47 protein-coding genes (2 of these 47 running past the window's edge) are annotated in these 57671 nt (G+C 42.7%); 23 read left to right on the top strand and 24 right to left on the bottom strand.

The window, feature by feature from the left end; all coding sequences use genetic code 11:
- Positions 1 to 282 carry the end of a metalloprotease gene (locus ACO6S0_RS09105; protein WP_422351813.1) on the top strand. 2493 nt of this gene lie to the left of the window's left edge, so only the last 282 of its 2775 coding nucleotides appear in the window; its start codon lies off the left edge, out of view; its stop codon occupies positions 280 to 282.
- A 158-nt stretch (positions 283 to 440) separates the two neighbouring features.
- Positions 441 to 2852 (top strand): thiamine pyrophosphate-dependent enzyme, encoded by a 2412-nt coding sequence (locus ACO6S0_RS09110; RefSeq protein ID WP_422351676.1) that lies wholly within the window; start codon positions 441 to 443, stop codon positions 2850 to 2852.
- A gap of 37 nt (positions 2853 to 2889) precedes the next feature.
- Here ACO6S0_RS09110 and ACO6S0_RS09115 read toward each other — a convergent pair whose 3' ends face one another.
- Entirely contained in the window at positions 2890 to 5670 is a 2781-nt protein-coding gene (locus ACO6S0_RS09115; RefSeq protein ID WP_422351677.1) for a M16 family metallopeptidase, read from the bottom strand.
- 199 nt (positions 5671 to 5869) lie between these two features.
- Here ACO6S0_RS09115 and ACO6S0_RS09120 point away from each other — a divergent pair, with 199 nt between their 5' ends.
- A complete protein-coding gene (locus tag ACO6S0_RS09120) occupies positions 5870 to 6247 on the top strand; it encodes a DoxX family protein (protein ID WP_422351678.1) in 378 nt (125 codons plus the stop codon).
- Positions 6248 to 6249: 2 nt separating this feature from the next.
- On the opposite strand, the gene holA is transcribed toward ACO6S0_RS09120, so the two are convergent.
- Positions 6250 to 7251, bottom strand: coding sequence for a DNA polymerase III subunit delta (holA, locus tag ACO6S0_RS09125; protein ID WP_422351679.1), 1002 nt, complete (start codon positions 7249 to 7251; stop codon positions 6250 to 6252).
- Positions 7252 to 7277: 26 nt separating this feature from the next.
- Here holA and ACO6S0_RS09130 point away from each other — a divergent pair, with 26 nt between their 5' ends.
- The 3 genes from ACO6S0_RS09130 to ACO6S0_RS09140 all read left to right on the top strand — a co-directional run bounded on the left by ACO6S0_RS09130 (position 7278) and on the right by ACO6S0_RS09140 (position 9706).
- The gene (locus ACO6S0_RS09130) at positions 7278 to 7724 is read left to right on the top strand and encodes a type I restriction enzyme HsdR N-terminal domain-containing protein (protein ID WP_422351680.1); all 447 of its coding nucleotides are present in this window, start codon (positions 7278 to 7280) and stop codon (positions 7722 to 7724) included.
- Between the two features lie 12 nt (positions 7725 to 7736).
- Complete coding sequence (locus tag ACO6S0_RS09135) at positions 7737 to 8738, top strand: glycosyltransferase family 2 protein (RefSeq protein ID WP_422351681.1); 1002 nt, start codon at positions 7737 to 7739, stop codon at positions 8736 to 8738.
- Between the two features lie 95 nt (positions 8739 to 8833).
- On the top strand, positions 8834 to 9706 hold the full coding sequence (locus tag ACO6S0_RS09140; protein ID WP_422351682.1) for an OmpA/MotB family protein: 873 nt from the start codon (positions 8834 to 8836) through the stop codon (positions 9704 to 9706).
- Positions 9707 to 9759: 53 nt separating this feature from the next.
- On the opposite strand, the gene ACO6S0_RS09145 is transcribed toward ACO6S0_RS09140, so the two are convergent.
- Positions 9760 to 10380 (bottom strand): L-threonylcarbamoyladenylate synthase, encoded by a 621-nt coding sequence (locus ACO6S0_RS09145; RefSeq protein ID WP_422351683.1) that lies wholly within the window; start codon positions 10378 to 10380, stop codon positions 9760 to 9762.
- A gap of 157 nt (positions 10381 to 10537) precedes the next feature.
- Here ACO6S0_RS09145 and ACO6S0_RS09150 point away from each other — a divergent pair, with 157 nt between their 5' ends.
- The gene (locus ACO6S0_RS09150) at positions 10538 to 11860 is read left to right on the top strand and encodes a hypothetical protein (RefSeq protein WP_422351684.1); all 1323 of its coding nucleotides are present in this window, start codon (positions 10538 to 10540) and stop codon (positions 11858 to 11860) included.
- A gap of 35 nt (positions 11861 to 11895) precedes the next feature.
- Here ACO6S0_RS09150 and ACO6S0_RS09155 read toward each other — a convergent pair whose 3' ends face one another.
- The gene (locus ACO6S0_RS09155; protein WP_422351685.1) at positions 11896 to 14220 is read right to left on the bottom strand and encodes an ATP-dependent helicase; all 2325 of its coding nucleotides are present in this window, start codon (positions 14218 to 14220) and stop codon (positions 11896 to 11898) included.
- Positions 14221 to 14353: 133 nt separating this feature from the next.
- Here ACO6S0_RS09155 and ACO6S0_RS09160 point away from each other — a divergent pair, with 133 nt between their 5' ends.
- The 6 genes from ACO6S0_RS09160 to ACO6S0_RS09185 all read left to right on the top strand — a co-directional run bounded on the left by ACO6S0_RS09160 (position 14354) and on the right by ACO6S0_RS09185 (position 21589).
- Complete coding sequence (locus tag ACO6S0_RS09160) at positions 14354 to 14893, top strand: DsrE family protein (protein ID WP_422351686.1); 540 nt, start codon at positions 14354 to 14356, stop codon at positions 14891 to 14893.
- 10 nt (positions 14894 to 14903) lie between these two features.
- Entirely contained in the window at positions 14904 to 16178 is a 1275-nt protein-coding gene (locus ACO6S0_RS09165) for an amidohydrolase (RefSeq protein ID WP_422351687.1), read from the top strand.
- Position 16179: 1 nt separating this feature from the next.
- Positions 16180 to 17754, top strand: a complete 1575-nt coding sequence (locus ACO6S0_RS09170; RefSeq protein ID WP_422351688.1) for an FMN-binding glutamate synthase family protein — start codon at positions 16180 to 16182, stop codon at positions 17752 to 17754.
- A gap of 40 nt (positions 17755 to 17794) precedes the next feature.
- Entirely contained in the window at positions 17795 to 18568 is a 774-nt protein-coding gene (locus ACO6S0_RS09175; protein ID WP_422351689.1) for a hypothetical protein, read from the top strand.
- A 167-nt stretch (positions 18569 to 18735) separates the two neighbouring features.
- Complete coding sequence (locus ACO6S0_RS09180; RefSeq protein ID WP_422351690.1) at positions 18736 to 20994, top strand: GH92 family glycosyl hydrolase; 2259 nt, start codon at positions 18736 to 18738, stop codon at positions 20992 to 20994.
- A 76-nt stretch (positions 20995 to 21070) separates the two neighbouring features.
- A complete protein-coding gene (locus ACO6S0_RS09185) occupies positions 21071 to 21589 on the top strand; it encodes a hypothetical protein (RefSeq protein ID WP_422351691.1) in 519 nt (172 codons plus the stop codon).
- Positions 21590 to 21592: 3 nt separating this feature from the next.
- Here the strand turns inward: ACO6S0_RS09185 and ACO6S0_RS09190 are convergent, their stop codons facing one another.
- Positions 21593 to 22507: a patatin-like phospholipase family protein gene (locus ACO6S0_RS09190; RefSeq protein WP_422351692.1), complete on the bottom strand. Its 915-nt coding sequence runs from the start codon at positions 22505 to 22507 to the stop codon at positions 21593 to 21595.
- Positions 22504 to 24549, bottom strand: a complete 2046-nt coding sequence (locus tag ACO6S0_RS09195) for a M1 family metallopeptidase (protein ID WP_422351693.1) — start codon at positions 24547 to 24549, stop codon at positions 22504 to 22506. The genes ACO6S0_RS09190 and ACO6S0_RS09195 overlap by 4 nt, the downstream gene beginning before the upstream one ends.
- 79 nt (positions 24550 to 24628) lie before the next feature.
- Here ACO6S0_RS09195 and recG point away from each other — a divergent pair, with 79 nt between their 5' ends.
- A complete protein-coding gene (gene recG, locus ACO6S0_RS09200) occupies positions 24629 to 26734 on the top strand; it encodes an ATP-dependent DNA helicase RecG (protein ID WP_422351694.1) in 2106 nt (701 codons plus the stop codon).
- A gap of 10 nt (positions 26735 to 26744) precedes the next feature.
- Here recG and ACO6S0_RS09205 read toward each other — a convergent pair whose 3' ends face one another.
- Both ACO6S0_RS09205 and ACO6S0_RS09210 read right to left on the bottom strand, forming a co-directional pair.
- Positions 26745 to 27929: a hypothetical protein gene (locus ACO6S0_RS09205; protein WP_422351695.1), complete on the bottom strand. Its 1185-nt coding sequence runs from the start codon at positions 27927 to 27929 to the stop codon at positions 26745 to 26747.
- Positions 27930 to 28071: 142 nt separating this feature from the next.
- Positions 28072 to 29184, bottom strand: a complete 1113-nt coding sequence (locus ACO6S0_RS09210) for a DUF2911 domain-containing protein (protein ID WP_422351696.1) — start codon at positions 29182 to 29184, stop codon at positions 28072 to 28074.
- 413 nt (positions 29185 to 29597) lie between these two features.
- On the opposite strand from ACO6S0_RS09210, the gene leuC reads away from it, so the two are divergent.
- The 6 genes from leuC (at position 29598) to ACO6S0_RS09240 (ending at position 36118) form a co-directional block, all read left to right on the top strand.
- Complete coding sequence (gene leuC, locus ACO6S0_RS09215; RefSeq protein WP_422351697.1) at positions 29598 to 31007, top strand: 3-isopropylmalate dehydratase large subunit; 1410 nt, start codon at positions 29598 to 29600, stop codon at positions 31005 to 31007.
- 42 nt (positions 31008 to 31049) lie between these two features.
- Complete coding sequence (gene leuD / locus ACO6S0_RS09220; protein WP_422351698.1) at positions 31050 to 31646, top strand: 3-isopropylmalate dehydratase small subunit; 597 nt, start codon at positions 31050 to 31052, stop codon at positions 31644 to 31646.
- 20 nt (positions 31647 to 31666) lie between these two features.
- Entirely contained in the window at positions 31667 to 33184 is a 1518-nt protein-coding gene (locus ACO6S0_RS09225) for an alpha-isopropylmalate synthase regulatory domain-containing protein (protein ID WP_422351699.1), read from the top strand.
- Between the two features lie 97 nt (positions 33185 to 33281).
- Positions 33282 to 34337: a 3-isopropylmalate dehydrogenase gene (leuB, locus tag ACO6S0_RS09230; protein WP_422351700.1), complete on the top strand. Its 1056-nt coding sequence runs from the start codon at positions 33282 to 33284 to the stop codon at positions 34335 to 34337.
- A 354-nt stretch (positions 34338 to 34691) separates the two neighbouring features.
- Entirely contained in the window at positions 34692 to 35816 is a 1125-nt protein-coding gene (locus tag ACO6S0_RS09235) for a hypothetical protein (RefSeq protein WP_422351701.1), read from the top strand.
- 32 nt (positions 35817 to 35848) lie between these two features.
- Positions 35849 to 36118, top strand: a complete 270-nt coding sequence (locus ACO6S0_RS09240; RefSeq protein WP_422351702.1) for a hypothetical protein — start codon at positions 35849 to 35851, stop codon at positions 36116 to 36118.
- 229 nt (positions 36119 to 36347) lie between these two features.
- Here the strand turns inward: ACO6S0_RS09240 and ACO6S0_RS09245 are convergent, their stop codons facing one another.
- From ACO6S0_RS09245 to ACO6S0_RS09295, 11 genes are all read right to left on the bottom strand, one after another.
- Positions 36348 to 37937: an NADP-dependent glyceraldehyde-3-phosphate dehydrogenase gene (locus ACO6S0_RS09245; protein ID WP_422351703.1), complete on the bottom strand. Its 1590-nt coding sequence runs from the start codon at positions 37935 to 37937 to the stop codon at positions 36348 to 36350.
- A gap of 157 nt (positions 37938 to 38094) precedes the next feature.
- Positions 38095 to 39393 (bottom strand): threonine ammonia-lyase IlvA, encoded by a 1299-nt coding sequence (gene ilvA, locus ACO6S0_RS09250; RefSeq protein WP_422351704.1) that lies wholly within the window; start codon positions 39391 to 39393, stop codon positions 38095 to 38097.
- A 41-nt stretch (positions 39394 to 39434) separates the two neighbouring features.
- Complete coding sequence (ilvC, locus tag ACO6S0_RS09255) at positions 39435 to 40910, bottom strand: ketol-acid reductoisomerase (RefSeq protein WP_422351705.1); 1476 nt, start codon at positions 40908 to 40910, stop codon at positions 39435 to 39437.
- A gap of 23 nt (positions 40911 to 40933) precedes the next feature.
- Entirely contained in the window at positions 40934 to 41461 is a 528-nt protein-coding gene (ilvN, locus tag ACO6S0_RS09260; protein ID WP_422351706.1) for an acetolactate synthase small subunit, read from the bottom strand.
- 2 nt (positions 41462 to 41463) lie between these two features.
- Positions 41464 to 42045 carry an O-methyltransferase gene (locus ACO6S0_RS09265; protein ID WP_422351707.1) on the bottom strand — a complete coding sequence of 194 codons (582 nt, stop codon included), beginning with the start codon at positions 42043 to 42045 and terminating at the stop codon, positions 41464 to 41466.
- 1 nt (position 42046) lies between these two features.
- Positions 42047 to 43780: a biosynthetic-type acetolactate synthase large subunit gene (gene ilvB / locus ACO6S0_RS09270; protein ID WP_422351708.1), complete on the bottom strand. Its 1734-nt coding sequence runs from the start codon at positions 43778 to 43780 to the stop codon at positions 42047 to 42049.
- Between the two features lie 52 nt (positions 43781 to 43832).
- Entirely contained in the window at positions 43833 to 45512 is a 1680-nt protein-coding gene (ilvD, locus tag ACO6S0_RS09275; protein WP_422351709.1) for a dihydroxy-acid dehydratase, read from the bottom strand.
- A 358-nt stretch (positions 45513 to 45870) separates the two neighbouring features.
- The gene (locus ACO6S0_RS09280; RefSeq protein ID WP_422351710.1) at positions 45871 to 46710 is read right to left on the bottom strand and encodes a biotin-dependent carboxyltransferase family protein; all 840 of its coding nucleotides are present in this window, start codon (positions 46708 to 46710) and stop codon (positions 45871 to 45873) included.
- A complete protein-coding gene (gene pxpB, locus ACO6S0_RS09285) occupies positions 46703 to 47437 on the bottom strand; it encodes a 5-oxoprolinase subunit PxpB (RefSeq protein ID WP_422351711.1) in 735 nt (244 codons plus the stop codon). Before pxpB ends, ACO6S0_RS09280 begins: the two co-directional genes overlap by 8 nt.
- Positions 47434 to 48177 carry a 5-oxoprolinase subunit PxpA gene (gene pxpA / locus ACO6S0_RS09290; protein WP_422351712.1) on the bottom strand — a complete coding sequence of 248 codons (744 nt, stop codon included), beginning with the start codon at positions 48175 to 48177 and terminating at the stop codon, positions 47434 to 47436. The genes pxpB and pxpA overlap by 4 nt, the downstream gene beginning before the upstream one ends.
- Complete coding sequence (locus ACO6S0_RS09295; protein WP_422351713.1) at positions 48178 to 49368, bottom strand: Nramp family divalent metal transporter; 1191 nt, start codon at positions 49366 to 49368, stop codon at positions 48178 to 48180. It lies immediately after the preceding gene.
- Between the two features lie 182 nt (positions 49369 to 49550).
- Here ACO6S0_RS09295 and ACO6S0_RS09300 point away from each other — a divergent pair, with 182 nt between their 5' ends.
- Complete coding sequence (locus tag ACO6S0_RS09300) at positions 49551 to 49994, top strand: hypothetical protein (RefSeq protein ID WP_422351714.1); 444 nt, start codon at positions 49551 to 49553, stop codon at positions 49992 to 49994.
- On the opposite strand, the gene ACO6S0_RS09305 is transcribed toward ACO6S0_RS09300, so the two are convergent.
- Entirely contained in the window at positions 49991 to 50401 is a 411-nt protein-coding gene (locus tag ACO6S0_RS09305) for a hypothetical protein (protein WP_422351715.1), read from the bottom strand. The genes ACO6S0_RS09300 and ACO6S0_RS09305 overlap by 4 nt on opposite strands.
- Before the next feature lie 164 nt (positions 50402 to 50565).
- The gene (locus tag ACO6S0_RS09310) at positions 50566 to 52146 is read right to left on the bottom strand and encodes a flavin-containing monooxygenase (RefSeq protein WP_422351716.1); all 1581 of its coding nucleotides are present in this window, start codon (positions 52144 to 52146) and stop codon (positions 50566 to 50568) included.
- 355 nt (positions 52147 to 52501) lie between these two features.
- Between ACO6S0_RS09310 and ACO6S0_RS09315 the strand changes: the two genes are divergently transcribed.
- Both ACO6S0_RS09315 and ACO6S0_RS09320 read left to right on the top strand, forming a co-directional pair.
- Entirely contained in the window at positions 52502 to 53371 is an 870-nt protein-coding gene (locus ACO6S0_RS09315; RefSeq protein ID WP_422351717.1) for a 3-keto-5-aminohexanoate cleavage protein, read from the top strand.
- 6 nt (positions 53372 to 53377) lie between these two features.
- Complete coding sequence (locus tag ACO6S0_RS09320; protein WP_422351718.1) at positions 53378 to 53995, top strand: GNAT family N-acetyltransferase; 618 nt, start codon at positions 53378 to 53380, stop codon at positions 53993 to 53995.
- 2 nt (positions 53996 to 53997) lie between these two features.
- Here ACO6S0_RS09320 and ACO6S0_RS09325 read toward each other — a convergent pair whose 3' ends face one another.
- The 3 genes in view from ACO6S0_RS09325 to ACO6S0_RS09335 are tightly spaced (at most 52 nt apart) and all read right to left on the bottom strand, a layout consistent with a single transcriptional unit that may run on beyond the window.
- Positions 53998 to 55533 carry a YifB family Mg chelatase-like AAA ATPase gene (locus ACO6S0_RS09325; RefSeq protein WP_422351719.1) on the bottom strand — a complete coding sequence of 512 codons (1536 nt, stop codon included), beginning with the start codon at positions 55531 to 55533 and terminating at the stop codon, positions 53998 to 54000.
- Positions 55534 to 55585: 52 nt separating this feature from the next.
- The gene (locus tag ACO6S0_RS09330; protein WP_422351720.1) at positions 55586 to 57349 is read right to left on the bottom strand and encodes a hypothetical protein; all 1764 of its coding nucleotides are present in this window, start codon (positions 57347 to 57349) and stop codon (positions 55586 to 55588) included.
- A gap of 9 nt (positions 57350 to 57358) precedes the next feature.
- On the bottom strand, positions 57359 to 57671 hold the end of the coding sequence (locus ACO6S0_RS09335) for a DUF4249 domain-containing protein (RefSeq protein WP_422351721.1). It continues 872 nt past the right edge of the window; 313 of the gene's 1185 nt are visible here — the last part of the coding sequence; its start codon lies beyond the right edge, outside the window; it ends in the stop codon at positions 57359 to 57361.

Genomic DNA, 57671 nt, shown 5'->3' on the forward strand with positions numbered 1-57671 from the left:
AACGATTGGATTGTTACCACCAACGCCAGCACCAACATTTGGAGGTGGATTGAGGCCTACGGGGATTTGGGGTATATCCGTAGCAAAGGGGGAAACGCCCGTTTTGTTTACGACTCTGGGGTTCGCTTAAATTTGGTGACCGACTATTTTGAACTCTACTTTCCTGTATATAGCAACCGAGGTTGGGAAATTGCCGAAAGGGATTATGGAGAGCGCATTCGCTTTGTGGTCACCATCAGTCCAAAAACGTTGATAGGCCTCTTTACCAGAAAATGGTTCTAAATTGTTACATTCATAAAAAATAGGCTGTTAATCACCATTTAATTGAATATTTTTCCTTGAAAATGCATTTTTACTAACATATTATCACTTTATTAACAGGTTTCACTGTTGCCATTCTCCTTCTATTTTAGTATTTTTGCGCAAATTCCAATGTGCCAATGAAACCCCATTCCAAGACAAGCAACGATATTTCCTTTGATGATTTCCAGTCCCAAATCCTTAAGGATTACGAGGTTGCGGTCACCAGTAGGGAGTGTAGCCTATTGGGAAGACGTGAAGTGCTTTCCGGTAAAGCAAAATTTGGAATATTTGGTGACGGAAAGGAACTACCGCAGTTGGCCATGGCCAGAGCGTTTCAGGATGGGGATTTTAGAAGCGGCTATTACCGGGACCAAACCTTTATGATGGCCTTGGGCTATCTCAACCCAAAGGAGTTTTTTCATGGGCTTTATGCCACCACCGATATGGAAAAAGAGCCCATGAGTGCCGGAAGACAAATGGGAGGGCATTTTGTGACCCATAGTTTAAATGCGGACGGTACCTGGAAAGATCTGACCAAACAGAAAAACAGCAGCGCGGACATCTCCTGTACAGCGGGTCAGATGCCACGTTTGTTGGGACTTGCACAGGCCTCCAAATTATATCGGAACCTGGAGGAAATTGATCAAACCAACTTTTCCAATAACGGAAATGAGGTGGCCTGGGGAACCATAGGAAATGCCAGTACCAGCGAAGGTCATTTCTTTGAAACGGTCAATGCTGCCGGAGTTATGCAGGTTCCCATGGTCATTTGTATTTGGGATGATGATTACGGTATCTCAGTACCTGCCGAGTTCCATACAACAAAGGGAGATATTTCCGAAGCTTTGTCCGGTTTACAACGGGATAAAGACACCCCTGGCTACGAAATCCTAAAGGTCAAAGGTTGGGATTATACGGCCTTGATCCATGCCTTTGAAAACGCATCGGACATTGCACGGGAAGACCATGTTCCCGTGATGATTCATGTGACAGAACTTACACAGCCACAGGGACATTCCACTTCTGGTTCCCATGAACGTTATAAATCCAGTGAGCGTCTGGAATGGGAACGGGAAAACGATTGCAATAAGCGATTTAGGGAGTGGATTCTGGAAAATGGCATTAAGACAGAAGAAGAGCTAAAAATCCTGGAACGGGAAATCAAGCTAAAAGTTCGTGCGGCCAAAAAAGAGGCTTGGGCTGAATTTCTTCAACCGCATATACAAGCCAAAAAGCAATTGATCCAACTATTGGAAAGCGCAGCTTCCCAGAGTCCCAATCGAAGTTTCATCAATAAGGTGAAAAATGATTTGATTGCCATTGAAGAGCCCATCAAAAAAGATTTGGCCTCCAAAGCCAGAAAAGCTTTGCGATATCTCATCGGGGAAACAAATCCAGAAAGGGCCGCCCTACAACAATGGATTACAAACTTTTTGAACGAAGTTCAACCCAAATACAGCTCGCATCTCTATAACGAACTGGATAGCAAGGCAACCGAAGTTAAAGCATTGGAGCCTTCCTATGATAACAATCCGGAAGAAGTGGATGGACGTATCATTCTTAGGGATAATTTTGATGCGCTTTTCGCCAAATACCCCCAAGCTTTGGTCTTTGGAGAGGATACTGGGAATATTGGGGATGTAAATCAAGGATTAGAGGGGCTTCAAAAAAAATATGGTCCACTTCGGGTTGCAGACACGGGAATACGTGAAACCACCATCATAGGACAAGGCATTGGTCTTTCCCTAAGAGGACTTCGTCCAATAGCAGAAATACAATACTTGGATTACATTCTATACGGAATCCAAACTTTAAGTGACGATCTTGCCAGCCTGATGTACCGCACCGTTGGGAAGCAAAAGGCTCCATTAATCGTTAGAACTCGCGGACATAGATTGGAAGGTATTTGGCATTCCGGGTCTCCCATGGGTGGATTGATACATTTACTACGGGGTATGTATATTCTCGTTCCCAGAAACATGACCCAAGCCGCAGGATTTTATAACACGCTTCTAAAAAGCGACGAACCAGCTATCGTCATTGAGAGTCTAAACGGCTACCGCTTAAAAGAAAAGAAACCTTCCAATTTGGGCGAGTTTTGCACACCTATAGGAAAGGTGGAAACATTAAAAGAAGGTAAGGACATTACCCTTTTGTCCTATGGTTCTACATTGAGAATCGTTCAAAAAGTAGCTTCCGAGCTTTTGGAAGTGGGTATTGATGCCGAAGTTATTGATGCGCAATCCTTGCTCCCCTTTGATTTGGACCATGATGTGGTTAAAAGTCTTCAAAAAACAAATAGGCTGCTGATCATTGACGAAGATGTGCCAGGTGGATGTTCTGCTTATTTACTGCAAGAAATCTTGGAAAACCAAGAGGGATACAAACATTTGGACAGTGCTCCCCAAACCCTTACGGCCAAGGAACACCGACCCGCTTACGCCTCGGATGGGGATTATTTTTCCAAACCCAATGCCGAAGATATTTTTGAGAAGGTCTACTCCATTATGCACGAGACGGATCCTGTATCCTATCCGCAATTGAGATAATAAAAAAGCCCCCCGATAAATCGGGGGGCTTTTTTATTTAGTTTTTCAACTCCTCGTCCGGTTGTTGTACCGCTGGCACCAATGGATTTCCGTCTGCATCAATCTCAATGATATTGTCAAAACCAAGTTCATCCAATTTACTGGCAATCTTGGCACGATCACCCACCATAAACCAATTGACGGCCTCAGGTTTTACCACTTGGGTACTTACCTTCCGCACATCCTCCAGTGATAGATTCCGTACATTTTGATCATAGGTTTCATAGTAATCATCCGGCAAATTGTACCTAAGAAGATTTCTAATGGAGGTATTCACCGCACTATTGGTTTCCCATTGCCCAGGTAAACTCAACACTTGGTTCGTTTTTACCTTATCGAGTTCTTGCTGGGTAGCGGGTCGTGTGGAAACAAATTCGGAGATCTCCTTTCTCAATTCGGTAACAGATTCCGAAGTTTTATCCGTTTGAACCGGGGCGTAAACAATAAAAGGTCTTTCTTCTTTGGACCCAAGTACAAATCCCCCGGCACCATAAGACCAATGTTTGTCTTCCCTAAGATTCATGTTGATTCTTGAAGTAAAATCCCCTCCGAGAATACTTACCATTTGTTCCAAAGCAATTTCTGAAACACCTCCATATTTCTCCGTTAAATGTCCCGCAATTATCACCGACTGTTGGGATTCCGGCCTGTTCATCAGATACAGAGTGTTCTTGGAATTCACCTGTGGCTCATTGAAGACTACTGTGGGAACATCTCCCTTTTTCCATTTGCCAAAGGATTTTTCCAACTTGGACTTAAGGTCCGACATTTCAATGTCTCCTGTAACAATGAGCGTAGCATTGTTGGGTTTCATCCACGTCTCATAGAATTTCACCACATCTTCACGGGTAAGCTTTTCCACAGTTTCTTCATATCCCGTTCCGGTGTATGGATTGCTGTAGGGATGCCCTTCGCCATACATATACTTGTTCATAACCCGAAGGGCCATGGAAATAGGTTGGGCCTTTTCATTTTTGATATTGTTGATTTGCTCGTTTTTCAGGCGCTCAAACTCTGCTTCTGGAAAGACCGGGTTCAACACTACATCAGAAAACAAATCCATACTGGCATCAAAACTTTGCTTCAAGGTGGTCATGAACACGTTGGACTGATCTTGATTTGAAAAGGTATTGAGACTAACACCCAGCAGTTCGGATTTCTCGCTGATTTGCAACGAGCTTAAGTCCTTAGTCCCTTCATCCATCAGGTTCATGGCTAGTTGAGCCGTACCTGGGCTGGATAGGTAGTCTGTTTTATAACCAGCATCGAACACCATATTGACCACAACTGTGGGAACTCCTGTACGTTTTGCCAGAACAACATTTAATCCATTGGATAGTTGTGCTTTTTCCAAACTTGGGAACTTGGAACTCTTTTCAGGACCAAGGGCCGGTAAACTGGAGCGGTCCACAGTTGATTTCTCCACACTGTACTCCGGAAATGGATTGCAAACCAAAACGTGTTTCCCTTTGCCCAACCATTTCTTGGCAGTTTTTTGGATATCAGCCACCGTAGCATCCTCAACAAATTTCAGCATGGTCTTAAAGTAGGCCGCATCTCCAAAGTAAGTTTGGTTGGAGGCCAGTATATCTGAGACTCCTCCAAAGCCACCAATCCTTTCCAAACCTTTAATAAAGTTGGAAAAATAGGCTGCCTTTACCCTATTCAATTCGGCTGCTGTAGGGCCTTCATCCAAAAACTTTTGAATTTCTTCCTCCAATTGGATCTTTAGCTGATCAGCATCCTGACCTGGTTTTACATTCAACCAGGTAATAAACCTACTGGAAATCTCACCAGAAGCTTGAAAGGAAACGGCCTGACTGACCGTTTGGTCTTCATACACAAACCTTTTGAACAAGCGCGAGTTTTTACCGCTGGTCAAAATGGCGGAAATCAAATCAAAGTGAAGATCTTCTTTGTCTCCAAATTGAGGTGTATGCCAAGCAAAAAGCACCCGGGTTTCGGGAACCCTGTCCTCGTACACCTGATAGGTGTCCAAATTCTTTTCAGGAATTCGCACTTCCTGCCGTTCAATGGTTGGTCCGGCAGGAATGTCACCAAAATATTTTAAAACACGCTGATGGACATCCTCAGGATCTATATCCCCAGCCACAGCCACCACGGCATTCGCTGCTCCATAATATGATTTAAACCACTCGTGAACATCGTCAAGAGAGGCAGCGTTCAAATCTTCCATCTCCCCAATGACCGTCCAAGAGTATGGATGACCCTTGGGATACATGGATTTGGTCAAGTAGTTCCATTGTTTTCCGTAGGGTTGGTTCTCGCCCTGTCTTTTTTCGTTCTGAACGACCCCACGTTGCTCATCCAATTTTGCCTGGTCAATGGCACCCAATAAATGACCCATCCGATCCGATTCCAGAAAAAGCACCTGATCTAAAGCTGATACGGGAACATTTTGGAAATAGTTGGTCCTATCGGTATTGGTGGTTCCGTTTAAGTCTGTTCCCCCAATACTTTCCAAGGCTTGAAAATAGTCTTTGTTGTAGTTTTCACTCCCATTGAACATTAAATGTTCAAACAGGTGCGCGAATCCACTCTTACCCGGTTTTTCGTTTTTGGAACCTACGTGATACCACACGTTCACAGCAACAATGGGTGCTTTGTGATCTTCATGTACCAAAAGGGTAAGCCCGTTGGGAAGTTGGTATTTCTTATGCGGAATTTCAATTTGATCCGCTTTGAATTGAAAGTTTTGGCCCAGTTGCGATTGTACACAAAACAGGACCATAACCAAGAAAGTCAATAGTCTCTTCATGACATGAAATTTTCGTTAAGTGATTGATGTTAATACTGTTTAACAAGGTACTAAATTTTCGTCATCCTACGCATCTATCTCTCGAAAAGGCCAATTCTAAAGTCTGGTTCCTTCATCAGTGCTATATATAAATTTTGAGGCCTATTTTTCTTTTGTTGAAACATAATTTATACTTTCACGAAAACTAAATCCCCCACCAATGAAAAATAATCTTTTGATCCATTTAGGATTGGCCATTCTAAGGATCGTTCCTTCTGCCTTTATGCTTACCCACGGCTATCCGAAATTCCAAAAGTTGATCAGCGGAAATATGGAGTTTGCCAACCCCATTGGAATAGGACAAGGCCCCTCTTTGTTCCTGGCAGTATTGGGTGAATTTATCTGTCCCATTTTAATGATCATTGGCTTAAAAACACGTTGGGCAGCAATTCCAACTACTTTGGTGATGCTTGTAGCGGCATTCCGTGTACATGCTGCTGACCCTTTTGGCACCAAGGAAAAGGCACTTCTTTTTGCGGTGATTTTTATTGTGGTGTTCTTGCTTGGTCCCGGTAAGTATAGCGTGGACAAAAAATAAGATCAAACTATTGCGGTCAGCATTTCCTTAAGCAAATCTGCTTGGGCCAAATTGCTGGCACCTACTCCTTTCCCTTTTAAATCCAATTGGCGAAGATTGGAAATAATGGCACTTACCCGTTTCATTGGGTAGTTTTTGGCCGCCACTGCAAATTCATTTACAAAATAAGGATTAACTCCCAGCACTTTGGCCACATTTCCAGGAGAATGGTCATTGAGCCCGTGGTACTTTAAAAGCTGGGTGAAAAATGTATTCAATAAGGTTATAGTGACCACAAAAGGATTATCCTTCGGATTTTGGGCAAAGTAATCCACAATGCGCGCAGCCTTTTTGACATCGCGCTCGCCGAGTGCCTTCTTCAATTCAAAATTGTTGAAGTCTTTGCTAATTCCTATATGCTGCTCTACAAGCTCTGGTGTAATCTCAACATTGGAAGGTACAATGAGCGTAAGTTTATCCAGTTCGTTGCTGATTTTGCTTAAATCAGTTCCCAGAAATTCCACCAACATAATGGCCGCCTTAGGTGAGATTTTATACTTCTTGCCTGATAAAGTTCGCCTAATCCATTCAGCTACCTGATTTTCGTACAGTTTTTTGCTCTCAAACAGTTCCCCTGTTTTTTGAACGGCTTTGTACAGTTTTTTCCGCTTGTCCAGTTTCTTGTATTTGTAGCAAATCACCAAAATGGTGGTTGGTTGGGGATTTTGGGCATAGGCCACAAAATTCTCTATGGTTCTGGAGAGGTGTTGCGCTTCCTTTAGGATGACCACCTGATGGTCCGCCATCATAGGAAACCGTTTGGCATTGCCAATGACTTCATCCACCGTGGTATCCCTACCGTACAGAACCATCTGGTTGAAACCCTTTTCGTCCTCCGTCAATACGTTATCAGCGATATACTGGGAAATTCTGTCTATATAATAAGGTTCCTCCCCCATTAAAAAATAAATGGGTTTGGGATTCCCTTGTTTTATGTCAGAAACTATTTCCTTTACCCTATCCATTCAGAAAAAATCGTCAAATTTGTCCTATGCAGCCATTGGACTTTCCTTCATATCCGTTCCGACTCAAAAGTAGCGAAAAAGGGCTCCAAATCTTCGACATCATACGGAAAAAATTTGTGTTGTTGCAGCCCGAGGAATGGGTACGCCAGCACGTGGTTCATTTCTTGGTAGAAACAAAGAAATATCCAAAAAGTTTAATCAACGTAGAGAAGCAACTGGTAGTTAACCAGTTAAAAAAGCGATACGACGTGGTGGTATTCCAACCCAATGGTTCCATTTATTTACTTGTGGAATGCAAAGCTCCGGAAGTTACCATTGACCAGACCACTTTTGATCAAATAGCCCGGTACAATTTGCAATTGCAGTCCAAGTATTTAATGGTGACCAACGGACAGAACCATTATTATTGCAAAATGGATCTTGAAAGTGAAAAATATAAGTTTTTGAAGGAAATTCCTGATTTTAGCCGTTAATTTGCTGCCGTTTTGAAAGTTGCAGTCGTCATACTGAATTGGAATGGGAAAACTTTACTTGAAAAGTTTCTCCCCGCTGTTATGGCCCATTCAGAAAACGCCAGTATCCATGTAGTGGACAACGCAAGCGAGGACGATTCCGTACAATTTCTCGGAAAAAATTATCCAAGTGTACAAGTCATTGTAAATGACACCAACGGCGGATTTGCCAAGGGGTATAACGATGGGCTGCAACATGTGGATGCCGATATCTTCTGTTTATTGAATTCCGATGTGGAGGTTACCGCCAATTGGTTGGAGCCTGTAATAGAGGTATTCAAAACCAGGCCCGAAGCTGCCATTGTTCAACCCAAAATTCTGGATCTAAAACGTCCTGGATATTTTGAGTATGCCGGTGCCGCGGGAGGGTTTATCGACCGTTTGGGCTACCCTTTTTGCAGGGGAAGAATCTTTCAGGCCCTGGAAAAGGACTTGGGGCAGTACAACGATATCAAGGAAGTTTTTTGGGCCACCGGGGCGTGCATGTTTATTAAAAGTGAGGTTTTCAGAAATCTTGGTGGGTTTGACGAGGATTATTTTGCGCATCAAGAAGAAATAGACCTTTGCTGGAGGGCCAAGAATCAAGGTCATCATGTGCTTTATGTGGGCCACAGCCATGTTTTCCATCTTGGGGGTTCCACGCTAAAGAATATGGATCCCAAAAAGACCTATCTTAATTTCAGGAACTCCCTCTACTCCATTACCAAGAACTTGCCGCGTAAAGTTGCCTTTAGAATTATCTTCTTGAGGCTACTCTTGGATGGAATCGCCGGAATGCGATTTGTCCTGCAATTAAAATTTGGCCATTGCCTGGCCATATTGCGTGCCCATCTCAGTTTTTATAGTAACTTTAGGAAACTTTACAAAAAGAGGGAAAAAGCAAAATTTTTATTAAAATACTATTCCGCAACATCCATTGTTTGGTCTCATTTCGTACATCAAGTGAAGCGATTTAACATTTTAGTAAAAGATTAACGATGCCGAAAGACGCCAACTTTGCAATTTCTCTAATTTTGGCGGATAGTTTAAGCAGTGAAATATCTAACAATTCTTAATTTATACCCAGTACTATGAAAAAAGTTTTCCTAGGAACCCTGTCCATGGCAATTTTGTTGTCATCTTGTGTATCACAAAAAAAATATGCCGATCTTGAGGCCAAACAAAAAGAGACCCAAGATCTATTGAATTCCGCAACCGTTAAATTGAACGATTGCCTTGAGGAAAAAGCGACCGCTTCTTCCAGATTACAAACCCTTGAAGATCAAAACGCCTTCCTTAAGGCAAACAACCAAGAATTGATCAACAACATGGGGAATTTGACTACCCTTACCACCAAAGGAGCTGAGAACCTTGAAAAATCTTTGGAAAGCCTAAGGGAAAAAGATTTGACCATTAGAAGATTGCAGGATGCCGTTACCCGTCGTGATTCCGTGAACCTAGCCTTGGTTCAGAGTCTAAAAGGAGTTTTGGGCAATCTTGATGACGAAGACATTGAGGTAAGTGTTGAAAAAGGAGTGGTATTCGTTTCCATTTCGGACAAGCTTTTGTTTAGAAGCGGTAGCTACAACATCACCAATGCAGCCAAGCAAGTTTTAGGGAAAGTAGCCAAAGTGGTGAACAACAAACCTGATTTTGAATTCTTGGTGGAAGGACATACAGACAATGTACCTTACTCCAGTGGAGTTTTGGTTGACAACTGGGATTTGAGCGCCAAGCGTGCCACTTCCATTGTAAGAACCTTGCAGAACGATTTCAATGTTGATCCAAAGCGTATGACTGCAGCAGGTAGAAGTTACTATGTACCATTGGCATCCAACGATAGTGCTGCTGAAAGAGCTAAAAACAGAAGAACACGTATTGTTGTATTACCAAAAATCGATCAATTCTACAGCATGATCGAAGAAGGTATGAAAGATCCAGCCATTGGCGGTTCCGGCAACTAATCGAGCACAATAAAAAACCAGGAAAGGCGACCCAAAAGGGTCGCTTTTTTTATTTAGAAGATATCCAAATCCCCCTTACCCTCACGTACAATTTCGGGATAGCCGCTGGAAAGATCCACCACAGTGGAAGCTACATTGCCCCCATATCCCCCATCAATCACAACATCTACCAATTCTCCCCATTTTTCATAGATCAGTTCTGGATCCGTGGTATACTCCAAAATATCATCCTCATCATAAATGGAAGTGGAGACAATAGGGTGCCCTAGTTCCCTCACCAAAGCTCGTACAATCTCATTATCGGGGACTCGAATGCCCACCGTTTTCTTCTTTTTAAAGTCTTTGGGAAGGTTGTTGTTCCCAGGTAGAATAAAGGTATAGGGCCCGGGGAGTGATCGCTTCAATATTTTAAAAGTGGAAGTATCTATTTGTCGTACAAAATCCGACAGATTGCTCAAGTCGGCACAAACAAAGGACCAGTTGGCCTTTTCCAGCTTCACCCCCTTTATTCTGGCAATACGCTGCAACGCTCTGGAATTGGTAATGTCGCAACCCAGACCATACACTGTATCCGTAGGATAAATGATCAATCCGCCCTTGCGCAGGACAGCTCCTATTTTTTCCACCTGCCTAGGATTGGGGTTCTCCTCAAAGAGTTTGATCAATTCAGCCATTTCATTTGGGATATTAACCTTTGTTTGAAGTACAAAGTAACAAAGAATATCTCCAAAACGGGTATCCGTCAATTCATATGGGCCATCCGTCAATTGAGGGCTTAAAGTAAAGTTTCAAACTTTCACTTTTGTTGAAGTACAATCCAATATGTCAAAAATGATGGATTCCAAAATACACTGCTTCGCCCTTCTTGGCCTATTCGCCATTTTATTGACAGCTTGCGGCAATCACAATCGCTCCAAAAAAACACAAGCTCCTCCCCATTTTAACCATGGCTGGGAACTGATTGCCCATCTGGACTATAACATTTCCCTTCTAAATAACATAGACACAAACGACACCGATTTTAAGGAAAAGGCCGTTTTAATCAATGAACAGATAAGAAAAACCATAGAGCGAATCCAGTCCAAAAAACTGCTTAAGGAGGTTGGCAAATCTTATAATACCTTAGGGCATGACTTTACATTTACCCTTTCCAGAGACAAAAAGATTGGGGTCTTTTCTTGGGAATCCAGAATGCAAGGTGCTTTTCACGGCATACGAAACATCGCCCTGTACACCAATAAAGATAAAGTTGTTCCCACCTCATTATATGGGGATTCCATGATATTCCAGCAAATCCATACCCTCAAGACAGGAACAAAAAAAATCTATCTATTGCAAGGTAAAGGAGCTGCACACGACACTAACGAATTTTTTAGAATGGATGCCTATACAATCAATGAAAATGGCATGGAACTCGCCAAAATCTTTCCCAATAGACAAAGTTCCATGGTTTCCCCATTGGACTTTCATGTGGAAATGGATGGTTCCCTCATTCTAAAACCAGAGACTTGGGGGTCTACATTGGCATATAGGCCATTGGAGCTACATGCTGACCACCAAAACGCAAATTATATTGAAGCCACAACTACTGTAGATCGGCAGTTGAGTCCAATGGAGTTTAAAGTAGAAAGTTCAAATAGCTTTCTTCAAGGTTCCGAAATGCCCAAGAAAATGGAAAGGCCTTCCGGAGAATCTTTGTTTTTTATGGAAGGTTTAGAAGTTCAAACCGTTTATGACGAGGAAAGCAACCAATCCATAACCCACTTGATTACGCCATCTACTTCCGGAACCAAAATTTCTTGGGATGGAAAAGTATCCCTGGTTGGGAAAAAAGACCATTTTCTATTTTTTTCCGAAGATATGGGCTCCAATGCAGGAAGGTTGCACCTGTATAACATAGACCAAAAAAGCATCCAATGGTCACGCCCGATGACCAAAGCACTTATTTTAGATGACTCCATTCTGTTTACGGAAGAGATTGAGTCGTATTTGCTATCCAATCCCAATGAAGTCTCGTGCAGTTCCTCAGTCGGAGTCAGCAGGGCTTATTATAAAGTCTATTCCGTTAGCTATCGGGAGAAGCATCCTATTGTGGAATTCACCAATCAGATTTTTTGTGGAAATAGCTCAAACAATCAACTGGCCAAATTGTAATCTGGATTTTGACTTCAAGAATCGTAAAAGGAGTTCTATTGATCAAGCACTTCCAACTTGGCGAACCTAAGCAGCAGCTTTTTAATGTCCCCTTTTTCAAATTGAATCTCGGCTTTCTTGTCATTGCCCACCCCCTCAATCTTGAGCACCTTCCCTCTTCCAAAACGCGTATGGTTAACGAGACAACCCTCAATAAGATTGGGGTCCAAGGCATTAGTGTTTGTGGCAGATAATTCTGGTTTTAGTTTCCGTAGTTTTCGCAATTGATTTTCATTGGGACGTTGCACACTGGGCGGAGTACCATTTTTGGGTTTTACCTGTCTTAATTTGCTCTTGTCCACCTCTCCAAAAATATCAGCGTTGATCATGGACTTATATCGATATCCATCATTCACCGGGGTTAAGTTTTCCACATACTGCTCCTCTATCTCCTCCAAGAAACGACTAGGTTCAGCATCAATAAGTTTACCCCAACGGTATCTATTTTGGGTATACGTGAGATAGGCCTGCTTCTCGGCTCGGGTCAAGGCCACGTAGAACAATCTTCGCTCTTCCTCCAATTCGCTTCTTGTGTTCATACTCATAGCGGAAGGGAACAAATCCTCTTCCATCCCTACAATGTAAACGTATGGGAATTCCAATCCTTTGGCCAAGTGAATTGTCATCAATGCGACACGGTCATCATCACCAGTGTCCTTGTCCATATCCGTTGCCAAGGCAACATCCTCCAAAAACTCCGTCAAGCTCCCTGTGGAATCTGCCAATTCCTTTTGGCCCTCTACAAAATCCTTGATTCCGTTCAAGAGTTCCTCAATGTTCTCCATCCGCGCAATGCCCTCCGGCGTCCCATCTTTTTTAAACTCTAGGAGCAATCCTGTCTTTTTGGCCACATGTTCGGCCAAGGTAAAAGCATCCGAACCTTCATTCATGATTTGAAAGCTCTTGATCATGGTCACAAAATCCCCCAACTTTCGCTGCGTTCCGGCATTGATTTTCAGTTCCAATTTGGACAGGTTGTCCATGACCTCAAAAATAGAACGGCCATAATGATTGGCTGCAACGACAAGTTTATCCACTGTGGTCTGACCAATCCCACGGGCGGGAAAATTGATGACTCGTTTAAGCGCCTCTTCATCCTTAGGGTTAATGATCAAACGCAAGTAGGCCAACACATCCTTGATCTCTTTTCGTTGATAAAAGGAAAGACCCCCATAAATCCGGTAAGGAATATCCCTTTTACGCAGGGCATCCTCTATGGCCCTGGATTGGGAATTGGTCCGATACAAAACAGCAAACTCACCATTCATCAATTGATGCTGCATCCGGTTCTCAAAAATAGAACCCGCAACATAACGACCCTCTTCGGCGTCTGTAATACTCCTATGGATTTTTATCTTATTGCCTTCATCGTTGGAGGTCCACACCACCTTCTCCAGCTGGTTCTTGTTTTTGGCAATAATGGAGTTTGCAGCATTGACTATGTTCTTGGTGGAGCGATAATTTTGCTCCAAGCGATAGACTGAAACATCATCATAATCCTTCTGGAAATTGAGAATGTTACTGATATTGGCTCCTCGGAACGAATAAATACTCTGCGCATCATCCCCCACCACACAAATGTTCTGATACCTATCTGACAAAGCCTTTACAATGAGGTATTGTGAATGATTGGTATCCTGGTACTCATCAACAAGGATATACCTAAATCGGTCTTGATATTTCATGAGCACCTCCGGAAAACGTGTCAAAAGTTCATTGGTTCGGAGTAGCAGATCATCAAAATCCATGGCACCTGCTTTAAAACAACGATCTACATAGTTCTGATAAATTTCTCCCAACCTTGGTCGTTTCGCCATGGCATCGGCTTCCACTAACTCAGGATTCTGAAAATAAGCCTTGACGGTAATCAAACTGTTTTTATAGGAAGAAATCCGATTCTGTATCTGTTTGTACTTGTAGATATCCTTGTCCAAGCCCATTTCCTTGATGATGGAGGCAATCAATCTTTGGGAATCCTGGGTATCGTAGATCGTAAAATTGCTGGGGTACCCTAATTTGTCGCCATCAAACCGTAACAATTTGGCAAAAACAGAGTGGAATGTACCCATCCAGAGATTTTTCGCCTCGGAATTCCCGACAATGGTGGCAATCCGTTTTTTCATCTCACGGGCCGCCTTGTTGGTAAAGGTCAATGCAAGAATGTTGAAGGAATCCACCCCTTGCCCCATCAAATGCGCTATTCTATAGGTTAATACCCTGGTCTTTCCAGATCCTGCACCAGCAATGACCATCAAGGGGCCGTCCTTGTGCAAAACCGGTGCCCGCTGCGCATCATTCAATTCATCCAAAAAAGTATCCAACCGCTCAGGTATTTAAAAAGTAAAGGTGAAAATAGCCATTCTTGGTTTCATGCTAAAATCATCCTGTTAATACTTATAAACAGCAATCCGTTTAGCTCGAAATTGATATATTTAAAGACTAATTTGAAATTGAATGAGATTCCATCTCCGACTAATACCCCTTTTTGTTCTTTTTAGCTCTATTGCAATTTCCCAAACCACAAAAGCCGGACCAATCATAACTGATTTTGGGAAGGTTTATGAGGTGAAGAACCCAGATTACAGGGTTCAAAAGGACATCACCTTTAAAGCTGTGATCGATGTAACCGGAAAGGCAGATTCCCATAATAGTAGAAATGCGCTTATTGAGACCGCTGCCCGTTTTTTAAATATGCACGCCCAAAGTGGGATTCCCAAGAACCAATTGAACGTGGCTTTGGTGGTACATGGTGGAGCCAGTAAGGACGTAATGTCCAATGCGGCATATCAGAAAAAATATAAAAAGGATAATCCCAATTTAGAGCTGGTTAAATCCCTTTTGGAAATAAATGTACCAGTTATCATCTGCGGACAGTCTGCTGCCCACAATAAAATTACCAAGGAGGACCTTATTCCTGGAGTACAAATTTCCCTCTCAGCCATGACCGCTTTGGTACAACTTCAAAATGAAGGTTATCAACTTATAAAATTTTAAAATAGAACATATGCAAAAACTAATCGCACTAGCACTACTACTGTTTGGAACTTCCATATGGGCCCAAGGGCCAAGTTTGGAAAAGGATTTTTCGGATGTGGAATCAAAAGTCATTGAATGGCGGCGGGACATCCATCAAAACCCCGAATTGAGTAATCGAGAATTCAAAACGGCAGAAAAAATTGCGAAGCATCTTAAATCCTTGGGTATTGAAGTTCAGACCGGAGTAGCCAAAACTGGAGTTGTCGGGATTTTAAAAGGAAATCAACCAGGAAAAGTGGTTGCACTACGTGCAGATATTGATGCACTACCAGTTACCGAACGAAATGACCTACCCTATAAATCAACAGTGAAAACGACTTTTTTGGGAAAGGAAGTTGGTGTAATGCATGCCTGTGGACACGACACCCATACGGCTATTTTAATGGGTGTTGCCGAAGTACTTTCCAAAAACAAGGATAAAATCAAAGGGACGGTCAAATTCATTTTCCAACCTGCCGAAGAAGGAGCACCTCCCGGTGAGGAAGGCGGCGCTTTGCTCATGGTCAAGGAAGGGGTGTTAAGCAATCCGGATGTAGACGCCATTTTCGGCCTTCATATCAATTCCCAAACCCCAGTGGGAACCGTGAAATACAAGCCTGGTGGAGCCATGGCGGCCGCACAGCGATTCGTGATCAATGTAAAGGGAAAGCAAACCCACGGCTCTCAACCTTGGGGGGGTGTGGATCCCATTTTGATAAGTGCCAAAATTATTGATGGGCTTCAGACCATCATCAGTCGTGAGTCTGAACTTACCAACGAAGCCGCTGTAATTTCCGTAGGAAAAATTACAAGTGGGGTTCGATTCAACATTATTCCAGAAAGTGCGGAAATGATAGGCACTATACGCACCTTGGACTACGACATGCAAAAGCATATCAATAAGCGTATGGAAGAAATGGTGCCGGCCATAGCCAAAGCATATGGCGGGGATGCCACTATAGATATCAAAAGTTCCACGGCGATTACATTTAATGATTTGGATTTGACCGAAAAGATGGCACCCACGCTAATAAGAGTTGCTGGAACTGAAAATGTGAGCATTCACAAGGCCATTACAGGCGCTGAGGATTTTAGCTACTTTCAAGAAAAAGTGCCAGGATTCTATTTTTTCTTAGGAGGAATGACCCCAGGAAATACGGAATCCTTTCCGCACCACACTCCTGATTTCAAGATTGACGATAGTGGATTGTTGTTGGGAGTTAAGACCATGACCCAATTGACTTTGGATTATTTAAACATGTAATATGGATACGGTAATGGACTTTTTGGCAGGAACTCCATGGTGGGTTTGGATCCTGATTTTATTGGGTCTTGTAGCCATTAGGGATATTTTCTTCCAAAAGGCCCATACCATTAGCCATAACTTTCCAATTATTGGACATTTAAGGTATTGGTTGGAAAGCATTGGCCCCGAAATGCGGCAATATTTTGTGGCAAACAATCGGGAGGAACTGCCCTTCAATCGAATTGAACGCGGATGGATCTACGCGTCCGCCAAAAAAGAAAACAATTACGAGGGGTTTGGTACCGACAGGGATATTTATGCCCATCAGCATATTTTTGTGAAAAATGCCATGATCGGGTATCAAGTACCCAAAGGTCATCCCAATGTAGAAGATCCTTATTTTTTGCCTTGCGCCAAGGTGATCGGCGCCTATAACAAACGGAAAAAACCCTATCGCCCAGCTTCCGTGATCAATGTATCTGCCATGAGCTTTGGTTCCCTTTCAGCCAAAGCGGTTGAATCCTTAAACCAAGGCGTTGGAAAGTCCATGGCATACCACAATACGGGTGAAGGGGGTTTGTCCCCATACCATAAAACGGGAGGTGATGTAGTTTTTCATTTTGGTACAGGTTACTTTGGGGTTCGCTCCCGTGAAGGGAACTTTTCCATGGAGAAAATGAAAATTTTGGTGGATGAAAATCCATGTATCAAGGCCATTGAAATAAAATTGTCCCAAGGGGCCAAACCCGGCAAGGGCGGGGTCTTGCCAGGAGCCAAAATCAGTCCGGAAATTGCCAAAATAAGAGGGGTTGAAGTTGGGAAAGACGTGCTCTCACCCGCGACCCATACGGCATTCAATTCCATTCCCGAGCTGGTCGAACTCATTGAGAATATAGCCAACGAAACTGGATTGCCCGTAGGAATCAAAGGAGCCATTGGCAAACTGGATCAATGGGAAGAACTGGCGGACCTTATGAAGAAAACAGGCCAAGGTCCCGACTTTATTACCATTGACGGAGGTGAAGGTGGTACCGGAGCCGCTCCCCCCAGTTTTGCAGATCATGTTTCCCTGCCGTGGGTGTATGGCTTTTCTTCGGTATATCGAATTTTTAAAGACCGTGGACTCACAGAGCGTTTGGTTTTTGTTGGAAGCGGAAAACTCGGATTCCCTGCCAAGGCCGCCATGGCCTTTGCGATGGGTGCTGACTGCATTAACGTGGCTCGGGAGGCCATGATGAGCATCGGATGTATCCAAGCCCAGGTATGCCATACCAACCGATGCCCTTCTGGTGTGGCTACCCAAAGTAAGTGGTTGCAAAGTGGTATCAATGTGCCCCTGAAATCGGATAGACTGGCACAATATTTTAAAACCTTTAGAAAGGAATTCCTGGAAATTACCCATGCAGCCGGTTACGAACATCCTTGTCAATTTACAATGAACGATATCCAAGTCAATGTAGATGACGATTATCTCAGTAGTGATTTGGAAACGGTGTACTCCTATAGCAAGGAGAAGGTGCCCTTTAACAATATGCAGGAACTTTATGACTGTATTTATCTGGGAGGAAAAGGGTTTTCCAAAAAAACATCCTAATTTTGATTTCGATTTTTGCTTAAACCAACACATCTTACTTATGAAAAAACCATTACTTCTAATTTGCAGTTTGTTTGTTGTAACCCTTACTTTTTCGCAAAAGAAAAGTGAGCTCTTTGCCCAAATTGATGATTTGGAAACCCAAGTCAGTGAAATTCAACAGCAATTGGCCGAGGCCAAACGCGAGATTTCATCCAGTACGGCTAAAGCCAGTACACTGGAAGCCGAAAACGTTGGGCTAAGGGATGCCAATGCCACCCTACTTAAAAACCTGAGCAGTTTTTCGGAGCTTTCGAAAAAAAACAGCGAAAATGTGAACAACGCCTTGCAGGCCCTGGAGCGCAAAGAGCAACAATTAAGGGGAGTAACAGACATGATTTCTTCCAGCGATTCCACGGCCATTGTGCTTTTGACCCGAATAAAACAGACCATGGGTGAAAATGCCAACCCCAATGTTACCGATGGAGCTGTGGTGCTTACGCAAAGTTTGAACAAGTTATTTGGTTCTGATACAGGTACTACCTTAACGGAAGAGGGTAAAGTTTGGTTGTCGCAATTGGCCAAAATTATTTTGGCAAGCCCCAATGTACATGCCCAAGTGGAGGGATTGAACATTACCGGGGAATTTGGAGTTACCTACGATCAGGCTTCCGTAGCGGCAAAAGAGTTGGTAACTACCCTTACGGTTCCTGTTGATAAGGTGGGCGTTTCCGTAAAAGATGGAAATTTCAAGGAAGGGGTATCTGTGAGTCTCCAACCCGACTACAAAGATTTTTACGATAAGGCCAAAGCCAATCTAAAAAGTGCGGAATAGGGTGGATTCCATTATCCCCTACCTATTGACTACTTAAAATGTTGATTAAGGACTAATCCTAGTGCTTATTTGCTCTATTGCGTCATTGGTCGATTTTAGTGATGGAAACAACAGCAACCGACTTATATTGATCCTAAGCGCATTACCAATTCAAAAACTTTGAAATCATGAGTCGTATTTTTTCCGTCCTAGCCATACTCTTTTTGTTGGCCTGCACTTCCACACCCCAGAAAACAGAAATTGAAGCGGACGTATTAGGTTATGTAGACCCATTCATAGGAACCGGGTTCCATGGTCATACTTTTCCTGGGCCTGTAATGCCCCATGGCATGGTACAGCTAAGCCCGGATACCAAGTTGACCGGTTGGGATGCGTCCAGCGGATACCATTTTGGAGACAGCACCATTTATGGATTCTCCCACACCCATCTCAGTGGAACTGGGATTGGGGACATGGGCGATATTCTCGTGCTTCCTTTCACTGGAGAAGAAAACAAAAAACCAATTGCCAAGTTTAAAAAGTCGGATGAAAAGGCCGAGGTTGGGAAGTACACCGTCAAGTTCACCAACTATGATGTAGCAGCAGAATTGGCGGTTACCGAGCGGGCAGGTTTACATAAATATACCTATGGTGCCAATCAGAATAAGCAGCTGTTATTGGATGTGGGTCATATCCTTCAACAAACCTGGGGACACGGAAATATCTCCAATACGCTGGAAATTGTTAATGATAGCACCCTAAGAGGTCTTAAACATTCCAGGGGATGGGCCTATGATCATAAAGTATATTTCCATGCCATATTCTCCAGTTCGTTTCAGGTGGATAGTGTTATTGTTGATGGTAAAGCTTCGAGCAAAATCGAAGCGGTTTATAATGGACAGCATATTTACTCCCGTTTAAGCTTTCCATCCCTTTCTTCTGATGAACCTTTACTACTAAAAGTCGGAATATCTGCGGTTGATGAAAAAGGTGCCCAAACCAATCTTGAAAAGGAATTGCCCCATTGGAATTTTGACGCTATTGTATCCCAAACACGGGAGAAATGGGAAAAGGAACTGAATCGCATTCAGGTACAGACAACGGATGAGGATGTGCTTACCACCTTCTACACCTCTCTATACCATAGCATGATTGCCCCCTCCCTGCACCAGGATGTGGACGGCAGATACCGTGGAATGGATAAAAAGATCCACCAATCAACAAATGGAGCGGTCAATTATACAGTTTATTCTTTATGGGACACTTTTAGAGCACTACACCCTTTGATGACCATTATTGATGAACCTAAATCCATAGATTATGTGAATAACCTGATTTTGAAATACGAGGAAGGCGGCTTGTTGCCCAAGTGGCCTCTGGCTTCCAATTATACAGGAACCATGGTAGGCTATCCTGCTGTGGCCAACATTGCCGATGCCTTGTCCAAAAAACTTCCGGGAATTGACCAGCAGTTGGCTTTGGAAGCAGCTCTTACTAGTGCCTCGTATAGACCAGAGCTTGTAAAAGATTCGGACGAACCCAGAAAGTCGCAGGTCATGACCCTGTACAACAAGTATATCAATGAGGGAAGGTTCATTCCTTCGGATGAAATCACAAACTCTGTTTCCTACGGCCTCGAAAACGCCTATTACGATTGGTGCATTGCCCAAATTGCTCAAGCTGTTGGCAACGATTCCATTGCGCGGCAATTTCAAAAAAGAGGGCAAAATTATCGGCATTACTTTGATTCGGAGACCGGGTTTATGCGCGGAAAAAATGCGGATGGCACATGGCGGGAACCCTTTAGTCCCAGACATTCAGACCATGATCACTCTGACTATGTTGAAGGAAATGCCTGGCAGTGGACCTGGTTTGTTCCGCATGATATTGACGGATTTGCACAACTATATGGTGGTAAGGAACAATTCGTCACTAAATTGGACAGCCTGTTCACCACCTCTTCTGAAATTGAAGGGGAAAACGCCAGTGGGGACATTACGGGGCTTATTGGTCAATACGCACATGGTAATGAACCTAGTCATCATATTGCCCATATGTACACCTACGCGGACCAAGGATGGAAAACACAGGAGTTGGTAGATCAAATTTTAAAGGAATTCTATACTACCCAACCGGACGGAATCATTGGAAATGAAGATTGCGGTCAAATGTCTGCATGGTATATCATGAATGCCATGGGTTTCTATCAAGTAGCTCCTGGAAATCCCGAATATGTAATTGGCCGTCCCCTCTTTGACACCGTCAAAATACCCCTGGAAAATGGGAAAACATTTACCATACTGACAAAAAACAATTCCCCCGAAAACAAGTATGTGCAATCGGCTAAATTAAATGACCAGGAATTGGAAAAGCTGTTCTTTTCCCATGATGATATTAAAAATGGAAGTACGCTGACTATCACCATGGGGCCAGAACCGAAAAAATAGCAGGTATCCCCCATATACTTTTTGAAAGTTTATTCCGTTATCTTCCCAAGAATAAAATCCAAAACCAAACCAAACCATGAGCGGAGACGACATTTTTCAGCTTTTCGGCTTTTTATTGCCAGCCGTTGTTACGGGTGCCGTAGCATTTTACTTTTTTAGACTTCATACCCGAAACGAAGATGGTCGTAGACGTTTTCTGTTGCACAAGGATTCCCAAAAAGATACGCTTCCGGTTCGCTTGCAAGCCTACGAGCGTATGGTACTGTTCTTGGAGCGTATATCTATAAACAGCCTAGTTGTGAGGGTCGCGCCCAAAAGCAAGGATAAAAGCGATTATGAAAATCTCTTGATCAAGCAGATAGAAACGGAGTTTGAGCATAATCTTTCCCAACAGATATATATGTCGGATGAGTGCTGGAACATCATCAAGGCTGCCAAAAATGCCACGATTCAGATTATCCGTTCTGCGGGTATGAGTGAAACCGACTCTCCGGACAAACTAAGGGAAGATATTCTAAACCAGACCATAGACAAGCAATCTCCTTCTGCCACTGCTCTTGCCTTTATCAAGAAGGAAGTCAGCGAACTTTGGTAGTTTTTACTCCTGATGGTCGGGATCTATAGGACTGGTCTCCTCATTTTTGTTTTTCGCATATAAATACCCTCTTTTCCACCATAGGGTCATACGCTCTTTATTAAAAATCAAGGAGTTTGTGGTCAACACGGTTGGGGTATAATAAAAATTGATGATGGCATCCTTTTGATTGGCCACTAATTTCCCAATTCGGATGTTTTGATTCTCAATTCGGTCCAGCATAAAGCTAAAAATGGTAGTAATCAATTCAAAGGGGTTCCGAACGGGCATGCGGTTTAGGTAGTTTACTTCAGTGTGCAAAACCACAACATCCACTTCCGTGGCACCGCGTTTAAGCGCTTCCTCAATCGGTACCAGGGTGCCTAGTCCCCCATCGGCATATTCGCAACCGTTTCTTCTGGCCAAACTCATAAAAGGGGTATAGTTGGACGAAATCCAAATCCAATCACAAAACTCCTCATAGGTGCATTCGTTGATCGATTTGTATTCCACCTGATTCAGGGAAAGATTGGAAACCGTGACCACCACATCCACACTACTTTGCTTCAATTCTTCAAATTCTGCAGGGGTAATGGAATCGCGAATGAGATGTCTAAGGTTTTCACTCTCCCCAAAGGTCTTTTTCCCACGGATAAAATTCTTGACCACATTCCAATGGTTAATGGAAATCACCTCAATCCCATATTTCTTTTTGATGATAAAAGGGCAATTGTTGAAAATACTACTCTGGTTGACCGAGGAATAGATTTCCTTGATTTTATCCAATTTGTTCAAAGCCAAATGGGAAATAAGCAGACTACCCGTGGATGTGCCCACGAAGAGGTCGTAATTGTGCTTGGCCTCCTCAATAAGAAATTGGGCCACACCTCCCGCAAAAGCTCCCTTGCTACCTCCGCCTGAAATTACCAATGCCCTCATTTGCCCAAGGTTTTGTCCAAATAACGTTGTTGTTCCAAATTTAAGGTAGGATATATGGCCTTTACCCTGGCCAAATTTCCTTCTGTTTTTAGAAAGTCCTTTAACATTTTTCTACAGGATTTTTTAAAATGCCAAACATGATGGCTGCAGGCTTTTATCAAACTTTTCAGGGTGTCATCATTAAATCCGCCAATGCTCTTTAAATATTGAAATGCCAAAAGTCTAATTTCAAAATGATATTGAGGTCCGGTATAGGAACTAAGCTCATTATAAAAATCCGCTTTTTGATTCATGGCATAATCTGCGGTCACCAAAGCCAAAGTCAACCAAAGTAGACGAATGTTTTTGTTGGGAAACCCTATGATATTTGTGGTTTGATCCAAATAGAAACTTCTGTTTTCAGGGAAATCCGTCCAGAGTTTGAATAGCGCTGCTTCCACAGTAGTATAGCTCTGATCACCAAGCAACCCCTCAAAATCCGCCCGCACCTCCAAGGGCACTTTGTCCATAGCTAGGGAAACTGCCTGCCTTACCTTTAGCCCCTCATGTTTTAAGAGTTTGTTTAAAAACGGCGGAGAAAGTTGATTTCCATAATCCAATAAAAGTTGATGCTTCAAGGCTTCCGATTGGTAGGCTTCCCAGTTTGTCCTAAGAATGGTCTCTGCATTTTCCAGCTTATCACCTATTTTCTCTTTCGCCTTATAGTAGGCATCTATGGAAGCGTTTTTGGCCCTCAAAAACCGTTTCACTTTTTCAAACGGAAAATCGGATTCCTGCAGCCAGGCTTCTTCAAAGCTGGAGAGTTTCATCCCCGACGCCTTTTCCATTTCCCACATAAAATCGGAAATGGTCACGTTCTGAAATGCGAATTTGGTCAGGTAGTTTTGAATCCCTTCCCTAAAAGCCGTATCTCCTACCCTGTCCCGAAGTATTACCAAGGCCCATGCTCCTTTTTCATAAAAAGTAAGGCTACCCGCACTGGCATTCGTAAGGGCCTCTCCGTGACCATCCCCGGAAAAATTATCCAAGGCTTTCGCGGTCTCCAACAGCCTCCAATAAAAGTAGTCCTCCCCAAAAATGTCTTTTTCTGCCAAGTATGCATAAAAAGTGGCAAAACCCTCATGAAGCCAATGATGGGATCCACTCTGTTCGGTAACCAGATTCCCAAACCATTGGTGGGCCATTTCATGGGCATTCACATTAACAAAGTTTTTATCCATAAAGGCAGTGGAATCCACCATAAAAGTGTTGGAAAAAATGGTGGCCCCTGTGTTCTCCATCCCCGCATATAAAAAATCCTGAACAGGTATCTGTTTGTAATTCTGCCACGGATACGGCACCCCAATTTCTTCCTCCAAAAAATCAAACATGCGTTGGGTATGTCTATATGTGGGCTCAACACAAAGATTGTCTTTGGGCTCGTAATAGAGTTCTATAGGAACTCCATTTTGGGATTCAAATGTTTCCTTTTTAAAGTTGCCAATAGCAAATGCCACTAGGTAACTGCTCATAGGCTGTTCCATATCAAATCTCCAAGTCTTGACGCCATCCTGTGGGACAATTTCCTTTAATTCCCCATTGGAAATAACGGTTTGGCTTTGATTGGCGACTATGGTCAGATCAAATTCAATCTTGTCATTCATGTCATCCAGGCTGGGCAACCAATGACTGGTATATTTTCCTTGTCCCTGTGTCCAGATTTGCTTTTTGTCAGCGTCCCCATCACCAATAAAATAGACCGTCTGCTTGGGCAATGCACTGTAGTCAAATCTTAAATGATGGGCATCCCCTTTTTTAAACTGTTTTTTTATCACGAAAAGTTGACCATCGGTTTTATGGCTGATGGGCTTACCATTCAACAGCACTTGGTTGAACTTCATTGCCTTGGCATCTAAGAAGATGGAATCCACTGGCTTTAAAATTTTGAAATAATAGTCAACACTTCCTTGGATTTTTGCTTTGTCGAAGTCGGCCTGCACCAAAATTTGGCCCCTAACAAAATCTACCTTGTCCTGAATTTGGGAGGAAAGGAGTTGAGTCAAAAGAAAAAAAATAAGCACTGGGGCAAGCTTCATGGCAACCGTATCACAAAAGTCTTTCCAAATTACATATTTTAGTTTGATGAATCCCAATTTTCTCCAAACTCCCATCCCATATCTGAAAGGAGTTGGCCCTAACCGAGCCGAGACTCTTAGGACGGAACTGGGCATTGAAACCTATAGGGATTTGTTACATCTTTTTCCCAATCGCTATCTGGATAAAACCCAGTACTACAAAATTGCCCAGCTTCAAGCCAGTGGTGCGGACGTACAAGTGGTGGGAAAGATAGTGCATATAAAAACCGTGGAACAAAAGCGCGGCAAACGTCTTGTTGCCAAATTTGTTGATGATACCGGCGAAATGGAACTGGTGTGGTTCCGAATGCAGAAGTGGATCAGGGAAAATCTGAAATTGAACGAGCCTTATGTGGTTTTTGGAAGAGTTAATAGGTACGGAAGCTCTTTTTCAATGCCGCACCCTGAAATGGAATTGCTTTCGGAACACCAGCAAGGACTAAAGGTAGCCATGCAACCCATTTACCCTTCCACAGAAAAACTAAGTGCCAAGGGAATCACCAATAGGGTGATCAGTAAAATGCAGCAACAATTATTGCTGGAGTCCAAAGGACAGTTCGCGGAGTCGCTCTCCCCTATTATGTTGGATGAGCTCCGCTTGATTTCAAAAAGCGAGGCACTTTTGAACATTCACTTTCCGAAAAGCCAGGAACTGTTGGCCAAGGCCCAATTTCGACTCAAATTTGAGGAATTGTTTTTTGTACAGCTCCAACTGATTTCCAAAAAAATGATTCGGAAGCAAAAGATCAGAGGTTTGCCCTTTGACCAAGTGGGAGAAAAGTTCAATACCTTTTTTGAACACCATCTGCCTTTTCAACTGACCAATGCCCAAAAAAAAGTAATTAAAGAAATCAGGAACGATTTGGGTAGCAATGCCCAGATGAACCGTTTGCTACAGGGGGACGTAGGTTCTGGAAAGACCATCGTTGCTCTCATGTGCATGCTATTGGCCATAGACAATGGGTATCAGGCCTGTTTAATGGCCCCTACCGAGATTTTGGCACAACAGCATTACAATGGCTTAAAGGAATTGTTGGGCAAAATGGAGATCAAGATTGCCTTGTTGACGGGATCGACGAAAAAGTCGGAGCGTACCTTGTTGCACAACCAGTTGGAAAATGGGAATCTCAATATTTTGGTGGGTACGCATGCGGTTTTGGAAGATAAAGTACAATTTAAAGACCTTGGTCTGGCCATCATTGATGAACAACACCGATTTGGGGTGGCACAACGCTCCAAATTGTGGCACAAAAATGAAACCCCTCCCCATATTCTGGTGATGACGGCCACACCCATTCCCAGAACCTTGGCCATGAGTCTTTATGGGGATTTGGATGTCTCCGTAATTGATGAGTTGCCCCCTGGAAGAAAAGCCATCAAGACAGTCCATCGTTTTGACAATAACAGATTAAAAGTTTTTGGGTTCCTAAAAGATGAGATCAAGAAGGGAAGGCAAGTTTATATTGTGTATCCCCTAATTCAGGAATCCGAAGCTTTGGATTACAAGGATTTGATGGATGGTTATGAGAGTATTGTCCGTGATTTTCCGCTTCCCGATTATCAAATTTCCATCGTTCATGGTAAAATGAAACCAGCGGACAAGGATTATGAAATGGAAAGATTTGTCCGTGGTGAGACCCATATTATGGTAGCCACCACCGTTATTGAGGTAGGCGTGAATGTCCCCAATGCCTCTGTCATGATCATTGAGAGTGCTGAACGTTTTGGCCTTTCGCAGCTGCATCAACTTCGTGGGCGTGTGGGTCGTGGAGCCGAACAAAGTTTTTGTATTCTGATGACCGGAAACAAGTTGTCTGAAGATGCCAAAATCCGTTTGCAAACCATGACCCGCACCAATGACGGATTTGAAATCGCCGAGGTGGACTTGAAACTCCGCGGTCCAGGAGATTTGATGGGAACCCAACAAAGTGGGCTGCTCAATTTAAAAATTGCTGATATTGTAAAAGACAACCAGATATTGCAAACCGCCAGGTATCATGCCATCCAACTCTTAAAAGAGGATCCCAGATTGGAGAAACCTGAAAATCTTCCTATTCGCTCGGCTTACAGCATAATGTCAAGAGGAAAGGACATTTGGGGTTATATCAGCTAGTTATAGCTAATTATCTTTTAAGCAATTCCTCCGTTACAAATCGGAAAGAAGGAAATTCATAATCAAGTAGCAAGTTACCTTCAAAATCCATAAACACGATAGCCGAGGATTTTGGGACATTTTCTCCAGGACTGAATCGCAAGTAGGTAACTGCAAAGCTCATGGTTTCCATGTCAATTTTAAATTCTTGCGGGACAATAACATCAGCATCAAAATCTATGTTGTCTCGATTAAAGAAGGCCATATATTTTTCTTGATCAACAGTGAATGAATCATTTTCGTTGAAATCAAAATAAGCTGGAATTCCTATAGCCATAGTATTGTCCACATAAGCAACTTTGCCATTTGAAATTGACACATTGGATATTTTATCATCCGTGGCAAGAAAGTAATTGAACGTGGATGAGGAGTGTTTTACATTGCCTGTGGTTAAATCAATAATCTCCATTTTACTAGGTCGCGTAGCCACAAAAATATCATGACCGTCAACAAATGTAGTTTTCAACCCAGCGGTTCGATTAGAGAATACTTCGTTTAATGAACTTGAATCGTAAACAATTAGACCCTCTTTATATGTATCCAAAGCTTCCTCAGATCTATCATCATATTGAACAAAAAAATAATCCTCTGTTACCAAAATGCCATGTGGAGTATCACCTGTGAAGGCTTTCTCCAGAAAGGGAAACTCCGTTACTTCTGAATTAGGCAAATTATGAGTCAACAATCTAAGGTTCCCCTGATCACAAACATCATTTTCGAAAGCAAAAAGCCTGTTTTTGTTCCATGCTATTTGTCCAGCATCCAAAAAACAATCATTAATGTTGGGAAAGTAATCCTTGTACGACCCAGAGATTACCTGGTTATCATCCAAATCCGTCATAATATAAAAAGCATCTGCCCCGCGAGGATTTCCTTGTTTGAAAACCAGCAAATTTTCCGCTCCATTTGAACGAAATATGGCATTTGGTTCCAAATTCAAACTATTTGTGATATTGGAAAAGTTGGATGGTGCTTTCCTGCCTTGTATAAAATCAATGGTATGGTACTCAACTTCATTCCCGTTATATTCCTTTAATAAGGCGGTAACGCTGAATGGAATGGTGTTGTTGCCTGTACTACTTAAATCTGATTCTGATTCCGGGCTGCAAGAAAAGATGGTAATTGCCCAAAGAATAATTAGGTTCCTTTTTATCATGACAAAATGCTTGGGGCAAATAAAATGCAATTTGATTTCAGGAGAAAGAAAATTCGACAAGAAGATCCAGCATTCCCTTTTTAATAAAAAAGCCCAGCTTTCGCTGGGCTTTTTCCTAATTTAATTCCCTAAGTAATTTGGTTTAGTTAATTCCTTCTCCTTTTTCAGCTTTGTCCAAGTTGGCCTGAACGCGATCGCGATTTGCCTGTGCAGGGGCGTTCTGCAAAGCAATCTTTAAATGCTTGATGGTAGATTTATTATCCCCTAAAGCGGAATATCCCCTAGCCAATCCATAGTGCACAGGCCATGTTCCTTTGTGGTTCTTGGCATTCCATTTAAAAACTTCCAAAGCTTTATCCGTTTTGCCTTGGCCAATAAGCTGTCTTCCATAACCATGCACTTGGAAAACAGTCCCCAAAGGCATCGCCTCTTCCATAAGGGCTTCAGCCTCAGCAGTTTTTCCCTGCCTGGCCAATATTTGAGACTTTATGCTCAAATTGTTGAAATTCTTTTGGCTGAAAAACTGACCGGCAATAGCAGCATCCACCCAGCCTAAGGCCTCGTCCAAATCACCACCATTGTTTAGGGCAAAATTGGCCGCCTGCTCCCAGCTTTGTCTACTAAATCCAGGGTTGGTCTGCAATTCCTGACGAATCCGAGCCAAAACATTTTCCGTTACATCGGTTTCTACCTTAAAGGGGATTTGCTTTTTCTCCCAGCTAAGTGAAGCTACTGCAGATGTGGCATCCACTTGGTCAAAACTATAGGTAAGTTGCTCCACATGTGGAATCTCCTTGGTGGTGACATCCACACGGAGGGCATCGTCACCTGGCTCATAAAAATAGCTTCCCCAGGCCCCGTGGTTCTTGGAAAAGATTACTGTTGCCGAATTGTCTTCGTTCACAATCATGTGCAAGCCATATTTACCTGCTGGAAGTGTCTTGCCTCCAATGGTTAAATCATGGGTGGTCTTGAAGATGGTGTTTTCATTGGCGCCTGCCCTCCATGGTGATTCGGTAGCCGTTCCAAATCCCAAGTTGTTCATTCCATAAGGCACCAGAGCGCCCCAAATTTCCCTATCGTTTACACTCGGTCTTGAGTAAACTATAGTGACATCTGTAGTTCCAATGCGCTGGGAAACTTTGGCCATTTGACTACCTCTGGGCAGAAAGGTAAGCTGGGCATAGCTACTTGCGGAAATACAGAATGTAGCGATGAGAATCATGGCCGAAATGGCCGTGTAACTTTTTTTCATTTGTTCGTTTTTGATGAGTTAATGAATAAACTTTCTAGGTTGACTCCCAAGGTAGAAACCTCATCGTTCCTATAGCGTTACAACAATGTTAAAATAAAGGTAAACGTGTTAAAATTCAGAAGCTTACGGCTAAGATGTTCAGTACCAATACCTACCCAAATCCAAACCTTGGGTTGATGGGTAAAACAAGTTCGGGAACACCCTTTACCATTTGGTTTTGAAGGAACATTCTGATATAATTTACCTCCCGGGTAACATTCAGGATTGTTTTTGTTTCAAATCAAAAAACACACACAATCCAATGGTTTCCATAGCAAAAACTTGTCTTGAACATCGTAATTTTCCAAACTTAAAATGAAGCTTTTGCTTTTCATATTTTAAATTTACCAGCTTATTAATTATTGAATGCAACGATGAGTAAAACACTATTTGATAAGGTTTGGGATTCCCACGTGGTTCAACATATTGAAAACGGTCCCGATGTACTTTTTATAGATAGACATTTGGTTCATGAAGTCACTAGTCCTGTGGCTTTCCTTGGACTTAAAAACAGAGGCATCAAAGTGCTTTACCCTGAGCGCACTTTTGCCACTGCAGATCACAATACGCCAACCATCAACCAACATTTGCCCGTTAAGGATAAGCTTTCTGCCAATCAGCTGAAAGCTTTGGAGGAAAATTCCAAAGCACATAACATTCCCTATTGGGGGCTTGGACATGAGAAAAATGGTATTGTTCACGTGATTGGGCCGGAAAACGGAATTACGGTTCCTGGGGCAACCATAGTTTGTGGAGACTCCCATACATCAACCCATGGTGCTTTTGGCGCCATTGCTTTTGGAATTGGAACCAGTGAAGTTGAGATGGTGCTCTCCACCCAATGTATCATGCAACCCAAACCAAAGAGTCTTCGCATCAATATTGATGGGGAACTCAACCAAGCGGTGACTCCAAAAGATGTTGCCCTGTTCATTATATCCAAGCTAACCACCTCAGGCGCTACCGGATATTTTGTGGAATATGCAGGAGAAGTTTTCCGAAACATGTCCATGGAAGGACGTATGACCGTGTGTAACCTAAGTATAGAAATGGGAGCTCGGGGTGGAATGATTGCCCCTGACCAAAAGACTTTCGATTACGTTCAAGGACGGGAATACGCTCCAAAAGGTGAAGCTTGGAACAAAGCCATGGCATATTGGGAACAATTGTACACTGATCAGGATGCAAGCTTTGATAAGGAAATCTCTTTTGATGCTTCTGAGATAGAACCTATGATTACGTACGGAACCAATCCTGGAATGGGAATGGGTATCCAAAAGTACATTCCATTAGCTGAAGCCGTGGAAGGCGGAACCGCTACCTATAAAAAATCCTTGGACTATATGGCTTTCAATGAGGGAGACGCCATGATTGGCAAGCCAATCGATTTCGTATTTCTCGGCAGCTGTACCAATGGTAGAATTGAGGATTTTAGGGCATTTGCTTCCATTATCAAGGGAAGAAAAAAAGCGGACAATGTTACCGCTTGGCTGGTTCCTGGCTCGCACCGAGTTGAAGAGGCCATTAAGGAAGAAGGCATTCTGGATATTTTGCATGAAGCCGGATTTGAATTGCGGGAACCGGGCTGTTCTGCCTGCTTGGCCATGAATGATGATAAAATCCCTGCTGGAAAGTATGCTGTGAGTACTTCCAACCGAAACTTTGAAGGAAGACAAGGGCCAGGTGCACGTACCCTTTTGGCCAGTCCTTTGGTTGCAGCAGCAGCAGCAGTTACCGGAAAAGTAACCGACCCAAGGGAATTATTGGAATTACAAGAAGCATAACCAAACTGTACACTGATTATTGATCATTGTTAATTGAAAAAAATGGCATACGATAAATTCAACATACTTAAAAGTTCCGCAGTTCCACTTCCCATAGAAAATGTGGACACGGATCAAATTATTCCAGCTCGTTTTCTTAAAGCTACAGAGCGAAAAGGATTTGGCGACAATCTTTTTAGGGACTGGAGATTTAATTCCGACGATACCCCTAAAGAGCATTTTGTGCTTAACAATCCCATTTATAGTGGAAAAATTTTGGTGGGTGGAAAGAACTTCGGTTCTGGATCTTCCAGAGAACATGCCGCCTGGGCGGTTTACGATTACGGATTCCGCTGTGTGGTATCCAGCTTCTTTGCAGATATTTTTAGGAACAACTGTTTGAACATTGGAGTTCTTCCGGTACAGGTGAGTCCAGAGTTTTTGGATAATATCTTTAAGGCGATAGAGGCTAATCCAGACACAGAATTGGAAATCAACCTTCCCGAGCAGACCATTACCCTTTTGGAAACTGGAGAACAGGAGAGTTTCGCTATAAACGATTACAAAAAAGAGAATATGCTCAATGGCTTTGATGATATTGACTATTTGTTGAACATCAAAAACAATATTGAGAAATTTGCCCAGAATACTCCGCTTTAACAACACTTAAGAGAGAACCTATGGCACAGCGGAGCGTCGAAATCATGGATACCACCCTTCGGGATGGTGAACAGACCTCTGGAGTTTCCTTTTCTTCATCGGAGAAACTTACCTTGGCCAAATTATTATTGGAAGAACTTCAAGTAGATCGGATTGAAGTGGCCTCAGCGCGTGTTTCTGATGGGGAGTTCAATGCTGTAAAAAACATAACGGATTGGGCGGAAGCCGAGGGCTATCTGAATCGGGTGGAAGTTTTGACCTTTGTGGACAAAGGTGTCTCCCTAAAATGGATGGAGCAGTCCGGAGCCAAGGTTCAAAATTTGTTGACCAAGGGCTCATTGAACCATCTGACACATCAACTCAAGAAAACCCCTGAGCAACATTTCAAGGAAATAGCAGAGGTTATCGCCCAGGCTGAATCCATGGGTATCACCACCAACGTATACTTGGAGGACTGGAGTAATGGGATGCGCAACTCGCCTGATTATGTGTTCGAATTTCTGGACTTTTTGACCCAACAGCCCGTCAAAAGAATTTTACTTCCTGATACCCTGGGTATACTGACCCACGAGGAGGCGTTTAGCTTTCTTAGCCAAATCATTAAGAAATATCCTGATTCCCATTTTGATTTTCACGGACACAATGACTACGATTTAAGCGTAGCCAATGTGATGGAAGCCCTAAAAGCTGGATGCCATGGGTTACACCTTACCGTTAACGGAATGGGCGAACGTGCGGGCAATGCTCCACTGGCCAGTGTGGTTGCCGTCATCAACGATTTTATGCCAGAAATCACTATTGGTGTCAAGGAATCTTCTTTGTATAAAGTAAGCAAACTAGTCTCTGCTTTTACAGGTTTTGGAATCCCTGACAACAAACCTATCGTTGGGGATAATGTTTTTACTCAAACAGCTGGAATACACGCGGATGGAGATAGTAAAAAGAATCTTTACTTCAATGATTTATTGCCCGAGCGATTTGGCAGGAAGCGCAAGTATGCCTTAGGCAAAACATCAGGAAAAGCGAATATTCAGAAGAACCTACAAGAGCTAGGGCTTACCTTGAATGATGAGGAACTAAAAAAAGTTACGGAGCGAATCATCGAGCTTGGAGATAAAAAGGAACGGGTAACCAAAGATGACCTTCCTTTTATAATTTCTGATGTGCTGGATTCAGAATTGCACCAACAACGGGTATTCGTAAAATCTTATGTGCTAACGCATTCCAAGGGACTCAAACCCTCCACTACCCTTTCCATTGAAATTGATGGAAAGACCTATGAGGAAAATGCCCAAGGAGATGGACAGTTCGACGCTTTTATAAACGCGCTCAAAAAAATTTATCAAAAAGAAAAGGTGGCTTTGCCCAAATTGGTGGATTACGCTGTGCGGATCCCTCCGGGAAGTAATTCGGATGCCCTTTGTGAAACCATCATAACCTGGCAAACCGAGGAAAAGGATTTCACTACCCGTGGATTGGATTCCGACCAAACGGTATCAGCTATAAAAGCCACAGAAAAAATGCTCAACCTCTTTTAACAGAGTCAAGACAAAGAGATACAAGAAACAAGACCGGTTGCAAAACCGAAACCGTAAAAAAATTGCTAACTGATAACCGATAACTGATATCCAACATATGAAACTGAACATTGCCCTTTTAGCTGGAGATGGAATAGGCCCCGAAGTAATTGATCAGGCCGTTAAAGTGTCCAATGCTGTAGCCAAGAAATTCAACCATGAAATTAGCTGGACTCCTGCCCTAACGGGAGCGGCCGCTATAGATGCCGTTGGAGAACCCTATCCCGATGAAACCCATGAAGTTTGCGCCAATGCAGATGCCGTTTTGTTTGGAGCTATTGGCCATCCCCGTTTTGATAACGACCCTTCGGCCAAGGTGCGTCCAGAGCAAGGTCTTTTAAAAATGAGACAAAAGCTGGGGTTGTTTGCCAATGTAAGACCCACTTTTACCTTTCCTTCCTTAATTGACAAGTCTCCGCTGAAGCGAGAACGCATTGAAGGAACGGATTTGATCATCCTTCGCGAACTTACAGGAGGGGTCTATTTTGGTGAAAGAGGAAGAAAGGACGATGGAGACACCGCTTTTGACACCATGACCTACCAACGTTTTGAGGTAGAGCGTTTAGCGCGCAAAGGCTTTGAAATGGCCTTGAAACGAGGTAAAAAACTATGTTGCGTGGACAAAGCCAATGTTTTGGAAGCTTCCAGATTGTGGAGAGAAACCGTACAGGCTTTGGAAAAAGAATATCCGGATGTGGAGGTTACCTATGAATTTGTGGATGCCGTTGCCATGCGATTGATCCAATGGCCCAAAGGATACGATGTAATCATCACAGCCAACCTTTTTGGTGATATACTAACCGATGAAGCTTCCGTGATTTCAGGATCTATGGGATTGATGCCTTCTTCTTCCGTTGGAAGCAAAGTTTCCCTTTACGAACCCATCCACGGATCGTATCCGCAAGCTGCAGGTAAGGACATTGCCAACCCATTGGCTACCGTACTTTCCGCTGCCATGCTTTTTGAAGATTTGGATTTGGCAGATGAGGCCCAAGCCATTCGTGATGTGGTGAACAAATCTTTGGCAGAAGGAATTGTCACCGAAGATTTAGCCGATGGCGGAAAAGCTTATAAGACTAGCGAAGTTGGAGATTGGTTGGCTTCGAACTTATAAATAACAAACCAAACTAAGCCAAAGAGCCTCGGGATTCCTCGGGGCTTTTTTTATTACCAAAAACAGGAGGAAAACTCAAATTCAAAACGCAAGTTCAAGTTCAAATCTTATTACAGGCACCAAGAACAAAGAACCAAGAACCAAGACAAATAATCTAATAATCCAAACCTCGACCACCCAGCACCCACCATGCAGCATCAAGCATCGAGCAACTCATGCCAAATCGGACATCTTAAATCTCATATCTCAACTCTAACCACCCATCCGTCAACTCAAAAGGGCCATCCGTCAATTCGAACCCTTCCAAGAACTATCTCCTTTCTATTTTCAAACTATAGAAACAAAAAAACTATCATGAAAAATTCTGACCCAAGACCTTTTATCTATTGTCTTTTGGTGCTTGTTTGTATTCTTTTCACTCTCAGTTCCTGTGGCAAAGACGATACTTGTACCGAAAAAACATGGTATCAAAACAATGATGGAGATTCCGAAGGAAACAACAACGTAACCCTTCTATCCTGCGACAAACCAGATGGATATATTGATGTTGGAGGTGACCCTGACGACACCAATGCGAATATTACCTCTGATTGCGAGCAAGTAACCTATTATGCCGATGAGGACGAAGACAATTACGGTGACCCCAACAACTCCATAACCCAATGTTCTGGTGTAGATGCCCCAACAGGGTATGTTATGGACAATACGGATTGTAATGACGACAGCTCACAAATAACCAACCTAGGTGCTACGGTTTATGCAGATGTCGATGGGGATGGTTTTGGAGACCCAGGTTTTCCAAAAACCGTTGAGACCTGTGGAGATTACGATGGCAATGTATTGGACAACACGGATTGTGACGACACCAATGCGGATAACTATCCAGGTTCCCAATATATGGTCTACCAAGATAGTGACAACGATGGCCTTGGCAATCCAGAGGTATCGCAAACCGTTGCCGGCTGTACAACAGTACCTGAAGGCTATGTATTGGACAATACGGATTGTAATGACCAAGTTGGTCCTTTTATTGCGGAAGATTGGGTTGGAACTTATTACACCGATAGAACCTCTTATGGAACAAACGGAACAACTTCCCAATTGGGTTCGGGGTTTGGCTGCACAATTGAAACCGTAGAAGGCCAATCAAATAGTCTTAAACTAATTGGGTTTTGGGATAAGGACTACATAGAGGATGAAATTATCCTTGAGGTCGACCCATGTACTCAAAAAGCTACTTGGTATCAAGAAGTGCCTGTTGGTTATAATCCATTCGACCCTTATACAGGTGATATAACCTGGATTAGGGATGACTTTGGAGGTTTCTCTTCCAATGAAATAGAACTAGATCCCGAAGATAACCACGGTTGGTGCGTATTTGATTTTGAAAACAAGATTATAAAATTATATGGAGTAAGCTACATTCCAGATCATGAAATCTATTTTGCCCATTATTTGTGTGAATACTCCAAGCTTTAAGAACTACTCTAATCTTATAACCAATAATATCTATGGATTCAAAAACGTATCTTTATTCTCGAAAGGGACAATTGTTCATGGACATCAATTTGCGTAAATACAACTTTATCCAAAAGCTTATCACCATAAAAAATGAGAATGCCCTGGATATCCTTGAGCAAACCTTGGATAAAATCATCGAGAATAATTACCAAATTTCAGAAGAGAATCTTAATCTTCTTAATGAAAGACTCCGGAGCTACCGGAATAATCCAGATGACCTGGTGGACTGGGGGCAACTTCCTGCAAGAGTTAAAAAGTAAGGTGACACATACGATTAAACCGTGGGGAGTTGCCAACATCACCGAACACTCAACATATTTTTCGCCAAATAGCCTTGGGATTTTCCAGGGCTTTTTTATTTCTAAAAGCTGCAGAAAAATTCAAGTTCAAACTCAAATTCAACATCCAACATCCAACATCAGACATCTCACATCTCACATCTCACATCTCACATCTAACATCTTATGTCTAATGTCTAACATCTAATGTCTAAAGAATATAATCCGTGCTCAAAAAGTTGCTCACCTTGGCTTCAAGCAGTTGTTCAATGGTCTCGTTGTTTAAATCGTTGTCTTTGAAAGCCACAAATGTCCGCACTGAAAAGGAACGCAGCGCATCATGCACACTCAAAGTCGATTGCGCAGAATCCTTACGCCCTGTAAAGGGATATACATCCGGGCCTCGTTGGCAAGAACTGTTCAGGTTTACCCGGCACACCAAATTTGCAAGCGTATCAATTAGCGGAGACAAGGTATAGACATCCTTTCCAAACAAGCTTACCTGTTGCCCGTAGTTAGACTCTGCCATATCATCCAATGGTTCTTCGATATTAGTAAATGAAACTACTGGAATAATGGGACCAAACTGTTCTTCCTCATAAACTCGCATATCTTTGGTCACTGGATACAGTACCGCAGGCCAGATATAGTTGTCTGAGCGTTTTCCTCCCTTTTTGTTCTGTACTTTAGCTCCCTTGGCTTTTGCATCATCCAACAACTCTTGGATGTAATCCGGTTTCCCTGGTTCTGGAAGTGGGGTCAACTTAGCCCCTTCATCCCATGGGTTACCAAATTTCAAAGCGTCCACTTTCTCCGAGAATCGTTTTAAAAATTCGTCCTTTACATCCTCATGTACATACACTACTTTCAAGGCGGTACAACGTTGACCGTTAAAGGAAAGAGTTCCTGCAATGCATTCGTTTATAGTGAGGTCCAAATCGGCATCAGGGAGAATAATAGCAGGGTTTTTGGCCTCCAATCCCAATACCAATCGCAATCGGTTGCTCTTAGGGTGCTGGTCTTGTAATGCATTGGCCGATTTACTATTTCCAATCAGTGCCAACACGTCTACCTTTCCAGTTTTCATGATGGGAGCAGCTACCGCCCTACCCCTGCCAAACAAAATATTGACAACCCCTTTTGGGAAACTGCTTTGGAAAGCTTCCAAAAGCGGTGTGATCAAAAGCACCCCATGCTTTGCGGGTTTAAAGATGGTGGTATTCCCCATAATAATGGCGGGAATCAACAAAGCAAAAGTTTCATTCAATGGATAATTGTATGGCCCCAAACAAAGCACCACTCCCAGTGGGCCTCTACGGATATGGGCATAGACCCCATCGTGTTTGGAAAACTTGGCAGAATCACGATCCAATTGCTTGTAGTCCTCAATGGTATCATAGATGTACTCCACCGTTCGGTCAAATTCTTTGTAAGAATCCGGCATGGACTTCCCTATTTCCCACATCAACAGTTTAACCACTTCTTCCCTTTTTCCCTCCATCTTTTTCACAAAAGATTCCATGCACTCTATGCGGTCTTTCACCTTCATGGTAGGCCAAAGTCCCTTCCCTTGGTCAAATGCACCAATAGCAGCATCCAATGCTTCAAGTGCCTCTGCTTCTCCCATATTGGGGATGCTTCCCAAAACGGTATGGGCATATTCCTTAGTGGAGGATATGGTAGAAATCACTTCCGTATTTTCTCCTTTCCATTCACGTAATTCCCCATCCACCAAATATGTTCTTTGATGGATTTGTGAAGTAATCTGCAATGCTTCCGGTATGGTTGTCTTAGCTGGCATATCCTTGATTTTAGTATTTAGATTGTGCTGCTTTTTAGTCTAGCAAAAGACAAAGCTAACACAAAAAAGCTTTGAAAAGACCTTATTTATCAAGGGATTGCAACGAAAACGTTTAAGTAAGGCCTATTTAAAAAAAGAAGTTTCAATTGTGATGGGATCAAACCAGATATTGAAACAAATCCGGTTTGTTGTTCAAATAATCTCCATAGAAATTATTGTCCTTCATTCTAGAAATCAAGGGTTCCAGATCTTCAGGGGATTTCAATTCAATCCCCACCACAGCTGGTGCATTTTCCCGACTTGATTTTTTGGAATATTCAAAATGGGTAATATCATCTGTGGGACCCAAAATATCGGCCACAAATTCCTTCAATGCCCCAGGTCTTTGCGGAAATCGAACTATGAAGTAATGCTTGAGGTTTCCATAGAGCAGAGCTCTTTCCTTAATTTCTGCGGTACGGGTGATGTCATTGTTACTGCCACTGACAATACAGACCACGTTTTTACCCTTAATTTCTTCCTTGAAATCATCCAGTGCCGCGATGGTCAACGCTCCGGCCGGTTCCACTACAATGGCATCCCGGTTGTAGAGTTCCAAAATAGTCTGGCAGACCTTCCCTTCGGGAACAGTTTCCATTTTAAAAAGATGATCTCGGCAGATGGGAAAGGTATATGCTCCTACTTTTTGCACAGCTGCCCCATCCACAAACTTGTCAATCTGGGAAAGCTCTACCAACTCACCCTGTTCCATGGATTTTTTCATGGAAGGTGCCCCAGCTGGTTCCACGCCAATAACTTTGGTGTTGGGAGAAAGTTCCTTGAACGTGGCACACAAGCCAGACGCCAATCCGCCTCCACCAACAGCCACAAAGACATAATCAATAGGTTCTTGAGCCTGGCTTAGAAGCTCCAACCCAATCGTGGCCTGACCTTCAATGGTTTTTGGGTCATCAAAAGGGTGGACAAAAGTTTTGTTGTGCTCTTCACAAAAGACTTTGGAAGCTTTGTACGAATCATCAAAAGTATCACCCTCCAAAACCACTTTAACGCGGTCACCTCCAAACATTTTAGTCTGGTCAATCTTTTGTTTTGGAGTAACCACGGGCATAAATATGGTTCCTTCTACTCCCAAGTGGTTACAGGCAAAAGCCACTCCTTGGGCATGATTCCCAGCACTGGCGCAGACCACTCCTTGTTTCAGGGCTTCCTGGGAAAGCGAATTGATTTTGTTGAATGCTCCACGAATCTTATAGCTACGAACGCGTTGCAAGTCCTCGCGTTTCAGCCACACATTGGCGTCCAATTGCTTGGAATACCGAATACTCTTTTGCAACGGAGTTTCGTCAGCCACTTGGGCTATAACCTTGGCCGCCTGCTGAATATCCTCTAGCTGAGGAAAATAAAGGGGCACTTGTTGCGCCCCCTTTTTTGTACTTGATGTTGTGTTGCTTTTCATGGAAAAACACCCTTTTGCTTCCTAAAATGGAAGTCTATCATTTAAACGATGGGTTTCATCGCAGTCATGGATTCCCTTAACCGAGTTCCCACAATCTCCACGGGATGCTCACGAAGCGCTTTGTTAACCGCAATGAGCTTCACGTTGTCCACGCCATTGTCCTTATCTGCTCCGTAATGGGTTCCGATAACGTCAATGTCCACTTTTTTCATGAAGTCCTCCAACAATGGCTTACAGGCATGATCAAACAGATAGCAACCGTACTCTGCCGTATCAGAAATAACACGGTTCATCTCAAACAACTTCTTCCTTGCAATGGTATTGGCAATCAAAGGTGTCTCATGCAAGGACTCGTAATAAGCCGATTCTCCAATGATTCCCGATTCCGTCATCGTTTCATAGGCCAACTCCACCCCGGATTTTACAAAGGCTACCATCAACACACCATTGTCATAGTATTCTTGCTCGGCAATCTCAACATCCCCAGCAGGAGTCTTTTCAAAAGCCGTTTCTCCAGTAGCAGCTCTCCATGTCAACAGGTTTTTATCCCCATCGGCCCAATCCTCCATCATGGTTTTGGAGAAATGGCCACTCATAATATCATCTTGATGTTTTTGGAACAAGGGACGCATAATATCCTTAAGTTCCTCGGCCAGATCGTAAGCCTTGATCTTGGCAGGATTGGACAAACGATCCATCATATTGGTTACCCCGCCATGTTTTAATCCTTCGGTAATGGTTTCCCATCCGTATTGAATAAGTTTGGAAGCATAACCGGCATCCACACCTTTTTCCAACATTTTATTAAAAGACAAAATGGAACCGGTCTGCAGCAGACCACAAAGAATGGTCTGTTCTCCCATTAAATCCGATTTTACTTCGGCCACAAAGGAAGATTCCAAAACCCCTGCTCTGTGTCCACCTGTTCCAGCGGCATACGCTTTAGCCTGCTCCAATCCCTTACCCTCAGGGTCGTTTTCTGGATGGACGGCAATAAGTGTTGGCACGCCAAAACCTCTTTTGTATTCTTCCCGCACTTCCGAACCAGGGCTCTTTGGTGCCACCATGATCACGGTAAGGTCCTCACGGATTTGCATCCCTTCTTCCACGATGTTAAAACCATGGGAGTAAGACAAGGTTGCTCCCTGCTTCATAAGTGGCATAACAGCGCTAACAACGTTGGTGTGTTGCTTGTCCGGCGTAAGGTTGATTACCAAATCGGCGGTAGGAATCAACTCCTCATAAGTACCTACGTTGAAGTTGTTTTCGGTGGCATTTTTGTACGACTGTCTTTGTTCCTTAATGGCAGCCTCACGAAGGGTGTAGGAGATATCCAATCCGGAATCACGCATGTTTAATCCCTGGTTCAAGCCCTGGGCACCGCATCCTACGATTACAATCTTTTTTCCTTTTAGTGCGGTTACGCCATCTGCAAATTCGCTGGCTTCCATAAACCTACATTTTCCCAATTGGGTCAATTGATCGCGAAGGGACAGCGTATTAAAGTAATTTGTCATTTTTGGTTTTTATTTAATGCTATTTATTGATTTTGAAACTCTTCTAAAATTTTGGTGATGGGCATTGTGGCCTTGGTTACGGCAATCCTTCCTGAACGAACAAATTGCATTATCCCATAAGGCTCCAAAGCATCATGCATTTCATCAATTTCGTGTCGTCTCCCTGTTTTTGCCAAAACAAAAAAGTCACGTGCTACCGTTACAATTTGCGAATTGCTCTCTTTGATGATGTTCTGGATTTGCCGCTCGTCAAACAAGAGGTCCGAAGCAATTTTGAACAAAGCAGATTCCTGATAGATGGTATCATCATCGGTATGATAATAGGCTTTGATCACTTCTATTTGCTTTTCAATCTGACCCACGATTTTGCGTGCCCAATCTTCAGTTGAATAAATTACAATAGTGAATTTTGATACATGCTCAATTTCTGATTTAGAGACATTTAAGCTCTCTATATTAATATGTCTCTTTAAGAATATTCCAGATATTCTATTCAATAGTCCCACGTTATTTTCCGAATAAACTGAAATGGTATACCATTGTTTTTCCATGCTCATTTTGTTTTAACCGCAACGATTACGCCCGTTGACCAGTCCATTTTAGTAATTGTAAAATCTTGTCTTGTTTCCAATTTGTCAACCAGGGAAGATACATAGGTTAAATGTCCTTCCGGCCAATTGGGTTGCTCCGTCATATCATCAATAACATAAAAGCCCCCCACCTTGATTAAACCCAATGTTTCTTCCAGCAAGCTATATTTTCCAGGCCAAGCATCCGCAAAGACCAAGTCGAACTTTTCTTCCTGATTTTGTACTATCCAGTCTTCACCATCCGCGCAAATCAATTGGAGACGTTCATCACCGCCAAAAAAACCTTCAGCAATTTGAATGAGATTCATATCGTTGTCCACGCTGATCAACTTGGATGTATTATCCATTCCTTCCAGCATCCATGCCAAGGATAAACCCATTCCTGTCCCCAATTCCAAGAAGTGCCCCGCAGGTTTGGAAGCCACCAAGGTCTTCAGAAATGTGCCTATATACATATCCGACGGCATGGTGAATCCAATTTCATCGGACTTGCTCAGCAAGGTAGCATACACATTGGGTGTATCCAAGATATTTGCTTGGTTCATGTTACTTCAATCGAATATCAGATACCGAGGCTCCTGATGGAATCATTGGGAATACATTGTCTTCCTTCTCTACCCTAACCTCCAAGAAATATGGGTCTTTTGATGCTATCATCTCCTCAACGGCATCTTTTAAATCCCTACGTTCTGTAACTCTTCTGGACTTGATGTGGTAGCCTTCTGCTATCTTCACAAAATCCGGATTGGTCATCACCGTTGATGCATATCTGCTTTCAAAGAAAAGCTCCTGCCACTGACGAACCATGCCTAAATGGTCATTGTTCAACACTACTATTTTTACTGGAACATTATGTTGGAAGATAACCCCGAGTTCCTGAATGGTCATTTGATAACCGCCATCTCCAATAACAGCAACCACCTCGCGATCCATAGCCCCCATTTTGGCACCTATGGCCGCCGGAAGGGCAAAGCCCATGGTTCCCAGACCTCCGGAGGTAATGTTGCTCTTGGACTGTTTGAATTTAGCATACCTACAGGTGATCATTTGATGCTGTCCAACATCGGTAACCACAACTGCATTGTGTCCAGAGGCTTTGTTGATTTGTTCAATGACCTCACCCATGGTAAGGCCTTCCTTGGTCGGCTCTATATCTTTTTTGATAACGGTGTCGTATTCAATCTGATATTTTTTATCAAATTCCGCCAGCCACTCCTTATGTTCATTTTTATGGATCAATGGCAACAACAAATCCAAGGTTTGTTTGGCATTTCCAAGCACCGCTATATCAGCATGTACATTTTTGTTGATTTCGGCAGGGTCAATTTCAAAATGTATCACCTTGGCCTGCTTGGCATAGGTGTCCAAATTGCCCGTGACCCTATCGTCAAAACGCATGCCTATGGCTATGAGCACGTCGCATTCGTTGGTCAATACATTGGGACCATAGTTTCCGTGCATACCAACCATCCCCACATTCAATGGGTGGTTCGTATCCATGGCGGAGAGCCCCAAAACCGTCCATGCAGCAGGGATTCCAGCTTTTTCAACCAAGGCTTTGAGCTCGGCTTCGGCTTCGCCCAAAATCACCCCTTGTCCAAAGACAATGTAGGGCTTTTTGGCATTGTTGATCATTTCCGCAGCTACCTCAATCGCTTTAACATCTGGTTCCGGCACTGGTTTATAACTACGTACCCCAGTACATTTTTCATACACAAAATCCAATTCGTCAAACTGGGCATTTTTGGTGATATCCACCAAAACAGGCCCCGGTCTGCCTGATTTTGCAATATAGAAGGCCTTGGCCAAGATCTCAGGAATCTCGCTCGCCTTGGTTACCTGATAATTCCATTTGGTAACAGGAGTGGATATTCCTACGATATCTGTTTCCTGGAAGGCATCGGAACCCAACAAATGTCTTGGCACCTGCCCCGTAATACACACCATTGGCGTGGAATCTATTTGTGCATCGGCCAATCCCGTAACCAAATTGGTAGCCCCAGGGCCAGATGTGGCCATGGCCACTCCCACCTTTCCACTAACCCGTGCATATCCTTGGGCTGCATGGGTTGCACCTTGTTCATGACGGGTAAGGATGTGGGTAAGCTTGTCCTGAAATTTATAAAGTTCGTCATACACCGGCATAATGGCTCCACCGGGATAACCATAGATCAAATCCACACCTTCGGCCAAAAGACAATGTATAATGGCTTCTGCCCCACTTATGCGGATGGTCTTGGCTGTTTTGTTTTCTTTCTTTTTTAAAGTTTCCGTGCTCATAATGTCAACTTAGAATGATGAGATTCCCGCATTGGCAGAAACGACATTTTTTTTAATATTTATCGGTAACGCATCCTTCTGAAGCCGATGCTACAGATCTTGCGTACTTGTACAATATTCCTTTGGTAAATTTTAATGGAGGAGCTTGCCATTTGGCCCTTCTTCTTTCCATTTCCTCATCTGAAATATTTAAGGTAATGGAATTGTCCAAAGCGCTAATGGTAATTAAATCACCAGTCTCCACAAGGGCAATGGCTCCTCCCTCTTGGGCTTCTGGGGTTACGTGACCCACTACAAAACCATGGGTTCCTCCAGAAAAACGACCATCCGTGATCAACGCAACCGATTTTCCCAAACCAGCCCCCATGATCATGGATGTAGGTTTAAGCATTTCGGGCATACCTGGGCCTCCCTTGGGTCCTACATAGCGAATAACGACTACATTCCCTTTTTCCACTTCACCTTTGGATATGCCTTCATTGGCTTCGGGTTCACTATCGTACACCACCGCTTTTCCTTCAAACTTTAAGCCTTCTTTACCAGAAATCTTTGCCACAGCTCCTTCTTCTGCCAAGTTTCCTTTAAGGATTTGTAAGTTACCCGAAGATTTCAATGCCTTATCCACGCTGTACAACAAATCTTGCTCCTCAAATTCCATAGCTTCAACATCTTTCAGGTTTTCAGCTAAGGTTTTCCCGGTTACGGTCATACAATCCCCATGTAAAAAGCCTTGTTCCAACAAATACTTCATAATCTTTGGGGTTCCGCCAATACCATGGACATCTTCCATCAGGTATTTTCCCGAAGGTTTTAAATCCCCAATAAGTGGTGTTTTATCACTTATGCGTTGAAAATCCTCCAAGGTAAATTCGATATCTGCAGCATATGCAATGGCCAAATAATGCAATACCGCATTGGTAGAGCCACCAAGTGCATTGACCAGGGTAATTGCATTTTCAATGGATTTTTTTGTAACGATATCCTTTGGTTTTAAATCGAGCTCCAAAAGATTTTTTATGGCTTGGGCAGTACGTTCTGCCTCTGAAAGCTTGTTGGGGTTGACGGCTGGAATAGATGAATTGTAAGGTAATGACATTCCCATACATTCTATGGATGATGCCATCGTATTTGCCGTGTACATCCCCCCACAGGCACCTGCCCCTGGTATTGCTCTCTTAATGATTTCCTTGTATTCAGCTTCGTCGATTTCTCCTGCAATTTTCTGTCCCAAAGCTTCAAAGGCAGATACAATATTTAGCTTTCGCCCTTTATAGTTTCCAGAAGCAACGCTACCACCGTAAACCATTATAGATGGTCTATTGAGTCGGAGCATAGCAATAATGGCCCCAGGCATATTTTTATCGCATCCAACAACACCGATCAATGCATCATAAGACATCCCGTTCATCACCGTTTCCATAGAGTCGGCAATAATATCCCGTGAAGCCAACGAATATTTCATACCCGATGTTCCCATGGAGATTCCATCGGATACTCCAATAGTACCGAACGTCAATCCCACTTGCCCTGTCTCGTTAACATGCTTTTTGATTTCCTGTGCTATACTGTTCAAGTGCATGTTGCAGGGATTACCATCGTAGCCCGTACTACCAATGGCAATTTGTGCCTTTTTCATATCCTCCTCCTTTAAACCTGTGGCATACAACATGGCCTGTGATGCGGGTTGCGAAGGGTTTTGGGTAACGTTCTTACTATGTTTGTTCAATTCCATTATTAATTTTCTTTCAGATCGGGAATCTTGTTGAATTTACTATATCATTCAAAGATAGATGTTTCAGAAACCCTATATTTTTAACAGTTTTACACCTTCTAAATCCATTTAAAATAATATACCTTTATCTCTATGAAAATCAACGTTTTAAGTTGATTTAAAATCCCATATCCATTTCTTTTTTGGACCATAAAAAAAGCCTGTATCTTTAATGGGATACAGGCTTTTTCTAAATCAATAGGACATCTGTATCATTCCATGGCTGGAATAATAATGACGACGCTATTAATCAGATTTTTTGCTTTCACAGTTCAAGTGTACAAAAAATTAAGATAAAAAACCAAACTGGAAATGAATTTTATATCAGTTTAAATGAAATGGAGTCCCCAAACTTTTTCTGGGCCAGCTGACAAATGGAATCCTCGGACAATTGCAAAATTCTTGGATAGCCCCCTGTGGTTTGTCCATCTTTCATTAGGATAATCAATTTTCCGGCGGGCGTAAACTGTACCGTCCCGGGCATAGTTCCTGAAGTGAGCATGGAATGTTTATGCCCCTGAATCAATTCTGCCAATTGGTAGGCCATGCGGTTGTTTTTTTCCGAAATGGAAAATGATTTCCCAAACAATGAACCCAACTGGGCATCCGACAACATGGAGAATTCAGGCCCCTTATAAACTTCCAAGGTTTCTTCTTCAAATTTCCTATCTACCTTTAGTCCAGAAATCGCAGGTTCAAAAGATACCGTTTCCCCATAAGCTACCGAACTGCCATCCTTTAGACATTTTTTTGGTGTAACAGGGTGGTATTGAGATCTACTGCCCATTACCATATCGGTTTGTATCCCCCCTTTCACTGCCAAATAGGACCGAAATCCTTTTTCCAACCTACCATAGGATAAGATATCTCCTTTGGCGACCTGAATCACCTGATAGTTTTCTATGGGCTTGTTGTTGAGCGTGGGTGACAGAAAAGCTCCGGAAAGACAGATATATGTGGGAGCCTCAAATTGCAAGGTGGGGCCCGTCATGGTTATTTCCAAGAGGGCAGCCTCCTTAGGATTATCCAATAATTTGTTGGCCTTTGTTGCCGAATCAGAATCCATGACACCAGAAACTGGAACACCAATATCCCTGTAGCCAAACCGGCCCATGTCCTGAACCGTCATAAAGAAACCTGATTTGAGCACTTTAATCATCCAACGCTATTTTTTCAGGTTTGAAAATACCCACTTCGGCTTCAATTTTTTTCAAGTTGTATTCGGCCCGGGAAATTTGTTTAAACTGAATTTTATCTCCCACACTGACAAAACATGGTTCTTCCGCCGTGGGATTGAAAATTGGTGTGGGGCAGCTCCCAATAATATGCCATCCCCCTGGGGAGTCTTGGGGATAAATACCGGTTTGTTTGCCAGCCAATCCCACTGAGCCCTGGGCCACATGCAGACGGGGTTCCTTTCTTCGGGGAATTTCCAATTCTTCTGGCAAACCTCCCAAATACATAAACCCCGGAAGAAATCCTAAACCGTAAACAATATACTCTTGTGAGGTGTGAAGTGTTATAAGTTGAGTTTGGGAAATTCCCAATGCCGTAGAAACTTCCTCCAAGTCAATTCCCAAATCGGAGTCATAGCACACGGGGATTTTCCATAAAAATCGCCCACGTTTTTTTTGAAGCTTTTTTTGGCCTTTCTGGCAATCCAGAATCTGCTTTTGTATGGATTCAAAATCCACATCTTCCAAGGAATTCACCAAGGTCAGGGAATTGTACGCGATGGACATTTCCCATCCGGGGAGTTCCAAGCTTTTAAAGCAGTCCACAAATTCCAGAATTTCCCCTAACACGGATTCGCTTACCTCGCTTGGCCACTCCATTAAGATAGCCCTTTGTCCAAACGGTTTTATACTGATGGGGAGTTTTTTCACTTTTGTATTTCTACCCCATGTTGGGGCAATTGCTGTGAAAGATACGTTAATATTTGAAATGCTGAAGGGGTGTCTCCATGAATGCAAATGGTTTGGGCCTCTATATCTGCCGTTTCCCCGGATAATGTCACAATTTTCCCTTTTTTTATGATGGGAAGCACCTGTTCCAATACCTTGGCAGGTTCCTGAATCACAGCATTGGGCAGTGTTCTTGAGACCAGACTCAGGTCCAAGTTGTAACTTCTATCCCCAAAGGCCTCATAATGCACTTCATAGCCACTCTCCTTGGCAATCCTAGCCATCACAGAACCAAAAGGAGCATACAAAGGAACTTTTGCCCCATAGGTCTGTATGGCATCCAAAAGCAAACGGGCCACTCGTTCATTTTTAGCCGATTCGTTGTACAATGCACCATGTGCTTTTATATGATTCAGTTTTACGGATTCTTGGCGGAGAATTGTATCAAATTCCTGAAGTTGGTTTAAAATACTGTCGTGAAGCTCTTCATCCGAAATGGTCATGACCACCCTTCCAAAATTGGCTTTGTCTGGGTATGAGGGATGCGCGCCGACCTTTATCCCGTGCCTTTTTGCCAATTTCACCACTTGGGTCATAGTGCCAAGGTCCCCTGCATGACCTCCACAGGCAACATTACAGGAACTTATCAAAGGAAAAATCAGGGCTTCGTTGCCCACACCCTCGCCCACGTCACAGTTAATATCTATTGACCAACTTTTCATCTATACCAATCCCAGGACTTTCATGATACTTTTAGCGCCCAAAAAAATGGAGAAAGCAACAATAGCAAACCCGATAATATTTTGGAAGAGGGTGTTTTTATGCTTCCCCATCACGGATGTTCTATTGACTATCCAAAGCAGCAAGATGGCCATTATAGGCAACACCATTCCGTTGGCAACTTGGGCAAATTGAATCACCTGAATGGGCTTGATATCAAAGGACAAGAAGCATACGCCCAAAAACAAAATGACCATCCAAACCATTTTAAACCTTTTATCCTGCATTCCCTCCCAGCCCAAACAACTGTTGGCCACAAATGCTGCAGCCAGGGGTGCTGTTATTGCGGAAGTGATTCCCGCTGCCAACAGTCCGCATGCAATAAAATAAATGGCACTCTTCCCAAACAAGGGTTCCAGACCCACCGCAAGGTCCATAACATTGGTGACCTCACTTAATGGAGCCGAGGCCGCGGTAATTAAAATGGACATGGACACCAATCCACCCAGTCCTATGGAAATTACGGTGTCCCATTTGGCTGTTTTCAAATCATCATGGGATTTCCATTTTTCTTTCACCAGGGAGGCGTGCAAAAACAAATTGTAAGGAACCACCGTAGTTCCCACAAGGGCAATAACGGTTAACAGTCCTCCTTCTGGTAGATTGGGCACAAACATATTTTGAACAATGTCCAAAACTTCGGGTTTGGTCATTAGGGCGGCAATTAAAAAGCAGACCCCCATTAAACCCACAAGGGCTACAAATACTTTTTCCAAAGTCTTATACCCACTGAACCATAACAACAGAAATGCCATGACACCAACAAAGAGCGGATAAAATTGGGAAAATCCATCCCCCAAAAGCCCTTCCAGCCCCAAGGTAGCGCCGCCAATATTTCCTGCCTCATAAGCTGCATTGCCAACCAGGATGGCAAACAGAACCAAAGCGATCACCAAATTTCTTACCCAGTCAACCCCTATTTCTCCCTTTACGACTTCCATGAGTCCTTTTTGGGTAAACACGCCAATCCTGCCGGACATCTCCTGCAGAATTACGGTAGCAATCACCGATACCAGTACAGCCCAAAGCAAGCTGTAACCAAAATGCACTCCCGCAAGGATACATACCGTAATGGTGCCCGGGCCCACAAAGGCGGCCGCAACTAGAATTCCTGGCCCTATTTTTTTAAACATAAGGGGGTTTGATTATAGGTTTTCAAAATAAGTAGAATTCATTAGAATGATGCATTTCATCCAAAAAAATGCATTTCATCTAAAAATGGGATGTTTTACATCGAATATGTATACGATTATGAAAATCTCGAAGTTATAATAATCCCAAATCAAATAATTGACCTAAAACTTAACCGATACTCATGATCTGTAAAGACTGTGGTAAAGAAATTGGACATGAACAGCATGCAGCGTCCACCGAATCCTTAGGTGTTGCGCTATGTGAGCGGCATACCAAACTCATCAAGAAAATTATCCTTAACAACAGTACCCCAATTGAGGCTGTTCATCTTTTCTATGCTTTGAAAGAAGCGGGTGCCCATCCCATGTTGGAATGGTGGGATGGAAAAAAATCCGTTGATTTAGCCATATCCAGGGTAAAACTGAATATTGAAATTGATAAGGATTACAATACCATAACCCACGAGCAGGCCATTAGCGACCTAGAGGAGGCCATGCATTCCTTTAAAAATGGGTTTACCACCATTCGGATACCCCACTTGGCCATTAAATACTATTTAGAGGATACGGTCCAAAACATTCTTGGAATTATTGAAGGACTGAAGGCCAACATCAAAGTGATCTAGTTGGAATAAGCAGGTTTCCAATCCGTGTTGACCTCTTTGTATTCCAAGACATTGATGGCAATGGTCCTATCACCAATGTTCTCAAGATCATTGGTGTAGTTTTTTCCCCTAAACTCCCAATATTCGGTATCTCCTGGCTCTAGTTTTACCATGCTAATTTTACCATTACCATGACGGGTAAGGGCTAGTCCACCTGTAACGCAAACCCAATTGTAATTGGTATTGTGCTTTCTAAACGGAAGTCTTTCACCAGGTTCCAAACGTATGTCCCATAGTTTTACGGTCTCATTTTCGAACACCAATCGATCACCAAGAGATTCCTTTAAATCGTTATGGAGGAGTTCATCTATCATTTTTTGGTCCCAAGGGTCAAAGTTGCCCACGGGATTCAATTCCACACACTGCATAGCTCATTTTTCTTAAAACGGGCGCAAAATTACGGCCTATTCGTGTCAGAAAATAGGATTGATGTAGGATTTAACTTATTTTTTAGAAGAAAAGGAGTTTTTTCGCCTTTTTTTTAGAACATTGACTCACAGCTGTTTAAAAAAGTAGATTGCAAGCAGTGATGCTACATCATAGCTTGATCGGAAGTTTTGGAATGACCGACTCCAAAAGTTCTGGCAAACAACCTTGAAAGCTGCTCAAAGGGCTTGTGACTAAGTAAAATCAACAACATGATGGAACTTCTTTTAGCCGAATATGCCGTTGGTAAGTGTTTTATTGTTTTTTTGGCCGTGCTTGCATAGGCTGGGTCATTAAGTCTATAAAAAGCAGGTAAGTGTGATCCGAAAAACAGCTTTGTGGAAAACTTAAGATCTTTAATGTTAAAGTACTTCGGTCTACAGCCTACTAATTTGGACATGTCGTTCATAAAGTCATGGTAGTTGACCAAAGACTTGATGTTCACACTATCTGAGAAAAACTTTTCGTTAAAACGCCTATCCCTCTCAATAACCTCCTTCATCTTCATAGCGTCCGGAAGCTTTTTATTTCCTGATAGTAGCAAGGCCATATAACGCGCCTGAATTTCCGAACAGGCCGGAAGTCCTCCTTGCGTAGGCCTGGCCCACCCTATTAAGCTAATTAGAAGTCCATGTTTTGGATGTATCATATGTTTGTAGAGATTCCTTGGATTTTCAAAATCCTTGCCCTCTTTTACATACTCAAATTTTGTTTCGTAACCAGTGTTCAGCACAAGAACATCCGTTTCAATGGTCTCACCACCTTTGGTAACAATGGTATTCTTGGTCAAATAATCAATTTCGTCCCTTGTGATTTCCAATCGTCCATCAAGGATATCCTGAAGGAACACATCACTCTTGGTAAGGAATTTACCCATGAAGGACTTTCTTTCATAAATCCACTGTTGCACCAGTTTCTCAGTGGACCCAACATTTTTGCCAAACTTCAAATACTTCCATGCCATGAATTTCATGAAATGGTCCACTCCTTTTTTTCCCATGGAATTGAGACTGTGTGAAGTATAGGAATCGCTGGTATAACCTGCAGACCATCTAGGAACAATATTTGGAAATTCCCTAACCAATACCCTGCATGAGGTAGTTTGCGAAATTTCATGGATGATGTCCGCTCCAGATTCCCCTATACCAATACACACAACTTTTTTGCCTTTAAAGGACTCACCATTTTTATATTCACTGGAATGAACAATCTCGCCTTCAAAATCAGATTGTCCTTTGAACATTGGAGAATAGGGAATGAAATTACTCCCCGTGCAAATCACTAAATGGTCAAATTTTTCTTTTCGGACCTCACCTTGATGCTCAACTTCAACAACAACCGAATTTCCTTGAATGTCCGTACTCAGAACCTTGTGCGCATAGTGCAGATGTTGCTCTAGATCAAAATGCCCGATATAGTCTTTTAAATATTCCCGATATTCCGACACCTTCCAAAACCTTCTCTCTTCCTTGGGGTCAGGCATGAAATCGGAATAGGCCATAAAATAATTGGATACCGTAAGTTCCAGGGAATCATAGGACCTCCCGCCCTTATCTATGTCTCTGAAAGCGCCGCCAAAACTATCTTCGGCTTCATAGCATACTACTTCAATATTTTGCTTCAACAGCTCTTTTACTGCCACTAGCCCAGACGGGCCAGCTCCAATTACACAAACTTTCGTGCTCATTTTGGCAAAGGTTGATTAAGGTTAATATCCGTTGTGGCCGTTGAAAGTAATCAAGATTGCCATGCTTAAATAAAGAAATCGTTTAAAATCAATTATATACGTTAAAAGATATTGGTCATGTTTAAAATGAAAATACCCTAAATAACCTATCCATTTTAGTTTCAATTTACGGGGTTGGTAGATTGCTCTAAAACAGCACAATAACGAGTCCAGAGGTGTTAACATTGTGAAATGGTCTTCGTTTTTCAGGTCCAAAAACGCTACATATCCAAAAAAAACAACAGCCAACCGATTTTCTGTGTCATTTTCAAATCACCATCTATTTTTATGAAAAGTTCTATAGACATTAAAAGCCATGGGTGAAAACTTAGTAGTAAATTTTACACCAACAGGAATGATTCCTACCAAGGAAATGACTCCCCATGTTCCCGTGGTGGTCCCCGAAATAATTGACCAGGTCCTCGAAGCTTCAGAATTGGGAATCACAATGGTTCACCTTCACGCCCGTGATGCAAAAACTGGAGTCCCCACCTATAAAAAGGACATTTATGGTCAGATCATAGAAGGTATTAGAAAATACGAACCGGAACTGGTGATTTGTGTTTCACTCAGTGGTCGGAATTTTTCTGAATTTGAGAAACGCTCGGAACCTCTATTCTTGGAGGGTTCCCTTAAACCAGATATGGGAAGCTTGACCCTTAGCTCGTTGAATTTTAATGCCACAGCAAGTACCAATTCCCCAGAAATGATACAAAAACTGGCCAAAGCGATGTTGGACAGGGGTATTGTTCCCGAACTTGAAGCCTTCGACATTGGAATGATCAATTACGCAAAATATCTGGCGAAAAAAGGATTGATCCAACCTCCTTTTTACTTCAATTTAATTCTTGGAAATATTGCCTGTGCTCAGGCAAATCTTTTAAATGCAGGGGTAATGATAAACGATTTACCGGAGCAATCCCATTGGAGCTTGGCGGGAATTGGAAACGCCCAGTTGAAGATGAACTCTATTGGAATAGCTATGGGTGGTGGTGTTCGCGTTGGAATTGAGGACAATATCTGGTATGATACCAAGCGCACCAAATTGGCATCAAACAAAGACTTAATCCAAAGGATTCATACCCTTGCCCAAGCCAATGAAAGAAAGATCATGCCTCCATCCGAATTGAGACAACATCTACAACTTGGCACCAAAGGCACATACGGAAGAACTTTACATAAATAGACTTAAATGGATACCCAGGAAAGTAGCAAAAATTACAAGTATAAGTTGCTGATCTCAAATATCAAGCATGGCTTGTTTCTACATACGTTGCAGAATTTCATGTCCAGAAATGGCTTCGACTTTGCACCATATTATTGGGTTCAAGAAGATTTTAATGAATATGAGCACCCTCAGATAACTGATGACCAAGAAAAATATACCGTCAGTTTCTTGTCCGACCAAGAAGTAAAATCTATGAAAAGGGGTTCTTTACGGAAATTTAAGGGCACCAAATTAATAGGTCTAAAACACAATAATCAAATAGCAGCATTCCATTGTGCAGAACAAAGGGACTTTGTTTTCAAGGGTAAAAAAATGAAACTTAAGAAAAACGAGGCCTATCTGCTCAACATGTACACTTTTCAGAATTATAGGGGAAAAAACATTGCTCCATATCTAAGACATGCAACCTATGAATTGCTTAAACAAGAGGGAGTTGACACATTCTATAGCATATCTGATTATCTCAATAAGTCTACCCATAAATTCAAAAAGAAGCTGGGAGCAAGACCATTACAGCTATACCTATCCATAGTCCTGTTTAAAAAATATCACAGAACATTTTTGTTAAAAACCTATAACTAGGGTTACCCCAACCATCCTTCCCTATCAAGACTTCTATATTGAATGGCCTCTGAGATATGACTGGCAGATATTTGAGTATTCCCCTCTAAATCTGCTATGGTTCTGGCCACCTTAAGAATACGGTCATATGCGCGGACCGAAAGGTTTAAGCGCTCCATGGCACTCTGTAACAGCTCCTTTGTTTCCTGGGTTAAAATGCAGTATTGCCTAATTTGTTTGGTATTCATTTGGGCGTTGTAGTGTACCGTTTCCAAATTTTGAAACCGCGAAGTCTGAATATCCCTAGCCCTTATAACCCGTCTTCTGATTTCCAAACTGCTCTCTGCTTTTTGGTCGTTAGCGAGCTTTTCAAAAGGAACCGGGGCAACCTCAATATGAATATCAATCCTGTCCAGCAAGGGCCCTGATATTTTTCCCAAATAGCGCTGCATTTCCGTTGGGGATGAAACCGCCGGGGCATCCGGATCATTGAAATAACCTCCAGGACTTGGATTCATACTTGCCACCAACATAAAACTGCTGGGATAGGTCACTGTGAATTTTGCCCGGGCAATGGTTACCTCCCTATCTTCCATGGGTTGTCGCATTACTTCAAGTACCCTCCGCTCAAATTCCGGCAGCTCATCCAAAAAAAGTACTCCATTGTGCGAAAGGGAAATCTCTCCCGGTTGGGGATAGCTCCCTCCTCCCACCAAAGCTGCACTGCTAATGGTATGGTGTGGGTTTCGAAAGGGTCTATGGCTCATCAGACCTGAATTTTTCACTTTGCCCACAACACTGTGAATTTTAGTGGTTTCCAATGCTTCTTGAAGGGTCATGGGCGGTAAAATTGAAGGCAACCGTTTGGCCAACATGGTTTTTCCTGAGCCAGGAGGTCCAATCAATATAATGTTGTGACCTCCAGCGGCCGCAATCTCCATGCATCGTTTAATGCTTTCCTGCCCTTTGACATCGGAAAAATCATATTCAGGATAATCCAGATTTTTATAGAACTCTTTTTGTGGATCCAATTGGGTCCGCCTCAACGGTTTTCCAGAATTGAAATGATCTATGACCTCCTGGATATTTGTAACACCATAGACCTCCAATCCTTCCACGACAGCAGCTTCTTTGACATTTTCTTCAGGTAGGATAAATCCCTTAAAACCTTCCTCTTTGGCTTTAATGGCAATGGGCAATGCCCCTTTAATAGAGCTAACGGTACCATCAAGCGACAACTCCCCCATAATAAGGTACTCCCCAATGTTGGCTGCTTTAATCTGGTTGGAAGCTACGAGGATTCCCAATGCAAGGGTAAGATCGTACGCCGAACCTTCCTTTCGCAAATCCGCGGGTGCCATGTTTATGGTAATCTTCTTCCCAGGTATGCGATACCCATTGTTTTGCAATGCGGCAGCAATCCTATAATTGCTTTCCTTAATGGCATTATCCGGTAAACCTACCAAATGGTACCCTACTCCTTGGTCTACATTTACTTCTACGATTATGGTTTGGGCCTCGACCCCAAATACGGCACTGCCATAGACTTTTGTTAGCATAGTTCACCATCAGAGCTGTTAGTTGCTCTGTGGCCCACAAAATAGAAAGGAACTACTTAACGGTGAACTCCCGTTTGACGGATACCGGGTTTCCAATTGACGAAAAGCCCTCTAGGATCAACTGATAGGTTCCCGGGACATCAGAAGTGTATAGGACAATCTCTTCAGAACCCTTGGATAAATCCAGTTCTGGCTCCCATAAAAGTTGGTGTCTAAAGTCCGGCACACGGTTCTGTAAATCGTTGGTATTATATGTTTGCTTAAAGTGGTCCTTGCGCACCTGTGGCTTGAACAAATCAACATTGACAATATGCGGGGTAAAGAAATCATTGTAAAAACCTCCTTCTATTGTTTTAAAATGAAGTACACCCTGAAACACATGTGGCCCCAATATTACCTTATCACGGGAAAATTCAATGGTTTGGATCTTTTTGGCGCTGAAGTCCATAAAATCCTCATGCTTCTTGATAAAAAGTCCGTCTACAAACACCATGGGTAAAAGGGCCAAGTCCGTAAATCCTTCTTCTGGTCTAATTTCAAAGGCGCGGTCACCATTTTGGAGTCTCCTCACGGATAGTTGATCCACTACCTCAATAATGGTTTCCTCTATAGTGTTGAAACGGGTATAATCATCCAAGTTGTAGTTCACGCTAAACTTTCGATAGTAAGGTTGTTCATGGCTGGCAGGAATAACGGAATCCGATTTCACCTCCCTAAAGCCATTTTCTATCTGATTTTGAATACTTTTTTGAAGAATATAATCCTCCATAGCTCTGGAAATCTTGAAATCATCAACTTGGATTCCAACATACTTCTTAGGTGCTTCATCCATAACGATTTTATAAGCATCCCAATTATCAGCCAAAATCTGCAAAGCACCCGTTACGTTACTATACTCTTGGTCAAAAAGGAACCTGAATCTTCCTCTTTCATTGGTTGAGGCAACTTTAAAGAGATACTTATCCCCCGGTAATGAAATGGAAACCCTCACATCTTGTACGGGTGTTTTGGTTTCTTTATTCACAATGGTTCCTGAAACCACCTCTCCCCTAAGTTCGGGTAAATCCACTTTTTGGGAATTTATACCTGAATTGGATCCTCCATTCAAATAGCGCTTGGTAAATTCTGTTGCACTCATCTTTTTAGGAGCACTTAAATCTTCCAATTTTCTAATGGAGATGGAGTAATTTCCATTTTTTGATTCGGAGTTGTCGGCATCTATCCGTACCATCAATTTTTCCCTGGCGCCAAGTTCATTCTTGTCCAAGCTCACCTTGACCCCTCCCTCAGTACTTGTCATAGGCACCTCCAAAACCCTTGGGGCTGGAATCAAAGGGGTTGCCTGGGTTGAATCAGGTTCAGCTGCCAAATAGCTTTCGGGGACAGGCTGGTAGGGATTAATGATATGGATATCCGATTGGAAGAAAGAATCCGTTCCAAAATTCTGCATCCATTGGGAATAGCCCAATAGTTTATAACTTCCCGTTGGAATTGAGGTCGGAACAAAAAAGTCTCCATATCCAGCACCATCAGTAAGCCTGATCTTGTGGGTGAATACCGACTCGCCATCTTGATCCACTAACGCCACATAGGCTATTTTACTAATGTTGGTGAGTCGTCTTCCTTGGGTTTCCAAACAGTATAATTTGTATCGCAAGTACTCTCCTGAAAACAAAAGTGACTCGTTGGTCTGCACAAACACCTTTTCTTGGAGAACGTTTTTCAACATCTTCCCTTGAATTGTTGCGTTTGAGGTTTGCGCAAAACCGGATAAAGTAAATACGCTTAACAACAATGTGATGATACTATACTTCATAATTTTATTTTATTCTATCCAAAAATCAGGCACCTCGGAGGTACCTAGTGCTGTACAATCCCCACAAACCTGAGGAACCGTTATATATGGTCCTGATCCCAAACCCGAACCAATGAAATTGTCATCTATGTACTTCACCCAATCCCAGCGCACCAAATCAATCAAGCCAATAGTCGGTGTATTGAACTGACAAGGGTCTACATAAGGTGGTAAATCTTCCATCGGGTAAAAATCCGAATAGTTAAAAAAGATTCTTTTTTCATCCACATTTACCACATCAAAATAGCCTAATACCTTTTCATTGTTTGTATTCCCAGAGACG

Source organism: Flagellimonas sp., assembly GCF_965233845.1.
In the GTDB taxonomy this organism is placed as follows: Bacteria; Bacteroidota; Bacteroidia; order Flavobacteriales; family Flavobacteriaceae; genus Flagellimonas.

Bases quoted from the DNA above. Each gene is read 5' to 3' on its own strand.
- ACO6S0_RS09140 (WP_422351682.1), top strand. From the start codon at position 8,834: ATGAAAAAAGTTTTCCTAGGAACCCTGTCCATGGCAATTTTGTTGTCA.
- ACO6S0_RS09240 (WP_422351702.1), top strand. From the start codon at position 35,849: ATGGATTCAAAAACGTATCTTTATTCTCGAAAGGGACAATTGTTCATG.
- ACO6S0_RS09320 (WP_422351718.1), top strand. From the start codon at position 53,378: ATGGATACCCAGGAAAGTAGCAAAAATTACAAGTATAAGTTGCTGATC.
- ACO6S0_RS09310 (WP_422351716.1), bottom strand. From the start codon at position 52,146: ATGAGCACGAAAGTTTGTGTAATTGGAGCTGGCCCGTCTGGGCTAGTG.
- ilvC (WP_422351705.1), bottom strand. From the start codon at position 40,910: ATGACAAATTACTTTAATACGCTGTCCCTTCGCGATCAATTGACCCAA.
- ACO6S0_RS09295 (WP_422351713.1), bottom strand. From the start codon at position 49,368: ATGTTTAAAAAAATAGGGCCAGGAATTCTAGTTGCGGCCGCCTTTGTG.
- ACO6S0_RS09315 (WP_422351717.1), top strand. From the start codon at position 52,502: ATGGGTGAAAACTTAGTAGTAAATTTTACACCAACAGGAATGATTCCT.
- ACO6S0_RS09235 (WP_422351701.1), top strand. From the start codon at position 34,692: ATGAAAAATTCTGACCCAAGACCTTTTATCTATTGTCTTTTGGTGCTT.
- ACO6S0_RS09205 (WP_422351695.1), bottom strand. From the start codon at position 27,929: ATGATAAAAAGGAACCTAATTATTCTTTGGGCAATTACCATCTTTTCT.
- ACO6S0_RS09190 (WP_422351692.1), bottom strand. From the start codon at position 22,507: ATGAGGGCATTGGTAATTTCAGGCGGAGGTAGCAAGGGAGCTTTTGCG.
- ACO6S0_RS09265 (WP_422351707.1), bottom strand. From the start codon at position 42,045: ATGAACCAAGCAAATATCTTGGATACACCCAATGTGTATGCTACCTTG.
- ACO6S0_RS09110 (WP_422351676.1), top strand. From the start codon at position 441: ATGAAACCCCATTCCAAGACAAGCAACGATATTTCCTTTGATGATTTC.
- ACO6S0_RS09150 (WP_422351684.1), top strand. From the start codon at position 10,538: ATGATGGATTCCAAAATACACTGCTTCGCCCTTCTTGGCCTATTCGCC.
- ilvN (WP_422351706.1), bottom strand. From the start codon at position 41,461: ATGGAAAAACAATGGTATACCATTTCAGTTTATTCGGAAAATAACGTG.
- ACO6S0_RS09210 (WP_422351696.1), bottom strand. From the start codon at position 29,184: ATGAAAAAAAGTTACACGGCCATTTCGGCCATGATTCTCATCGCTACA.
- ACO6S0_RS09280 (WP_422351710.1), bottom strand. From the start codon at position 46,710: ATGATTAAAGTGCTCAAATCAGGTTTCTTTATGACGGTTCAGGACATG.
- ACO6S0_RS09185 (WP_422351691.1), top strand. From the start codon at position 21,071: ATGAGCGGAGACGACATTTTTCAGCTTTTCGGCTTTTTATTGCCAGCC.
- holA (WP_422351679.1), bottom strand. From the start codon at position 7,251: ATGGATAGGGTAAAGGAAATAGTTTCTGACATAAAACAAGGGAATCCC.
- ilvD (WP_422351709.1), bottom strand. From the start codon at position 45,512: ATGGAATTGAACAAACATAGTAAGAACGTTACCCAAAACCCTTCGCAA.
- ACO6S0_RS09160 (WP_422351686.1), top strand. From the start codon at position 14,354: ATGAGATTCCATCTCCGACTAATACCCCTTTTTGTTCTTTTTAGCTCT.
- ACO6S0_RS09120 (WP_422351678.1), top strand. From the start codon at position 5,870: ATGAAAAATAATCTTTTGATCCATTTAGGATTGGCCATTCTAAGGATC.
- ACO6S0_RS09325 (WP_422351719.1), bottom strand. From the start codon at position 55,533: ATGCTAACAAAAGTCTATGGCAGTGCCGTATTTGGGGTCGAGGCCCAA.
- ilvB (WP_422351708.1), bottom strand. From the start codon at position 43,780: ATGAGCACGGAAACTTTAAAAAAGAAAGAAAACAAAACAGCCAAGACC.
- ACO6S0_RS09115 (WP_422351677.1), bottom strand. From the start codon at position 5,670: ATGAAGAGACTATTGACTTTCTTGGTTATGGTCCTGTTTTGTGTACAA.
- leuB (WP_422351700.1), top strand. From the start codon at position 33,282: ATGAAACTGAACATTGCCCTTTTAGCTGGAGATGGAATAGGCCCCGAA.
- leuD (WP_422351698.1), top strand. From the start codon at position 31,050: ATGGCATACGATAAATTCAACATACTTAAAAGTTCCGCAGTTCCACTT.
- pxpA (WP_422351712.1), bottom strand. From the start codon at position 48,177: ATGAAAAGTTGGTCAATAGATATTAACTGTGACGTGGGCGAGGGTGTG.
- ilvA (WP_422351704.1), bottom strand. From the start codon at position 39,393: ATGAAAAGCAACACAACATCAAGTACAAAAAAGGGGGCGCAACAAGTG.
- ACO6S0_RS09170 (WP_422351688.1), top strand. From the start codon at position 16,180: ATGGATACGGTAATGGACTTTTTGGCAGGAACTCCATGGTGGGTTTGG.
- ACO6S0_RS09225 (WP_422351699.1), top strand. From the start codon at position 31,667: ATGGCACAGCGGAGCGTCGAAATCATGGATACCACCCTTCGGGATGGT.
- ACO6S0_RS09330 (WP_422351720.1), bottom strand. From the start codon at position 57,349: ATGAAGTATAGTATCATCACATTGTTGTTAAGCGTATTTACTTTATCC.
- ACO6S0_RS09305 (WP_422351715.1), bottom strand. From the start codon at position 50,401: ATGCAGTGTGTGGAATTGAATCCCGTGGGCAACTTTGACCCTTGGGAC.
- ACO6S0_RS09300 (WP_422351714.1), top strand. From the start codon at position 49,551: ATGATCTGTAAAGACTGTGGTAAAGAAATTGGACATGAACAGCATGCA.
- recG (WP_422351694.1), top strand. From the start codon at position 24,629: ATGAATCCCAATTTTCTCCAAACTCCCATCCCATATCTGAAAGGAGTT.
- ACO6S0_RS09130 (WP_422351680.1), top strand. From the start codon at position 7,278: ATGCAGCCATTGGACTTTCCTTCATATCCGTTCCGACTCAAAAGTAGC.
- ACO6S0_RS09180 (WP_422351690.1), top strand. From the start codon at position 18,736: ATGAGTCGTATTTTTTCCGTCCTAGCCATACTCTTTTTGTTGGCCTGC.
- leuC (WP_422351697.1), top strand. From the start codon at position 29,598: ATGAGTAAAACACTATTTGATAAGGTTTGGGATTCCCACGTGGTTCAA.
- ACO6S0_RS09165 (WP_422351687.1), top strand. From the start codon at position 14,904: ATGCAAAAACTAATCGCACTAGCACTACTACTGTTTGGAACTTCCATA.
- ACO6S0_RS09175 (WP_422351689.1), top strand. From the start codon at position 17,795: ATGAAAAAACCATTACTTCTAATTTGCAGTTTGTTTGTTGTAACCCTT.
- ACO6S0_RS09245 (WP_422351703.1), bottom strand. From the start codon at position 37,937: ATGCCAGCTAAGACAACCATACCGGAAGCATTGCAGATTACTTCACAA.
- ACO6S0_RS09145 (WP_422351683.1), bottom strand. From the start codon at position 10,380: ATGGCTGAATTGATCAAACTCTTTGAGGAGAACCCCAATCCTAGGCAG.